Source organism: Streptomyces dysideae (assembly GCF_001514305.1).
GTDB lineage: Bacteria > Actinomycetota > Actinomycetes > Streptomycetales > Streptomycetaceae > Streptomyces > Streptomyces dysideae.
This window is the reverse complement of record NZ_KQ949086.1, coordinates 113,594-169,954: the sequence shown is the minus strand read 5'-3', so window position 1 is coordinate 169,954 and position 56,361 is coordinate 113,594. Positions and strand designations below refer to the sequence as shown.

The following is a 56,361-nucleotide window of genomic DNA, read 5'->3' as shown; positions in this document are numbered from 1 at the left end:
CGGCCGGATCGGCGGCCAGCATGTCGAGCAGCGGCGGCAGGGCGCGCCACATCGCGGCCGTCATGGCGTTGCGCTTGGCCGGGTGGTGGATGACGACCGTGGCGACAGAGTCAGTGATGCGGTGCAGCAGCTGCGGCTCCATGGCCGGATGCTATCCGCCTGAGCCGAACGGCCGATCAAGAAGGGCCGCGGAGAGATCCACGGCACAGGGTGGCTGAAGGAGACACCCGAACGCGGAGGCGCCGATGGCCAGGCACACCAAGCCCAAGGGTGAGACGGCGAAGATGCAGCGCGGCTTCGGCTGGCTCGCCGTTCTCGGCGTGCTCCTGGTCCTCGTCGGCCTCGTCGGCCTCGTCTACACCGGCGTCGCCCACCTGACCTCGATGATCCTGTTCGGCCGGCTGCTGCTGATCGGCGGCGCCGTCGGCCTGCTGCACGCGATCCAGGCACGAGGCACCAACTTCTTCTGGCTCGGCGACAGGGGTCTCCCCGGCTCGAACGAAGTTGAGAGTCGGGGAAGGTCGCGGCCCTCAACATCGCGGCCGGCGTGGTGGTGATCCGCAGACCGGAGGCGGCGGCCGAGGCGCTGACCATGTTCACCGCGCTGCTCTTCCTCACCGGCGGGGTGTTCCGGCTGGTCGGCAGTCTGGTGGCGCGCGGCCCGCAGTTCGGCTGGGCGCTCCTCCAGGGCGCCTTCGACCTGCTCCTCGGCATCCTGGTACTGGCCTCCTGGCCGAGCAGCAGCAAGTGGGTCATCGGCACCTTCTTCTCCCTCGCCCTTCTCTTCGACGGACTCGGCCTGATCGCCACCGGCTTCGGCGGCCGCCGTATCGTCGGCATGGTCTCCGAGCAGCTGACCGCCGAAGGCGACAGGCGGAACGAATCGGACGACGCCGCGGGCATACCCGTACAACCCGAATAGTTCGTGAAGTCGGCCGCAAGGCGGACAGGATCGGTCCCGTATCCGATCGAGTCGCGCACCATCGGTCGTGAACGCTCGATATCGGCTGACTTCCGTTCATCCTCCGGCCCGGACCTGTGCGTTACCAACACTCGACGTGTGGTGACAATCGAGCGTAAGGGTGGCGACCGGACGATGGAGAACCACGGGCGCGGGTCCGGCCCACGCCCAGCAGGCGGCGCGGATGAGCCCTTCGACCAGAGGCCGCCGGATCCACTGCCTTACGAAGGCGTCTGGCGGTTCACCGCTCCCGCCGTGGACGCCTCGGTCCCGCAGGCCCGGCACGCCGTACGGGACCTGCTGTACCGCCAGGGCGTGCCGGTCTCCGACGACGTGGTCCAGGGTCTGCTGCTGATCGTCTCGGAGCTGGTCACGAACGCCGTACGGCACGCGGCGCTGCTGTCGCCGATGCTCGCCGTGGAGGTCGCCGTCGGCGCCGAGTGGGTGCGGGTGTCCGTGGAGGACAACCACCCCTACCGGCCCACCGCCCTGGAGGCCGACCACGCCCAGACCGGCGGCCGCGGACTGCTCCTGGTGCGCGAGATCACCCGGGAGGCGGGCGGCGCGTGCGACGTCGAGCACACGGCGAGCGGCGGCAAGGTGATCTGGGCCGCCCTGCCGCTCAAACCCGTGCGGGTGCCGTAAGGCCTTTCACCAGCCGGCGGACGCGCCCGTCAGCTCCCTGACCGCGGGACGGGCCGCGTCCAGCACCGTCATGAACCAGGACGAGAAGGTGTCCTTCGCGTGCCGCTCCGCCAGCTCGGCGGGCGTCACGAAGGCCGTCGCACCGACCTCCTCCGGGTCCGGCCGCAGCGGGGACTGCACCAGCCCGACGAAGAGGTGGTTGTACTCCTGCTCCACCAGGCCCGAGTCCGGGTCCGGGTGGTCGTAGCGGACCGTGCCCGCCTCCGCGAGCAGCGACGGCGAGACGCCGAGCTCCTCGTACGTCCGCCGGGCCGCCGCGGCGAACGGCGCCTCGCCCGGGTAGGGGTGGCCGCAGCAGGTGTTGGACCACACGCCGGGGGAGTGGTACTTGCCCAGCGCCCGCTGCTGGAGGAGCAGCCGGCCCCGCTGGTCGAAGAGGAACACGGAGAAGGCGCGGTGCAGTTGTCCCGGTGGCTGATGGGCGGCGAGCTTCTCCGCGGTGCCGATCGTCACGCCGTCCTCGTCGACCAGTTCCAGCAAAATCGCGTCTGCGGTGCCGTTCGACGGACTGTGCGTCGCGGTGGCAGGTGTGATCGGCATACCCATCCTTCACATCGGTCTTCGCGCCCCAAGTGTGCCGTACGAATCCGACACTCCCGGCAGTTGATCGTGCCCGGCGCGGCGGGCGGAGAACCGTCCGGGCGGGCCTGTGAGTCTGAGGACGCAACCGTGCGCCGGACCGCTGCATTCCGTCGTACGTGCGTTCCCAGGGGGCCCTTCGGGGGCTTCAGTGGCAGAGCTTCGCCTCGTGCTCGGCGTGCCCGCCGGGCTCCAGCTGGAAGGTGCAGTGCTCCACGTCGAAGTGATCGCCGAGGCAGCCCTGGAGTTCGTGCAGCATCTTCTCGTTGCCGATGGCGTTGATGACCTCGGAGCTGACGACCACGTGCGCGGACAGCACCGGCATCCCGGAGGTGATCGTCCAGGCGTGCAGGTCGTGGACGTCCTCCACGCCGTCGAGGGCGAGTATGTGCGCCCGCACCTTCGTCATGTCGACGTCCTTGGGGGCCGACTCCAGCAGGACGTCGAGGGTCTCGCGCAGCAGCTTCCAGGTGCGCGGCACGATCATCAGGCCGATGACGAGCGAGGCGATCGGGTCGGCGGCCTGCCAGCCGGTCGTCAGGATCACCAGCGCGGACAGGATCACCGCGAGCGAGCCCAGCGCGTCCGCCGCCACCTCCAGGAACGCGCCCCGCACGTTCAGGCTCTCCTTCTGGCCGCGCATCAGCAGCGACAGGGAGATCATGTTCGCGACCAGACCGACCGCACCGAACGCGACGGTCAGCCCGCCCTCCGTGTCGGCGGGCGTGATGAACCGCTGGATCGCCTCGTACAGGACGTAGCCGCCGACGCCGAGCAGCAGCAGACAGTTGGCGAGCGCGGCGAGGATCTCGGCGCGGGCGTACCCGAACGTGAGCTTCCCGGTCGCCGGACGGCCCGAGAAGTGGATCGCGAGCAGGGCCATGCCCAGGCCCAGCGCGTCCGTCGCCATATGGGCCGCGTCCGCGACCAGCGCGAGCGAGTCGGCGAGCACACCACCGACGATCTCGACCACCATGACGCCGAGCGTGATCGACAGCGCGACCCGCAGCCTGCCGCGGTACGCCGCGGTGGCCGTACCGCCGCTCGGCGCGTGCGTATGTCCGTGGTCGTGACCGGCCCCCATGAAACCGCCCTCCTGTGGTCGTCCGGGATCACAGTGAACTACGGGTGGGGGGTATGTGGCAACGCGGCACTGAACACCGTTGTCATGTGCCCTGACCTGCGGAAACGATCCGCAGGTCAGGGGCCTGGCCGATCATACGCCGTGGTGCAGCCGCCAGCCCTGCCAGGCCGACTCGACCATCTCGCGCACCCCGCGCCCGGCGGTCCAGCCCAGCTCCGCGGTGGCCAGGGCGGCCGAGGCGACCGCGCGCGGCGCGTCCCCGTCCCGGCGTCCCTCGACCACGGGTGGCCGGCGGTCCCCGGTGACCTCGCCGATGAGCGTGATCAGCTCGCGCACCGAGACGCCCTCGCCGCGGCCGATGTTGACCGTCAGGTCGCCGCTCCGGTCGCCGAGCCGCCGGGCGGCCGCCAGATGCGCCTCGGCCAGGTCGGCGACATGGATGTAGTCGCGGACGCAGGTGCCGTCCGGCGTCGGATGGTCGTCGCCGAAGATCCGTGGGGCCTCGTCCCGGGTGAGCCGGTCGAAGACCATCGGGACGATGTTGAAGACACCCGTGTCCGCCAGCTCCGGCGCGGCCGCCCCGGCGACGTTGAAGTAGCGCAGGCACACGGTCGAGATGCCGTGCGCCCGGCCCGCCGCCCGCACCAGCCACTCCCCGGCGAGTTTGGTCTCGCCGTACGGGTTCACCGGCGCGCACGGAGTGTCCTCCGTGATCAGATCCACCGCGGGGTTGCCGTACACGGCCGCCGACGAGGAGAACAGGAACCGTTTGATCCCGGCCTCGGCCACCGCCTCCAGCAGCGTCGCCAGGCCGCCCACGTTCTCCTGGTAGTAGCGCGTCGGCTGCGCCACCGACTCCCCGACCTGCTTGCGCGCCGCGAGATGCACCACACCCGTCATCGCGTGCTCCGCGAACACCCGCTTCAGCAGACCGCCGTCCAGCGACGAGCCACTGATCAGCGGCACCCCGGCGGGCAGCCGTGCGGGTACCCCGGCCGAGAGGTCGTCCAGCACGAGCACGCGCTCCCCGGCATCGGTCATGACCCGCGCCACGTGTGCCCCGATGTATCCGGCTCCGCCTGTGATCAGCCATGTCATGGTCGCTCACCCTATGCCGAGGCGCCCGCGGCACACACGATGTCCCGGATGCCCGGTCTGTGCCGCGCGGTTTGTGGGCCGGGCCCCGGATCCCCGATGATGATCGCGGCGAAGGCTTGTGCAAACTCCGCTGATCGGCCCGTGAACGGGCGGTGAACGTGGGCTTCCAGGTATCCGATAGCCTCTGCCGAATGCCGCCCGACCGGGCCCTGTCGTAGGGTGCCCGGCAAGGGGCGCCCCCACCATGTACATGTCCGGCGCCGTGGCGTCGGCACCCAGGGAGTGAGTTCGGTTGTCGACCGCCATCCTCACCGGTCAGCCGGTCCCCGGATCGTCGATCGAGGGCGATCTGCGGTCCCTCGGCTACGACGTGCGGGCCGCCTCCGACACCGCCGACGCCGAGACGCTGCTCGCCCAGGTGCCCGGTGACCAGCGGGTCGCCGTGGTCGACGCCGGCTTCGTGGGCCATGTCCACGCGCTGCGCCTCGGCCTCACCGACCCGCGCTTCCCGCTCGCCGCGATCCCGGGCGCCGTCACCGCCCAGCCGGCCGGCCGCCAGGCCCTGACCCGGGCGATCGCCCGCGAGAACGCCTCCGGCGGCGGCACAGCGGTCGCCGTCGACAGCCTCGCCGACCGCGTCGTCACCGCCCTGGCGGCCAACGGCGCCGAGGTGCACCGCCCCGAGCTCGGCAGTCTGGTCGCCGCCGTCCCCGCCGACCCGCAGGCCCGCAACGAGGCACGGCAGGCCGTCGCCGCCGTCGACGACGAAGCCGTACGCCTCAAGTCGGCCGTCAAGTCCCGCGACGGCTTCTTCACGACGTACTGCATCAGCCCGTACTCCCGCTATATTGCCCGCTGGTGCGCCCGCCGGGGCCTGACCCCGAACCAGGTCACCACCGCCTCCCTGATCACCGCGTTCATAGCGGCGGCCTGCGCGGCCACCGGCACCCGCGGCGGCTTCATCGCCGCCGGCGTCCTACTGATCGCGTCCTTCGTCCTCGACTGCACCGACGGCCAGCTGGCCCGTTACTCCCTGCAGTACTCCACCCTCGGCGCCTGGCTCGACGCGACCTTCGACCGCGCCAAGGAGTACGCCTACTACGCCGGCCTGGCGCTGGGCGCCGCCCGCGGCGGCGACGACGTATGGGCACTGGCCCTCGGCGCGATGGTCCTGCAGACCTGCCGCCATGTCGTCGACTTCTCCTTCAACGAGGCAAACGCCGGGGATTCCGACGCCACCGCCAACACCAGTCCCACGGCCGCCCTTTCGGACAAGCTCGACAGCGTCGGCTGGACGGTGTGGGTGCGGCGGATGATCGTGCTGCCGATCGGTGAGCGGTGGGCGATGATCGCCGTCCTCACGGCCGTCACGACCCCTCGCATCACCTTCTACGCGCTGCTCATCGGCTGCGCCTTCGCGGCGACGTACACGACGGCCGGACGCGTGCTGCGGTCGCTGACGCGGAAGGCGAAGCGGACGGACCGGGCGGCGCAGGCGCTGGCGGATCTGGCGGACAGCGGGCCACTCGCGGAAAGCCTCGCGCGCCTGTTGCAGAAGCTGCCCGCCAAGCCGCCGTTCGGCTCGCGCACCCTCGTGGCGCTTCCCGGCGCTGTGATCCTGGTCGCCGGCGCGTGGCTGGAGCCGTATGGCAGTTGGCTGCCCGTCCTCGGTGCCGTGCTGTACGCGCTCACCTCGGCCGCTGCCGTGGCACTGCCCCTGAAGGGTTCCCTGGACTGGCTCGTCCCGCCCTTCTTCCGGGCCGCCGAATACGGCACCGTCCTGATCCTGGCGGCCAAAGCGGACGTGAACGGGGCCCTTCCTGCGGCTTTCGGGCTGGTGGCGGCCGTCGCCTACCATCACTACGACACGGTGTACCGCATCCGCGGGAACGCCGGAGCGTCGCCGGCCTGGCTGGTACGCGCCATCGGGGGGCACGAAGGCCGGACGCTGCTTGTCACCGTTCTGGCCGTGGCACTGTCCGCCGCGCAGTTCAAGGTCGCGCTCACGGCGCTCGCCGTGGCCGTCGCCCTCGTGGTGCTCGTCGAGAGCATCCGCTTCTGGGTGTCCTCAGGGGCCCCCGCCGTACACGATGAAGGAGAACCCGCATGATCGGCCTCGTGCTCGCGGCCGGCGCCGGACGGCGTCTGCGCCCCTACACCGACAGCCTGCCCAAGGCGCTGGTGCCGGTGGGGCCCGCGGGTATAGAGGACTCGATCACGGTGCTCGACCTCACCCTCGGCAACTTCGCCGAGATCGGGCTGACCGAGGTCGCGATCATCGTCGGCTACCGCAAGGAAGCCGTGTACGAGCGCAAGGAAGCGCTGGAGGCGAAGTACGGCCTTCAGCTCACCCTCATCGACAACGACAAGGCCGAGGAGTGGAACAACGCCTACTCCCTGTGGTGCGGCCGTGACGCCCTCAAGGACGGCGTGATCCTCGCCAACGGCGACACCGTCCACCCGGTCTCCGTCGAGAAGACGCTGCTCGCCGCCCGCGGCGACGGCAAGAAGATCATCCTCGCCCTGGACACGGTCAAGCACCTGGCCGACGAGGAGATGAAGGTCGTCGTCGACCCCGAGAAGGGCATGACGAAGATCACCAAGCTGATGGACCCGGCCGAGGCCACCGGCGAGTACATCGGCGTCACCCTCATCGAGGGCGACGCCGCCCCCGAGCTGGCCGACGCGCTGAAGACGGTCTGGGAGACCGACCCTCAGCAGTTCTACGAGCACGGCTACCAGGAGCTCGTCAACCGCGGCTTCCGGATCGACGTGGCGCCGATCGGCGACGTCAAGTGGGTGGAGATCGACAATCACGACGATCTCGCCCGCGGACGGGAGATCGCGTGCCAGTACTGACCCGGCTGATTCCCTCGCCGCTCGTCGTGGACATCCGCCCGGGTGCCCTCGACGACCTGGCCTGTGTCCTCGCCGACGAGCGCATCTCGCACTCGGGCAGGCTCGCGATCGCCGTGAGCGGCGGCTCGGGTGCCCGACTGCGCGAACGGATCGCCCCCACACTGCCCGGCGCCACCTGGTACGAGGTCGGTGGCGGCACCATCGACGACGCGGTCCGGCTGGCGAGCGACATAAAGGCCGGCCACTACGACGCGGTCGTCGGCCTCGGCGGCGGGAAGATCATCGACTGTGCCAAGTTCGCGGCGGCACGCGTCGGCCTTCCGCTGGTCGCCGTCGCCACCAACCTCGCGCACGACGGCCTGTGTTCGCCGGTCGCCACCCTCGACAACGACGCGGGCCGCGGCTCGTACGGTGTGCCGAACCCGATCGCGGTGGTCATCGACCTCAACGTGATCCGTGAGGCTCCCGTCCGCTTCGTGCGCTCCGGCATCGGTGACGTCATCTCCAACATCTCCGCGGTGGCGGACTGGGAGCTGGCCAACCGTGTCAAGGGCGAGAAGATCGACGGCCTCGCCGCGGCGATGGCCCGGCAGGCCGGTGAGGCGGTGCTCCGGCACCCGGGCGGCGTCGGCGACGACGGCTTCCTGCAGGTCCTGGCCGAGGCCCTGGTCCTCACCGGTATCGCCATGTCGGTGTCAGGGGACTCCCGCCCGTCCTCCGGCGCCTGCCACGAGATCAACCACGCCTTCGACCTGCTCTTCCCCAAGCGGGCCGCCGCCCACGGCGAGCAGTGCGGACTGGGCGCCGCCTTCGCGATGTACCTGCGCGGAGCCCACGAGGAGTCGGCCTACATGGCCGAGGTGCTGCGCCGGCACGGGCTGCCGGTACTGCCGGAGGAGATCGGCTTCTCGGTGGACGAGTTCGTCCGCGCCGTGGAGTTCGCCCCGGAGACCAGGCCCGGCCGCTACACGATCCTCGAACACCTCGACCTCAAAACCGAACAGATCAAGGACATCTACGCCGACTATGTCAAGGCCATCGGTAGCTGAACTCCGTCCGGTCGTGCACCCCGCAGGGGTGAAGGACCGGCGCAGCGGTGAGCACTGGATGGGACGCCTCTACATGCGTGAGGTGTCCCTGCGGGTCGACCGCTATCTGGTCAACACCAGGGTCACGCCCAACCAGCTCACGTACCTGATGACCGTATGCGGTGTGCTCGCGGCCCCGGCACTGCTCGTGCCGGGGATCCCGGGCGCCGTCCTCGGCGTCGTCATGGTCCAGCTCTATCTGCTGCTCGACTGCGTGGACGGCGAAGTCGCCCGCTGGAAGCAGCAGTTCTCGCTCGGCGGGGTCTACCTGGACCGGGTCGGCGCCTATCTCACCGACGCCGCCGTGCTCGTCGGCTTCGGCCTGCGCGCCGCCGACCTGTGGGGCACCGGCCGGATCGACTGGCTGTGGGCGTTCCTCGGCACGCTGGCCGCCCTCGGCGCGATCCTCATCAAGGCCGAGACCGACCTCGTCGGCGTCGCCCGCCACCAGGGCGGGCTGCCGCCGGTCAAGGAGTCGGCGTCCGAGCCGCGCTCCTCCGGCATGGCACTGGCCCGCCGGGCCGCCGCGGCGCTGAAGTTCCACCGGCTGGTCCTCGGCATCGAGGCGTCCCTGCTGATCCTGGTCCTCGCGGTCCTGGACACCGTGCGGGACGACCTGTTCTTCTCCCGCCTCGGTGTCGCGGTGCTGGCCGGCATCGCCCTCCTGCAGACCCTGCTGCACCTCGTGTCCATCCTCGTGTCGAGCAGGCTGCGGTGAGCGCCGTGGTCACTTCCAACCTGAAGGTCGGCGCGGTCATCATCACCATGGGCAACCGCCCCGACGAACTCCGCGCCCTCCTCGACTCGGTCGCCAAGCAGGACGGCGACCAGGTCCAAGCCGTGGTGGTCGGCAACGGCTCGCCCGTCCCGGACGTCCCCGAGGGTGTCCGCACCGTCGAGCTGCCCGAGAACCTCGGCATCCCCGGCGGCCGCAACGTCGGCATCGAGGCCTTCGGCCCCAGCGGCCGCGACGTCGACATACTGCTCTTCCTCGACGACGACGGCCTCCTCGCCCAGCACGACACCGCCGAACTGTGCCGCCAGGCCTTCGAGGCCGACCCGAAGCTCGGCATCATCAGCTTCCGCATCGCCGACCCCGACACCGGCGAGACCCAGCGCCGCCACGTCCCGCGGCTGCGTGCCTCCGACCCGATGCGCTCCTCCCGGGTCACCACCTTCCTCGGCGGCGCCAACGCCGTCCGCACCCAGGTCCTCGCCGACGTCGGCGGCCTCCCGGACGAATTCTTCTACGCCCACGAGGAAACCGACCTGGCATGGCGGGCCCTCGACGCGGGCTGGATGATCGACTACCGGTCCGACATGGTGCTGTACCACCCGACGACCGCGCCCTCCCGGCACGCGGTCTACCACCGCATGGTCGCCCGCAACCGCGTCTGGCTCGCCCGCCGCAACCTCCCCGCCCTGCTCGTCCCGGTCTATCTGGGCGTGTGGATGCTGCTCACACTCCTGCGCCGACCCTCGCGGCCCGCGCTGAAGGCATGGTTCGGTGGATTCCGGGAAGGCTGGTCCACCCCGTGCGGACCCCGCAAACCCATGAAGTGGCGTACGGTGTGGCGGCTGACTCGACTGGGCCGACCTCCTGTCATCTGACAAGCTCGTTCCCTGAGAGCAACCGGGCCGCAAGCAGGCCCCAGGCTCATGCCAAGCCCGCACAGGCTGCGCATCTCGAAGACGAAAGTTTCCACTGGTGAGTGAGACAACGCACGACGGCGGAGTCGCGGTGAGCGCGCCTCCGTCGCCCGACGAGGGCCTCACGGCGGCACAGCTCGCCGCCAAGTACGGGCTGTCCGTGAGCGGCGCCCGCCCCTCGCTGCCCGAGTACGTCCGCCAGCTCTGGGACCGGCGGCACTTCATCCTCGCGTTCTCGCGGGCGAAGCTGACCGCCCAGTACAGCCAGGCGAAACTGGGCCAGCTCTGGCAGGTGGCCACCCCGCTGCTGAACGCGGCCGTGTACTTCTTCATCTTCGGCCTGCTGCTGGGCGCCCGGGAGGGCATCCCGCACGACATCTACGTACCGTTCCTGGTCACGGGCGTGTTCGTGTTCACCTTCACGCAGAGCTCGGTCCTCGCGGGCGTACGCGCCATCTCCGGCAACCTGGGCCTGGTGCGGGCGCTGCACTTCCCGCGGGCCGCGCTGCCGGTCTCGTTCGCGCTGCAGCAACTCCAGCAGCTGCTGTACTCGCTGGTCGTGCTCGTCGTGATCATGCTGGCCTTCGGCTCCTACCCCGACCTGTCCTGGCTGCTGGTGGCGCCCGCGCTGGTCCTGCAGTTCGTCTTCAACACGGGGCTCGCGCTGATCTTCGCCCGCATGGGCAGCAAGACCCCCGACCTGGCCCAGCTGATGCCGTTCGTCCTGCGTACCTGGATGTACGCGTCGGGCGTGATGTTCAGCATCCCGGCGATGCTCGCCGACAAGAACGTGCCGGGCTGGCTCACCGACGTCCTGCAGTGGAACCCCGCCGCGATCTACATGGACCTGGTCCGCTTCGCGATGATCGACGGGTACGGCTCCTCGTACCTGCCCTCCCATGTGTGGGCCTTCGCGCTGGGCTGGGCCGTGCTGGCCGGCGTGATCGGCTTCGTCTACTTCTGGAAGGCGGAGGAGAGGTACGGCCGTGGCTGAGCGAACCCCCGGGGACCGCGTCCCCACCGTCATCGCGGACGAGCTGCACATCGTCTACCGCGTCAACGGCACCAAGTCCGGCAAGGGCAGCGCCACCGCCGCCCTCAGCCGCATCCTGAAGCGAGGCTCCGACGACGCGGCGCGCGGCGTACGCAAGGTGCACGCCGTGCGGGGCGTCTCCTTCACCGCCTACCGCGGCGAGGCCGTCGGCCTCATCGGCTCCAACGGCTCCGGCAAGTCGACCCTGCTGCGCGCCATCGCCGGCCTGCTCCCCGCAGAGAAGGGCAAGGTCTACACCGACGGCCAGCCCTCCCTGCTCGGCGTCAACGCGGCCCTGATGAACGACCTCACCGGCGAGCGGAACGTCATTTTGGGCGGTCTCGCCATGGGCATGTCCCGCGAGGAGATCCGGGAGCGCTACCAGGACATCGTCGACTTCTCCGGCATCAACGAGAAGGGCGACTTCATCACCCTCCCGATGCGCACCTACTCCTCCGGCATGGCGGCCCGGCTCCGCTTCTCCATCGCCGCCGCCAAGGACCACGACGTCCTGATGATCGACGAGGCCCTGGCGACCGGCGACCGCAAGTTCCAGAAGCGCTCCGAGGAGCGCATCCGCGAGCTGCGCAAGGAAGCCGGCACGGTGTTTCTCGTCAGTCACAACAACAAGTCGATCCGTGACACCTGCAACCGCGTCCTGTGGCTGGAACGCGGTGAGCTGCGCATGGACGGCCCGACCGACGAGGTCCTCAAGGAGTACGAGAAGTTCACGGGGAAGTAGTCCACCCGGACATGGGCCGACCGGCCCACCCGGCTTACCGGGGCCCCGCCGGAACTGCTCCGGCGGGGCCCCGCGTCTGCAAAGGAAACGCCAACTCCGGCCGTCCTTAGGAATCTTGACACCAATCGGTGCGTTGTTGTGATGTGCAGGACACCCCGGCGAACCTCGCTGCGTTGTACAACGTAAGCTGTACCGGGTCTCTAAACGCAGCAAGTGGGGCGATAATGCGCAACACCCTCGCCCAGCGCCACGGCGCGGACAACCGGGCGGCGTGTCCGAAATAGTGTGCATTGGGTCGGCGGTGTAGAACGGGAGATGTGACGGCAATGGCTACGGAAACTCCCCAGCTCCACGCAGCATGCGCCGTCCCCGCCCCGGGCAGTCAGCGGTGACGGGAACCGGCACGCCGCACGCCGGCGATGCGGAGCGCGGCACACTCGGCAAGGCCGCGGCGGAGAACTTCCCGGTGGCCCCGTTCTTCGTGCCCAGGGCCTGGCGCACCGACCTCATGGCCGTCTACGGCTTCGCCCGCCTCGTCGACGACATCGGCGACGGCGACCTCGCCCCCGGCGGTGCCGACGCCCGCCTGCTCGGCGTGCCGCCCGAGGCGGCCGAGGACCGCACGGTGCTGCTGGACGCCTTCGAGGCGGACCTGCACCGGGTCTTCGACTCGACCCCGCGCCACCCCCTGCTGCGCCGCCTGCAGCCGACGGTCCGCCGCCGCTCACTGACCCCCGAGCCCTTCCTCGGCCTGATCGCGGCCAACCGCCAGGACCAGCTCGTGGCGCGGTACGAGACCTACGACGACCTCCTTGCCTACTGCGAACTGTCCGCGAACCCGGTCGGCCGGCTCGTCCTCGCCGTCACCGGCACCGCGACTCCCGAGCGGATCCGCCGCTCCGACGCGGTGTGCACGGCACTGCAGATCGTCGAGCACCTCCAGGACGTCGCCGAGGACCTCGGCCGCGACCGGATCTATCTGCCCGCCGCGGACATGAAGCGCTTTCACGTCCAGGAAGCGGACCTCGCCGCGAAAACAGCAGGCGCATCGGTACGCGCACTGGTTGCATACGAAGCCGAACGTGCCCAGAACCTCCTGAATGAAGGCACCCCCCTGGTGGGTAGCGTCCACGGCAGGCTCAAGCTGCTGCTCGCGGGTTTCGTGGCAGGGGGAAGGGCGGCAATCCATGCGATCGCCGCCGCCGAATACGACGTACTTCCCGGCCCGCCCAAGCCCGGCAAGCTCCAGATGCTGCGCGAGGCGGGCGTGACTCTGCGAGGAGAGGGGTGATCCGGACCGTGGAGCCCGAACCGCGCGTGTCCGCGCCGGTACTCGCCGCCTACCGCTACTGCGAGGCCGTCACCGGACAGCAGGCCCGTAACTTCGCGTACGGCATCAGGCTGCTGCCGACGCCCAAGCGCCGGGCGATGTCGGCGCTGTACGCGTTCTCGCGCCGTGTCGACGACATCGGCGACGGGGCGCTGGCCGACGACGTGAAGATCGCCAGACTCGAGGACACCCGGGCGCTGCTCACCCGGATCCGCGCGGGGGCGGTCGACGAGGACGACATCGACCCGGTCGCCGTCGCCCTCACACACGCCGCCGACACCTTCCCGATCCCGCTCGGCGGCCTCGACGAGCTCATCGACGGCGTCCTGATGGACGTACGCGGCGAGACCTACGAGACCTGGGACGACCTGAAGCTCTACTGCCGCTGTGTGGCGGGCGCCATCGGCCGGCTCTCGCTCGGCGTCTTCGGTACGGAACCGGGGGCGCGCGGCGTCGAGCGGGCGCCGGAGTATGCCGACACGCTCGGCCTCGCGCTCCAGCTCACCAACATCCTGCGGGACGTCCGCGAGGACGCCGAGGGCGGGCGCACCTATCTGCCCGCCGACGACCTCGCCAAGTTCGGCTGCTCGGCCGGGTTCAGCGGGCCGAAACCACCGGAAGGCTCCGACTTCGCGGGCCTCGTGCACTTCGAAGTGCGACGGGCCCGCACCCTTTTCGCCGAGGGCTACCGGCTGCTCCCCATGCTCGACCGGCGCAGCGGCGCGTGCGTCGCCGCCATGGCCGGCATCTACCGTCGCCTCCTCGACCGCATCGAACGGGACCCCGAGGCCGTGCTGCGCGGCCGGGTCTCGCTGCCCGGGCGGGAGAAGGCGTACGTCGCCGTGCGCGGCCTGTCCGGTCTGGACACCCGGCATGTGGCCCGGCGGACCGTCAGGAGGCGTGCCTGATGGACATTCCGGTCCAAGGTGATGCCACCGGCGAAAAGTGGCACGCAACCCTCCGGTCGGGGACGGCGTCCCTGACTGCAACGGCCGGCCGGGCACCGTTCGATCACCACGGCCGCCGTACGGGGGAGGTTGCACGATGACCGACGGCACGCGGCCCGAGGAGCCGCTCGCGGACATTCCCGGGCACTCGACGAGGGACGCCGTCGTGGTGGGCGGCGGGCTGGCCGGCATCACCGCCGCGCTCGCGCTCGCCGACGCCGGAGTGCGCGTCACCCTGCTCGAAGGCAGGCCGCGGCTCGGCGGGCTCGCCTTCTCCTTCCAGCGCGGCGACCTGACCGTCGACAACGGCCAGCACGTGTACCTGCGCTGCTGCACCGCCTACCGCTGGTTCCTCGACCGCATCGAGGGGACGGCGCTGGCGCCGCTGCAGGAACGTCTCGACGTGCCCGTACTCGACGTCGCGCGGCCCGAGGGACGGCGGCTGGGCAGGCTGCGGCGCGACCCGCTGCCGGTGCCCCTGCATCTGGGGCGCAGCCTCGCGTCGTATCCGCATCTGTCGCTCGCCGAGCGGGCCAAGGCGGGGCGGGCCGCGCTCGCGCTCAAGGGGCTCGACCTCGCCGATCCGAGCCTGGACACACAGGACTTCGGCAGCTGGCTGACCGCGCACGGTCAGTCGGCGCGTGCCGTCGAGGCCCTGTGGGACCTGGTCGGGGTCGCCACCCTCAACGCGGTCGCGGGCGACGCCTCGCTGGGGCTCGCCGCGATGGTGTTCAAGACCGGTCTGCTGTCCGACCCGGGCGCGGCCGACATTGGATGGGCGCACGTCCCGCTGGGCGAACTGCATGACCGTCTCGCCCGCAAGGCGCTCGACTCCGCGGGCGTCCGTACCGAGGTCCGTACACGCGTCACCTCCATCTCTACTGACGAGAACGGCCGTTGGAGCGTTCAGGTTCCCGGCGAGACGCTCGACGCGGACACGGTCGTGCTCGCCGTGCCGCAGCGCGAGGCCCACGACCTGCTGCCGGCGGGCGCCCTGGACGCCCCTGAGCGGCTCCTCGACATCGGCACCGCGCCGATCCTCAACGTCCATGTCGTCTACGACCGCAAGGTGCTGAGCACGCCGTTCTTCGCGGCGCTCGGCACCCCGGTGCAGTGGGTGTTCGACCGGACCCAGGCCTCGGGCCTGCGCGAGGGGCAGTACCTTGCCCTGTCCCAGTCTGCCGCGCGGGACGAGATCGACGCGCCCGTGGCCGAGCTGCGCGAGCGGTATCTGCCGGAGCTGGGGCGGCTGCTGCCCCGGGCACGTGGCGCCGAGGTGAAGGACTTCTTCGTGACCCGGGAGCGCACAGCGACGTTCGCTCCCACCCCCGGCGTCGGACGGCTGCGGCCCGGCGCCCGCACCAAGTCACCCGGCCTGTACCTGGCCGGAGCGTGGACCGCCACAGGGTGGCCCGCGACCATGGAGAGTGCGGTTCGCAGTGGCGTGAGCGCGGCGGACGCCGCGTTGAGCGCCCTGGGCCGGCCTCGCGACCACCTCCTCGACGTCGAGGAGGCGGCATGATGCTCGACCGGCATCCGGCAGGCCCTCGCACCCCCGGTACCGCAATTAGAGGAGAGACTGTGCCCACTGTGCCCCCGGCCTCGACGGCTTCCGACGCGGTGGACGTGACCGCGCTCCTGGAGCGCGGCCGGACCCTGGCCACACCGGTACTGCGTGCGGCCATCGACCGCCTGGCACCTCCCATGGACACCGTTGCCGCCTACCACTTCGGCTGGATCGACGCCCAGGGCAACCCGGCGGACGGGGACGGCGGCAAGGCCGTACGCCCCGCCCTCGCCGTGCTGTCCGCCGAGGTCACCGGCGCCCCGCCCGCGACCGGCATCCCCGGCGCCGTCGCCGTCGAACTGGTCCACAACTTCTCGCTGCTGCACGACGACCTGATGGACGGCGACGAGCAGCGCCGGCACCGCGACACGGTCTGGAAGGTGCACGGACCCGCCCAGGCCATCCTCGTCGGCGACGCCCTGTTCGCCCTGGCCAACGAGGTGCTGCTGGAGCTCGGCACCGTCGAGGCCGGCCGCGCCGCCCGCCGTCTGACCACCGCCACCCGCGCCCTCATCGACGGGCAGGCGCAGGACATCTCCTACGAGCACCGCGACCGCGTCAGCGTCGAGGAGTGCCTGGAGATGGAGGGCAACAAGACCGGCGCCCTGCTCGCCTGCGCCAGTTCCATCGGCGCCGTGCTCGGCGGCGCGGACGACCGCACCGCCGACACCCTGGAGAAGTACGGCTACCACCTCGGCCTGGCCTTCCAGGCCGTCGACGACCTCCTCGGCATCTGGGGCGACCCGGAGTCCACCGGCAAGCAGACCTGGAGCGACCTGCGTCAGCGCAAGAAGTCCCTGCCGGTCGTGGCCGCACTCGCGGCGGAAGGACCCGCCGCCGAGCGGCTCGGCGAGATCCTCGCCGCCGACGCCAAGAGCAGCGACTTCGAGAACTTCTCCGAGGAGGAGTTCGCGGCCCGCGCCGCCCTGATCGAGGAGGCCGGCGGCCGCGAGTGGACCACCGAAGAAGCACGCCGTCAGCACACCATCGCCATCGAAGCCCTCGACAGCGTCGACATGCCCGACCGGGTACGGGCGCGGTTCACGGCGCTCGCGGACTTCGTCGTCGTACGAAAGAGATGATCACTATCGGTCGAATAGCCCTCGCGTAGTCGCCGGCCGGTGTGGCGAGGAGAACGGCACCGGCCGACGGCGGACCCAGCAGACGCACCATTTCGCACTGCACTGAAGGGGAAGCCATGACAGCGACGACCGACGGAAGTACCGGGGCCCTGCCGCCCCGCGCTGCCGCGGCCAGCGAATCCACCACCGACATCCCCGCGGCGGCCGGGGTACACGAAGCCGCCGTACGCGCCGTCCGGCGCTCCACCGCCTTCCTGCTGTCCCGGCAGGACGCCCAGGGCTGGTGGAAGGGCGACCTCGAGACCAACGTCACGATGGACGCCGAGGACCTGCTGCTCCGTCAGTTCCTCGGCATCCGCGACGAGTCCACCACCCGCGCCGCCGCCCTGTTCATCCGCGGCGAGCAGCGCGAGGACGGCACCTGGGCCACCTTCTACGGCGGTCCGGGCGAACTCTCCACCACCATCGAGGCGTACGTCGCCCTCCGGCTGGCCGGTGACGCACCCGACGACCCGCACATGGCGAGGGCGTCGGCGTGGATCCGTGAGCGGGGCGGGATCGCCGCCGCCCGGGTCTTCACCCGGATCTGGCTGGCCCTGTTCGGCTGGTGGAAGTGGGAGGACCTGCCCGAACTCCCGCCCGAGCTCATCTACTTCCCGAAGTGGGTGCCGCTCAACATCTATGACTTCGGGTGCTGGGCCCGGCAGACCATCGTCCCGCTGACGATCGTCTCCGCGAAGCGGCCGGTACGGCCCGCGCCCTTCCCGCTCGACGAGCTGCACACCGACCCGGCGCGCCCGAATCCGCCCAGGCCCCTTGCCCCGGCGGCCAGTTGGGAGGGGGCCTTCCAGCGGCTCGACAAGGCGCTGCACGTCCTGCGCAAGGTCGCACCGCGAGGGCTGCGCAAAGCAGCGATGAACTCCGCCGGCCGCTGGATCATCGAGCGGCAGGAGAACGACGGCTGCTGGGGCGGTATCCAGCCGCCGGCCGTGTACTCGGTGATCGCTCTGCATCTGCTCGGCTACGACCTCGAACACCCCGTCATGCGCGAGGGGTTGGCATCACTCGACCGGTTCGCCGTCTGGCGCGAGGACGGCGCCCGGATGATCGAGGCCTGCCAGTCGCCGGTGTGGGACACCTGCCTGGCGACCATCGCGCTCGTCGACGCGGGCGTACCGGCCGATCACCCGCAACTCGTCAAGGCCGCCGACTGGATGCTCGGCGAGGAGATCGTCCGGCCCGGCGACTGGGCGGTCAAGCGGCCCCAACTGCCGCCCGGCGGCTGGGCGTTCGAGTTCCACAACGACAACTACCCCGACATCGACGACACCGCCGAGGTGATCCTCGCGCTGCGCCGGGTCCGGCACCATGACCCGGAGCGGGTGGAGAAGGCCATCGGGCGCGGGGTGCGCTGGAACCTCGGCATGCAGTCGAAGAACGGTGCGTGGGGCGCCTTCGACGTCGACAACACCAGCCCGTTCCCCAACCGGCTGCCGTTCTGTGACTTCGGTGAGGTCATCGACCCGCCGTCGGCGGACGTCACCGCGCATGTCGTCGAGATGCTTGCTGTCGAGGGCCTCGCCCACGACCCGCGCACCCGGCGCGGCATCCAGTGGCTGCTCGCCGAACAGGAGCCGGACGGCTCGTGGTTCGGACGCTGGGGCGTCAACTACGTCTACGGCACCGGGTCCGTCGTCCCCGCGCTCACCGCCGCCGGAATGCCCGCCTCGCACCCGGCGATCCGCCGCGCGGTGGGCTGGCTGGAGTCCGTCCAGAACGACGACGGCGGCTGGGGCGAGGACCTGCGCTCCTACAGGGAAGTGCGGGCCTGGAGCGGCCGGGGCGCCTCGACCGCCTCGCAGACGGCGTGGGCGCTGATGGCCCTGCTGGCCGCGGGGGAGAAGGACTCCAAGGCCGTCGAACGGGGCGTCGAGTGGCTCGCGGCCACCCAGCTCGAGGACGGCTCCTGGGACGAGCCGTACTTCACCGGCACCGGGTTCCCCTGGGACTTCTCCATCAACTACCACCTCTACCGGCAGGTCTTCCCGCTCACCGCCCTCGGCCGGTACCTGCACGGGGAGCCCTTCGCCAAGAAGCCTCCCGTCCGGGCCAAGGGCAGCTGATGAGCACCCAGCCCGCTCCGGCTCCGCTGCTGATCGCCTGCGCGCTCGGCATCGAGCAGCTCGCCCTGCGCAGCGGTGACCGCGGCGGCGCCGGCGGGCCGGTCACCGTCCTGCGTACCGGTATGGGACCCAGGGCGGCCGAGCGCTCGGTCACCCGGGTCCTCGCCGATCCGGCCCTCGCCGACGCCGCCGTGCTCGCCACCGGCTTCTGCGCCGGGCTCGCCCCCGGCATGCACCCCGGTGACCTGGTGGTCGCCGAGGAGACCTGGGACCCGCGCGGGACCGTCCCGTGCGTCGAGACCGAACTGCTCGTCAGGGAGCTCGTGCGGGCCGTGCCCGGCCGCACCGTCCACACCGGTCCGCTCACCGGCTCCGATCACGTCGTACGTGGTCAGGAACGGTCCGGTCTGCTCGCGACCGGCGCGGTGGCGGTCGACATGGAGTCCGCGGCCACGCTTCTGAGCGCCGTGCGCACGGGCGCGCGCCCGGTTGCGGCCGTCCGGGTGGTCGTGGACGCTCCAGAACATGAACTCGTCCGGATCGGCACGGTGCGCGGTGGAATATCGGCTTTCCGTGTCCTTCGTTCCGTTCTTCCCGCTTTCTTCGAATGGCACCGTTCCTTGCTGCTCCCCAGGAGGTGAGCCAGATGGCCATGCCGCTGCGTCAGTCCATCAAGGTCGCTACATACTTGGCCGAACAGAAGCTCCGCAAGCGGGACAAGTTTCCGCTCATCGTCGAGCTGGAACCGCTCTTCGCCTGCAATCTGAAATGTGAGGGCTGCGGCAAGATCCAGCACCCGGCGGGCGTGCTCAAGCAGCGCATGCCGGTGGCGCAGGCGGTCGGGGCGGTGCTGGAGTCCGGTGCCCCGATGGTGTCCATCGCCGGCGGCGAGCCTCTGATGCACCCTCAGATCGATGAGATCGTGCGGCAGTTGGTGGCCAAGAAGAAGTACGTCTTCCTGTGCACCAACGCCATGCTGCTGCGCAAGAAGATGGACAAGTTCAAGCCCTCGCCCTACTTCGCCTTCGCCGTGCACATCGACGGCCTGCGCGAGCGGCACGACGAGTCCGTCGCCAAGGAGGGCGTGTTCGACGAGGCGGTGGAGGCGATGAAGGAGGCCAAGCGGCGCGGCTTCCGGGTCACCACCAACTCGACCTTCTTCAACACGGACACCCCGCAGACCATCATCGAGGTGCTCAACTTCCTCAACGACGACCTCAAGGTCGACGAGATGATGATCTCGCCCGCCTACGCCTACGAGAAGGCGCCCGACCAGGAGCACTTCCTGGGCGTGGAGCAGACCCGCGAGCTGTTCAAGAAAGCCTTCTCGGGCGGCAACCGGCGCCGCTGGCGGCTCAACCACTCGCCCCTCTTCCTGGACTTCCTGGAGGGCAAGGTCGACTTCCCGTGCACGGCCTGGGCGATCCCGAACTACTCGCTCTTCGGCTGGCAGCGCCCCTGCTACCTGATGAGCGACGGGTACGTGCCGACGTACCGCGAACTGATCGAGGACACCGACTGGGACAAGTACGGCCGTGGCAAGGACCCGCGCTGCGCCAACTGCATGGCGCACTGCGGCTACGAGCCCACCGCCGTCCTCGCCACCATGGGATCCCTGAAGGAGTCGCTGCGCGCCATGCGCGAGACGGTCTCCGGAAACCGGGAGTGACGTCATGACCGCCATCCCCTTGGGCGTCCCCGAGGTACCGGTCCGGCCGATCGCCGAGCGGCGTGTGTCGCGGCGGATCCAGGTCGGGCCGGTGGCGGTCGGGGGCGGGGCCCCGGTGTCGGTGCAGTCGATGACGACCACCCGTACGTCCGACATCGGCGCCACCCTCCAGCAGATCGCGGAACTCACCGCGTCCGGCTGCCAGATCGTCCGCGTCGCCTGCCCCACGCAGGACGACGCGGACGCCCTCGCGACGATCGCCCGCAAGTCGCAGATCCCGGTGATCGCGGACATCCACTTCCAGCCCAAGTACGTCTTCGCCGCGATCGAGGCCGGCTGCGCCGCGGTCCGCGTCAATCCCGGCAACATCAAGCAGTTCGACGACAAGGTGAAGGAGATCGCACGGGCCGCGAGGGACCACGGCACCCCGATCCGGATCGGGGTCAATGCCGGGTCGCTGGACCGTCGGCTTCTCCAGAAGTACGGCAAGGCGACCCCCGAGGCCCTGGTCGAGTCCGCCCTGTGGGAGGCGTCCCTCTTCGAGGAGCACGGCTTCCGGGACATCAAGATCTCCGTCAAGCACAACGACCCGGTCGTGATGGTCGAGGCGTACCAGCTGCTGGCCGAGCAGTGCGACTACCCGCTGCACCTCGGCGTGACGGAGGCGGGGCCCGCCTTCCAGGGGACGATCAAGTCGGCCGTGGCGTTCGGGGCGTTGCTGTCACGGGGCGTCGGCGACACCATCCGGGTGTCCCTGAGCGCCCCGCCCGCCGAGGAGGTCAAGGTCGGCATCCAGATCCTGGAGTCGCTCGGGCTCAGGCAGCGGCGCCTGGAGATCGTGTCGTGTCCGTCCTGCGGGCGCGCCCAGGTCGACGTCTACAAGCTCGCCGACGAGGTCACAGCCGGCCTGGAGGGCATGGAAGTGCCGTTGCGTGTCGCGGTCATGGGGTGTGTGGTCAACGGTCCCGGCGAGGCGCGGGAGGCGGACCTGGGGGTCGCCTCCGGCAACGGCAAGGGGCAGATCTTCGTGAAGGGCGAGGTCATCAAGACCGTCCCCGAGTCGAAGATCGTCGAGACCCTCATCGAGGAGGCGATGAAGATCGCCGAGCAGATGGAGCAGGACGGCGTCGCGTCGGGGGGGCCGGCCGTCACCGTGAGTTGAGCAGCACGGACCGAGAGGGGGCCCGAGCGTGACGATTCTGGAGAGCATCCGGGGACCACGCGACCTGAAGGCGCTGTCCGAGGCGGAACTCGGTGAACTGTCCCACGAGATCAGGGAGTTCCTGGTGCACGCGGTCGCCAGGACCGGCGGACACCTCGGGCCCAATCTGGGGGTGGTGGAACTCTCCATCGCACTCCACCGGGTCTTCGAGTCGCCGGTCGACCGCATCCTGTGGGACACCGGCCACCAGAGCTACGTACACAAGCTTCTGACGGGACGTCAGGACTTCTCCAAGCTGCGCGGCAAAGGCGGCCTGTCCGGCTACCCGTCGCGCGAGGAGTCCGAGCACGACGTCATCGAGAACAGCCACGCCTCCACCGCGCTCGGCTGGGCCGACGGACTCGCCAAGGCCCGCCAGGTGCAGGGCGAGAAGGGGCACGTCGTCGCGGTCATAGGCGACGGCGCGCTCACCGGCGGCATGGCGTGGGAGGCGCTGAACAACATCGCGGCCGCCAAGGACCGGCCGCTGATCATCGTCGTCAACGACAACGAACGGTCGTACGCGCCGACCATCGGCGGGCTCGCGAACCACCTCGCGGCCCTCCGTACGACGGACAGCTACGAGCGGGTCCTGGCCTGGGGCAAGGACGTACTCCAGCACACGCCCGTCATCGGCAACACCGTGTACGAGGCCCTGCACGGCGCGAAGAAGGGCTTCAAGGACGCGTTCGCGCCGCAGGGGCTGTTCGAGGACCTGGGGCTGAAGTACGTCGGTCCGATCGACGGCCATGACATCGGGGCCGTGGAGTCGGCGCTGCGGCGTGCGAAACGCTTCCACGGGCCGGTGCTCATCCACTGCCTGACGGAGAAGGGGCGCGGCTACGAACCCGCCCTGGCCCATGAGGAGGACCACTTCCACACCGTCGGCGTGATGGACCCGCTCACCTGCGAGCCGCTCGCGCCCTCCAACGGGCCGTCCTGGACCTCGGTGTTCGGCGAGGAGATCGTGCGGATCGGGGAGGAGCGGGAGGACGTCGTGGCGATCACGGCGGCCATGCTGCACCCGGTCGGGCTCGGCAAGTTCGCGCAGCGCTTCCCGGACCGGGTGTGGGACGTCGGGATCGCCGAGCAGCACGCGGCGGTGTCGGCGGCGGGGCTGGCCACGGGTGGCCTGCATCCGGTCGTCGCCGTCTACGCCACCTTCCTGAACCGCGCCTTCGACCAGCTCCTGATGGACATCGCGCTGCACCGGTGCGGGGTGACCTTCGTACTGGACCGGGCCGGTGTCACCGGGGTCGACGGGGCCTCCCACAACGGCATGTGGGACATGTCGATCCTCCAGGTCGTGCCCGGCCTCAGGATCGCCGCACCGCGCGACGCCGACCAACTGCGGGCGCAGCTGCGGGAGGCGGTCGCCGTGGACGACGCGCCGACGCTCGTACGGTTCCCGAAGGAGTCGGTCGGGCCGTCGATTCCGGCGGTGGACCGGTTGGGCGGCCTGGATGTGCTGCACCGCTCACCGGACGCGCCGCGGGTGCTGCTGGTCGCCGTCGGTGTGATGGCGCCGGTGTGCCTGCAGGCCGCCGAGCTGCTGGAGGCCCGCGGCATCGGCTGCACGGTCGTCGATCCACGGTGGGTCAAGCCCGTCGACCCGGCGCTTCCCGGTCTCGCCGCCGAGCACCGGCTGGTGGCGGTCGTGGAGGACAACAGCCGTGCCTCCGGCGTCGGCGCCGCGGTGGCGCTGGCGCTGTGCGATGCCGAAGTCGACGTGCCCGTACGGCGGTTCGGCATTCCCGAGCAGTTCCTCGCGCACGCCAAACGCGGCGAGGTGCTGGCCGACATCGGTCTCACGCCCGTCGAGGTGGCCGGCCGGATCGGCGCGAGTCTGGCCGTCAAGGAGGTCGCCGACGGCGACCCGGTCAAGGAGAAAGCCCAATGACCAAGGAGTTCGACCTCGCCGCACTCTTGGCCGAGCGCGGAGCCGAGCGCTACGAGCTGCACGCCAAGTACCTCAACCACCAGCTCCCGCGCATGCTGCACACGATCGGCTTCGACAAGGTCTACGAGCGCGGCGAGGGCGCCTACTTCTGGGACGCGGACGGCAACGACTACCTGGACATGCTCGCCGGGTTCGGGGTGATGGGCCTGGGCCGTCACCACCCCGTCGTCCGCAAGGCGCTGCACGACGTCCTCGACGCCCAGCTCGCCGACCTCACCCGCTTCGACTGCCAGCCACTGCCCGGACTGCTGGCCGAGAAGCTCCTCGCCCACAGCCCGCACCTGGACCGGGTGTTCTTCGGCAACAGCGGCACGGAAGCGGTCGAGGGCGCACTGAAATTCGCCCGGTACGCCACCGGCAAGCCACGCGTCCTCTACTGCGACCACGCCTTCCACGGCCTGACCGCCGGCTCCCTGTCCGTGAACGGCGAGGGCGGCTTCCGTGACGGCTTCGCCCCGCTGCTGCCCGACACGGCCGTACCGCTCGGCGATCTCGACGCCCTGGCACGGGAGTTGAAGAAGGGCGACGTGGCGGCCCTCATCGTCGAGCCGATCCAGGGCAAGGGCGTGCACGAGTCCCCGCCCGGATATCTGCGCGCCGCCCAGGAACTGCTGCACCGGCACAAGGCGCTGCTGATCGTCGACGAGGTGCAGACGGGCCTCGGCCGGACCGGGGACTTCTACGCCTACCAGCACGAGGACGGCGTCGAGCCCGACCTGGTGTGCGTCGCCAAGGCGCTCTCCGGCGGCTATGTGCCGGTGGGCGCCACCCTCGGCAAGGACTGGATCTTCAAGGAGGTCTACTCGTCCATGGACCGCGTGCTCGTGCACTCGGCGAGCTTCGGGTCCAACGCGCAGGCCATGGCGGCGGGGCTGGCCGTCCTGTCGGTCATGGAGAACGAACAGATCGTCGCCAACGCCCGTGCCACGGGTGAACAGCTGAAGTCGCGGCTCGCGGCGCTCGTCGACAAGTACGAGTTGCTCGCCGACGTCCGCGGCCGCGGACTGATGATCGGCATCGAGTTCGGTCGGCCCAAGTCGCTGGGGCTGCGCAGCCGTTGGACCATGCTCCAGGCCGCCCGCAAGGGGCTGTTCGCGCAGATGGTCGTCGTACCGCTGCTGCAGCGGCACCGGATCCTCACCCAGGTCTCCGGCGACCACCTGGAGGTGATCAAGCTGATCCCGCCGCTGGTGATCGGTGAGCGGGAGGTGGACCGGCTCGTGGACGCCTTCACGGACGTGATGGACGACGCGCACAGCGGCGGCGGGCTGATGTGGGACTTCGGGAAGACGCTGATCAAGCAGGCCGTCGCCAACCGCTGACAGACGGGTTTTGCCTTTGAGGCAACAAATTTGCCGCAGAGGCAAGGCTCCGGCTGAATGGAGAGCATGAGCTCTCCCGAGATCGTACCGGGCGAGGAGCTGCCCGTCGTGGCGCCGCAGCTCCGTGCCCTGCGGCGGCAGGCCGCCCTCACCCTGGAGGCCGCGGCCCGTGCCGCCGGGCTGTCGCCCGCCCACCTCTCCCGGCTGGAGACCGGGCAGCGCCAGCCCTCACTGCCGATGCTGCTCGCACTCGCGCGTGTCTACGGTACGACCGTCTCCCAGCTGCTCGGCGAGACGGTCGCCGACCGGGACGCCGTAGTCCGCGCCGCCGACATGGAACCGACCGAGGCGGGCGGCTGGACCTACTGGCAGGCCGGCGCTCCCGGGCGCGGGATGCAGGCGCTGCGCCTGCAGGTGCCGTACGGCTCGCAGGGCGACATCGTGCGCGTACACCCCGGCGAGGAGTGGCTCTACGTCCTCAAGGGGCGGCTGCGGCTGCGCCTCGGGGACACCGCGCACCGGCTCGTGCCCGGCGACAGCGCGCACTTCGACTCGCTGACCCCGCACCGCATCGCCGCCCTCGACGCCGACGGGGTCGAGCTCCTCTTCGTCCACACCCTGCTGCAGAGCCCCACGGCCACCCTGTGCCTGGGCCCCACCCCTGGAGAGATGCCATGAGCAACATGGAAGAGAAGTTCCCGCGCGCGCTGTGGGTGCGGCTGATCATCTACATCGCGGTGGGGCACCTCTTCGCGGCCTTCGTCTACCTGCTGTTCGAGGCGGGGGCCAGTCAGTAGCCGACCCCCTCTTCTGTCGCGGGGACTCAGGCGAGGAGCCGCTCCCGCAGCCGCTCGCGGGTCTCCGGGGTGACGCTCAGCGCCTGGGCCAGATACGTGTCGATGTCGCCCCAGGTCCCCTCGATCGTCTCGAAGGCCGCCGACAGATACTCGGCGCGCGCGTCGAAGAGGGGGCTGAGCAGCTCCATCACCTCGGGGGTGTAGGCCGAGGCGGCGGAGCTGCTGCGATGCACCTTGTAGCGGCGGTGCTTGGCGTTCGACTCCAGGTAGTCGGCGAGGATCGCCTCGCGCTCGACGCCGAGGGCGAGCAGCGTCACGGCGATCGACAGGCCCGCGCGGTCCTTGCCGGCCGCGCAGTGCATCAGCGCGGGGACGCTGTCCTCGGCGAGCGCGTGCACCACCTGGGAGTGCTCGGCGGTGCGCTCCTTGATGATCGTGCGGTAGGAGACGATCATCCGGTTCGCGGCCTTGCCGTCGGAGAGGACCGCGCGGAGCTGGTCGAGGTCGCCGTCACGGACCATCTTCCAGAACTCGGCGCCGTCCGCGGGGTCGGTCAGCGGCAGGTTCACATTGCGCACGCCCGGCAGCTCGACGTCGGGCCCCTCGAGCTTCTGGTCGGCGGCGTTGCGGAAGTCGAAGATCGTGTGCAGTCCCAGGGAACCGAGGAACGCGGCGTCCTCATCCGTCGCGTGCGCGAGATGGCCGCTGCGGAACAGCACTCCGTGCCGCACCCGACGTCCGTCCACGGTCGGCAGCCCGCCCACGTCGCGGAAGTTGCGGACTCCGGCCAGTTCTGGCTCGGTCGACGGGATCTGCTGCGTCACGGGGGCTCCTCCCGGCCGGCCCCGCCGACGCGGCTCGTCGGCGGGCACTTTCTCGACGATACGACATGGGTTCCTGGGGCAATGAGTTGTCCACAGACGTTGCCCCGGGGCCACGCGTCCGTTGATGATGTTGGTGCTTGAGCGTGCCTGTTCGAATATGTGAGGGCTTGATGCTGGAGATCTCCGCCAACGGCCGTACCTGGGTTCTTTCCGGGCCGACCAGTAGTTACGCCGTCCATCTCACCGATGCCGACGAGCTGCTGCACCTTCACTGGGGCCCGCGGATCGCGCTCGCCGACGCCGAGGCCCTCGTCGTACGCACGCTGCCGGACTACTGGCCCTTCGAGTCCCCGCTCGACGGACGTGAGGAGTACCCGGTGGAGGGCGGCCCCCGCTTCGTACGGCCCGCCCTGTCCGTGCGCACCGACGAGCGGCGCGGCACCGAGTGGACGTTCGAGACGTATGAGTCGCAGGGCGACGAACTGCGGCTGCGGTTCCGGGACGGCGGTCTGGCCGTCACGTTGCACTACCGGATGCGCGGCGACGTCGTGGAGCGCTGGGTGACACTGGACAACCAGGGGCCGGTCCTGGAGGTGCTGCGCGCCGACTCGGCCACCTGGACCCTGCCCGACCGGGAGGACTGGCGGCTGTCCCAGCTGCACGGCCGCTGGGCCGCCGAGTCCCGGCTGACGCGGTCCTCCCTCACCTACGGTGAGAAGGTCATCGGCAGCCGCCGCGGCCACACCGGGCACCAGCACCTGCCGTGGGTCGCGCTCGACACGGAGGCGACCGAGGAACGCGGCGAGGTGTACGGCTGCGCCCTCGGGTGGTCGGGGTCCTGGCGGATCGCCGTGGCGCAACTGCCGGACGCACGCGTGCAGATCACCGGCGGGGCCGGGTACGACGACTCCGGGCTGCTCCGCCTGGACGCGGGGGAGTCCTTCACGACGCCCGTCTTCGCCGGGCTGTGGAGCGACGGCGGCTTCGGCGGGGCCAGCCGGGCCTGGCACGCGTACCAGCGGGAGCACGTGATCCCGGACGCCGGGCGGGACCGGCCGGTGCTCTTCAACTCCTGGGAGGCGACCGAGTTCGACATCTCCGAGGAGCAGCAGGGCACGCTCGCGCGGCGGGCCGCGGCGATCGGCGTCGAACTGTTCGTCGTCGACGACGGCTGGTTCGGGACCCGCACCAGCGACCGCGCCGGCCTCGGCGACTGGACACCCAACCCCGACCGCTTCCCGTCCGGGCTCAAGCCCCTCGCCGACTACGTGCACGCGCTCGGCATGCGGTTCGGTATCTGGGTCGAGCCGGAAATGGTCAATCCGGACAGCGAGCTGTACCGCGCCCACCCCGAGTGGGTGCAGCACCAGACGGGACGAAAGCGGACAGAGTTCCGCAATCAGCTCGTACTGAATCTCGCCCGGGAAGACGTCCAGGAGTACCTCTGGGGGCAGCTCGACGGGCTCCTCTCCAGCGCTCCGATCGACTACGTCAAGTGGGACTTCAACCGCTGCTTCACCGACGCGGGCTGGCCCGGCGAGCCCTACCCGCAGCGGCTCTGGACCGACCATGTGCACGCCTTCTACGCCCTGTTGGACCGGCTGCGGGCCGCTCATCCCGGCGTCGACTTCGAGTCCTGCTCGGGTGGCGGCGGACGGATCGACCTCGGCGTGCTGAGCCGTACGGACCAGGTGTGGACCTCCGACAACACCGACCCGCTCGACCGGCTCGCCATCCAGCACGGCTTCAGTCAGATCCACCCCGCGCGCGTCATGGCCGCCTGGGTCACCGACAGCCCGAACGCGATGCTGAACGGCCGGTTCAGCTCGCTGCGCTTCCGGTTCGTGAGCGCCATGGCCGGGGTGCTCGGGGTGGGCGGCGACCTCGCGCAGTGGACCGAGGAGGAGCTCGCCGAGGCGGGGGAGTGGGTGGCCCTCTACAAGGAGATCCGGCCCCTCGTGCAGCGCGGGGACCTCTACCGGCTGCGGCCCCCGGGCGGCGGGCTGAGTGCGGTGCAGTACGTGCTCGGCGACGAGAGCGTCGTCCTCGCCTGGCTCCAGGCGCAGCATCACGGCGAGCCCATGCCGGCGCTGCGACTGCGGGGGCTCGACCCGACAGCATCGTACAAATGCCTTGAAACGGACGAAGTTCACCGAGGTGCCGTACTGCTGTATCACGGACTGCGCGTCGGCTTGCGCGGCGACCTTGATGCGGCAGTTATCCGTCTGCGGCGCATCTAGGGCTTCTGTCCGAATTAATGCTTTCGTCATCCTTCATTCCAACTCGCTCTCGCATAAAGGAAGCTGGAGCAGCGTCACGTGAGCAGCGTCATATCCGTGACCGTGAGTCGTCCGTCATGTTCACGTAATTCATGCCCTTTTCGAGGGTGTTTGGCTCGGCCGGACCTCTCGCGATTAACGGAGGGTAACCAGGAATTCCCGCAAGGGATCAACAGAAAAGCATTCACAGGCAACCTCTACTTGTTCCTGCGTGTCTTCGTCGCTTACGTTCGCCACCAATCCGGACGGACGCCTAATCCTGCCGCCGCCCGGAACCCGCGCTAACTCACCCGTGTATGGCAGGAGCGGGGGACCCACAGGTACAACCGCCTGTTCCGGTCTCCGGAACGGCTTGGGGTTAAGCCGCGCCTCGGTGCGGCCGGGCATCTCCAGTCCGAACCCGACAGCTCACCTCGCAGGCGCCGGAGAGGAATTCGCCATGCCCGCGAAGGGTAAGCACCGCCGCCCGAAGACCCAGCGCTTCGCCCGTTCCATCGCCGTCGCCGGTACCGGAGGCGCCGCTCTCGCCCTCCCGCTGCTGGGGGCCACCGGCGCCCATGCCGCCGCCCCGCAGTCCGTTTCGGAAAAGGCCGTCCAGTCCCTTCCGGCCGCCGAGAAGAAAGCTGCCGGGAAGCAGACGGCCAAGAAGAAGGAAGCCGCGAGCAAGGCGACCGTGCGCACCTATTCGGTGCGTGTCGGTGACTACCTTTCGAAGATCGCCGACGAGCAGAACGTCAGCGGTGGCTGGCGGAAGCTCTACTCGGACAACCGCGAGGCCGTCGGCGACGACCCGTCGTTGATCCACCCCGGCCTGAAGCTGACGATCGGCAAGAAGGCCGCGACGAGCGCCCCCAAGACGCCGTCCTCTTCGTCCTCTTCATCTGGTTCGTCCGCTTCCAAGCCGAAGGCGTCCGACACCTCCGCGGCGAAGTCGAAGTCGAAGTCGTCCTCCTCGTCGAAGACGACGACCGCCACCCGGAGCGCCGAGACCGCCGCCTCGTCGAAGACGACGACCGCCACCCGGAGCGCCGAGACCGCCGCCTCGTCCAGCGGTTTCACCTCGCCCGTGGCCGGCGCCGCCGTCAGCACCGCCTACCGCACGGCGGGCAGCATGTGGTCCAGCGGCTACCACACCGGTGTCGACTTCGTCGTCCCGACCGGCAGCTCGCTCAAGGCCGTGGGCGCCGGCACGGTCGTCTCCGCGGGCTGGGGCGGCGCGTACGGCAACCAGGTCGTCATCCAGCTCGCCGACGGCCGTTACGCGCAGTACGCCCACCTGTCCTCGCTCTCCGTCTCGGCCGGCCAGACCGTGACCGCGGGTCAGCAGGTCGGCCTCTCCGGCGCGACCGGCAATGTGACCGGCCCGCACCTGCACTTCGAGATCCGCACCTCGCCGGACTACGGCTCGGACGTGGACCCGGTCGCCTACCTCCGCTCGAAGGGCATCGCCGTCGGCTGATCCGCCGGTCGCCCACCCCCGCGCCACCGAAGGCCGGACCCCGATCCCCGGGTCCGGCCTTCGGTGTGTTCGTGACCGGTGCGCTGCCGGTGTGCGGTGAGGGCGGGGGTTCGTACTGCTGCCGCTTGACCGGGCACAAGCGCGCGTTGGTGAGTGTGAGTGAGTGCCGGGGTCGGCGACGAGGTGCGCGAACCGTTTCGGAGTTGGGTGAACGGGAGTTTGCGTGTCGCATGTGTGTCCTTTGAAGGCGGGGCTCGTTGAGTGCGGTGACGGGATCTTCGATGCCAGGTGGGGGTGTGGGGTGGGTGGGCTGCGGGAGGTGGCGGCGCCGTTTGTGGTGCCCGGTCCCTCGGGGGTGGCGATCCGGGCCCGGCTGCGGGTATCGGACACGGACGCGGCTGTGCTGCGTGAGGTCGGTGCGTTCCTCGGCGCGCTGGCCTCGCGGGATCTCGCGATGCGCTCTGGGCAGGGGCTGGCCCACGATGCCGCCGCATGGGCAGTCCGCCAGAGGGAGCTGTCCGGCGCCTCCTCGTCGCGCTGGGCGGGCAGCATTACCAAGGCCACGCATGACCAGTGGGCGCTGGCCCGACGCGGCCAGGTGGCCGAGATGGTCTGGCTGCGTGGGCAGATCGCCGCGATCGAGGCCCGGCTGGCCCGCCCGCTGGGCGCCGAGGCGAGCAAACGCGAGGGGCTGGTGCGCGGGTACGGCTCGCGGGCCGAGCGGCACGCCAAGTCCCGCCGCCTGCACGCCCTCAAGGACCGGCTGGCCGGCCTGGAGGCGGACTGGGCGGACGGCCGGGTGCACGTGGTGCGCGGCGGCAAGCAGCTCGCCCGACTGCGCCACCACCTGGATCAGGCCGGGCTCGACGAGCACGGGTGGCGGGAGCGGTGGCAGGCGGCGCGGATGTTCCTGGCCGCCGACGGCGAATCCGGCAAACGCTTGGGCAACGAGACCATCCGTATCACCACCACCGGGCAGGTCTTGATCAAACTCCCGGCCGCGCTGGCGTATCTGGCCAACGCCCCGCAGGGCCGCTACGTCCTGGACGCCGTGGTGATGTTCCGGCACCGGGGCGAGGAGTGGCTGGACCGGATCAGCGCGAACAATGCGGTGGCCTACCGCATCCACCACGACACGGTGCGCGGCCGCTGGTATGTGACCGCCTCCTGGCAGCGCACCCCCGCCCCGGTCCTGCCGCTTCGGACGGCCCTCGCCAAAGGGGTAGTGGCGGTGGACATGAACGACGACCACCTCGCCGCCTGGCGTCTCGACATCCACGGCAACCCGGTCGGCGAACCGCGGCGCTTCTTCCACGACCTGTCGGGCCACACCCAGCACCGCGACGCCCAGATCCGGCACGCCCTGACCCGGCTGCTGCACCACGCCCGCCGCCATCGCGATCGAAGACCTCGACATCGCCGACGCCAAGTCCCGGGAGAAGCACGGCCGCAACAAGCGCTTCCGCCGTCTGATCTCTTGCTTCCCCACCGCACGGCTGAGGGCCCGCCTGGTGGCGATGGCCGCCGAACAGGACATCGCACTCGTCGCGGTCGACCCGGCCTGCACCTCCCGGTGGGGTGCCCAGCACTGGCAGCAGTCCCTGAACACCGAGCCGCTGCTCGTGCCCAACAAGCCCCACCGCGTGCGCGTCGTCTCCGACGGGCCGACGGTGCGGTGGTGGAACAACGGGCGGCTCGTCTTCGACCACACGGACCCCGAGCCGTACACGAGCGGGCACTTCGCTTTCCGGGCCACCTGGAGTCATTTCCGGTTCAGCGACTTCCGGGTGTGGCGGTTGCGCCCACAACACCCCTGATCGGGGGCTTATTCCAGGTTTGGTGAACCCTTTAGGAGTGGCTTATCTCACCGGACGTCAACCCCTGCCTACGGTCGCGTAGGTCACATTCGAGGGGGAATCATGTGCCGTTGTGGCAGACGATTCGAAGAGTGACAGCACATCAGTGATCGGGTCGTACGTTGCGGTGGGGGACAGCTTCACCGAGGGCGTCGGCGACCCCGGACCCGACGGAGCGTTCGTGGGCTGGGCCGACCGGTTCGCGGTTCTGCTCGCGGACCGGCGGCCCGAGGACGACTTCAGGTACACCAACCTCGCCGTGCGCGGCAGACTGCTCGACCAGATCGTGGCGGACCAGGTTCCACGGGCGCTCGAACTCGCCCCGGAGCTGATCTCGTTCTGCGCCGGCGGCAACGACATCATCCGGCCCGGCACCGACCCCGACGAGGTCGCCGAGCGCTTCGAGCGCGCGATCGTGCGGCTCACCTCGGCCGTCGGCACCGTCATGGTGACGACCGGCTTCGACACCCGTGGCGTTCCCGTGCTCAGGCATCTGCGCGGAAAGATCGCCACCTACAACGGACATGTGCGGGCCATCGCCGACCGGTACGGCTGTCCCGTGCTCGACCTGTGGTCCCTGAAGACCATCCAGGACCGCCGGGCCTGGGACAACGACCGGCTCCACCTCTCTCCCGAGGGGCACACGCGCGTGGCGCTGCGCGCGGGCCAGGTCCTCGGCCTGGCGGTCCCGGTTGATCCCGACCAGCCCTGGCCACCGCTCCCGCCCCGCGGCACGCTCGAGGTGCGGCGCGACGACGTCCACTGGGCGCGCGAGTACCTGGTGCCGTGGATCGGGCGCCGGCTGCGCGGGGAGTCGTCGGGGGACCATGTGACGGCCAAGGGCGCGCTGTCGCCGGACGACATCAAGACGCGGATCGAGTCGGTGGCCTGAGGGCGGGGGTACGGGGGGTACGGGCGTATGCGTCGTGGGCCGCGCTTCTTTGGGGGCGCGGCTCACGTGCGTGGAGGGGGCGGTCATTGTGTGGTCCGCGTGTGTGCGTCGGGAACCGCGGTCCGCGTGGGTGTGTCAGCGGCGCGTGCGGGGCGCGGCGGCCCTCACCGCCGTGCACGTGTGTCTCCGTTACGTCCGGGAGGACCCGAACCCGCGACCGACTCGTGCTGCGCACGCCCGCCCCGCCGCCGCGCTCCTCTTCGCCCTCGGGTCTTCGTGGGGCGCCATGGCCTCGGAGCCGGTGGTGTCCCGCGAAGTGGTGTAGCGGCGCGGAGCTCATGACTCCGCAGGTCAGCGCAGCTGCGTGCCCGTCGCCGCGCAGGATTGCGGCGTAGCCGCCAGTGTGCCGCGCGGACGGCTGCTCGGAGATCGGTCGTGCCTTGCCTCAGCGCGCCGAGCGGAGCCACGCGGTCCGCATGGCTGCACCACGCCACGGGACACCGCCTCAGAGCCCGCGCCGTCCTGCGCGCGCCCACGCCCCGCGTCCCGTCCCGCTGTCCGCGGACGGGCCCTGCGGCGCCGGAGTGGGTGTGCCGCTCGCGCAGGGGGAGAGCTGGGAGACGGTCATCGACCCCCTACGCCGTCAACTCCGCCCGTTCCAGCCCCAGTTCCCGGGCCAGTGCCTCGTCCACCCATTCCTGTGCACGCGCGCGCGACACCGACCCCGGGTACGACGTCAGCTGTACGGCGAGTCCGTCGAGCAGGGCCGTCAGGCGTAGGGCCGTGCCGGTGGGGTCGGGGCAGCGGAACTCGCCGGCGGCCACGCCCTCCGCGAGGACCTCGGTGATCGCCGCCTTCCACTGCCGGTCGAGGTCCCGTGTCACATCCCGCAGCGCGGGCTCGCGCAGCGCCGCCGCCCAGCCCTCGATCCACAGCCGCCAGCCCTTGGCCTGGCCGGTCGGGGCGTACCAGCGGACCGCCGATCGAAGTCGGCGCAGTGCCGTCGTCCGGCGGCCGAGCAGCTTGCGCAGCTGGGTCAGGTCGTCCTCGGCCGCGTAGCCGAACGCGGCGGCGACCAGCTTCTCCTTCGTCGAGAAGTGATAGAGCACCAGCGCGTTGCTCACCCCGAGCGCCGAGGCCACGTCGGCGATCCTGACCGCCGCCACGCCCCGCGCCTCGATCTGCTCGACGGCCGCACGCAGCAGCTCCTCGCGCCGCTCGGCCACGCTCAACCGCACTCTCGTCACGCGGCCACCCTAGTGACCCTCACCGGTACCGGCCGAACCGCGCGGCGATCACCGGCAGCCGGTCCGCGACGACGGTGTGCGCGGCGGCCCGCGGCGTCGTCCCGTCGGCCTCCGCGCGGGCCAGCATCAGCTCGGTGAGGGCCCGCATCGACCGGCGGATGTGCGCGAACGCCTCGTCCGCGTCGGCACCGATGTCGCCGAACAGCGTCCACCACCACCAGGCGTTGGTGGCGGAGTTGACCACGATGTCCGGCAGGACGGTCACGCCGCGCGCGGCCAGCAGTTCCTCGGCCTCGGGCAGGACGGGCATGTTCGCCGCCTCCACGATCCAGCGGGCGTTGATCCGCGCCTGGTTCGCGCCGTCGACGGCGTACGAGACGGCCGCGGGCACGAGGATGTCCGCGTCGGCGGACAGCCAGGCGTCGCCCGGCAGTTCGCGGTCACCGGGGCGCAGCGCGGCCCGGTCCACGGTGCCGTACGCGTCCCGCGTGGCGAGCAGCGTCTCCACGTCGAGCCCGGCCGGGTTGGCGATGGTGCCCTTGACGTCGGCGACGGCCACGACGGTCAGCCCCGCGCGCGTGAGGAAGCGGGCTGTGGCGCCGCCCATGGTGCCCAGACCCTGCACGGCGACCCGGGTCGCGGCGTACGGCACCCCGGCCCGGTCCAGGGCCGCGAGCGCCGACTCGGCGACGCCGCAGCCGCCGACCAGTTCGTCCAGGCCGATGCCGTCCACGTCGACGGCGAAGGCGTCCGCGAGCCGCCGCCGGGCGGTGGCCTCGTCGTCGAGCAGCGGATACACGGCCTGGATCGACGAGACCAGCCCCGCCTCGGCGGCCGCCCGGTCCACCAGGTCCTGGGAGAGGCCCAGGTCCTCGCCCGTCGTCCAGAAGCTCTCCAGGCAGGGCCGCATCGCCCGCAGGTAGCGCACCAGGAGCGCGTACGCCTCCGGGTCCCGGGGATCGCAGTCGATGCCGCCCTTGGCGCCGCCCAGAGGGACGTAGCGGGCCTCGGGGTCGTAGTGCAGGGCCTCCTTCATGGTCATGCCGCGGGCGAGCCCGGCGACCTCGTCCAGCGTGCAGCCCGCCCGCATCCGCAGCCCGCCGCTGGAGACGCCGCGCACCAGACGGTCGACGACCAGGAAGCCCTGGCGGCCGGTGATGTCGTCGGTCCAGGTGAGCGACAGCAAGGGAGGCGTCATGGGGCGGTCTCCAGGGGCGGCGAGGCCGCGACCCGAGCGCGGCTACTGAACGATGGGTCAGTATTGGAACAGGTGTCAGGCCCTGTCGACGCACCGGGCGGATCATCGGCGGCGATGCCGGTCGAGGCCTGCCGACCCGGTTGTCGGAGGGGCCGACCATAATGGAATGCCTCAACGACTCCATGTGGAGGTACCGTGACCGGTTTCCGTTCCCCGAGCCCCGGGCTCCGTGCGCTGCGGCCCCCGGCGTTCGGCGCGGACCCGAGCGGTGAGCGCCTGGCGCGCATCCGCAGATCACCCCACTTCAAGGACGGGGTCTTCCAGAACCCCGGGGGCACCGCGCGCGTCCGGCCCTCCGGTTCGTCGCTGGAAATCGGCAAGCGCATGCTCGACAAGGAGCAGCGCCCGCTCCGTGCCCCGCAGGGCACCGTGCCGGTGCACTCCACCACGCTCGCCGACCTCGCCAAGCCGCCCGCCAGCGGACTGCGGCTGACCTGGATGGGGCACTCAAGTGTCCTGGCGGAGATCGACGGGCACCGCGTGCTGTTCGACCCGGTGTGGGGCGAGCGCTGCTCACCGTTCCCCTTCGCCGGGCCCAAGCGGCTGCACCCCGTTCCGCTGCCGCTGGCCGCGCTCGGCCCGGTCGACGTCGTCGTCATCTCGCACGACCACTACGACCACCTCGACATGCCCACGATCAAGGCGCTGGCCGGCACGGACACCCTGTTCGCGGTGCCGCTCGGCGTCGGCGCCCACCTCGAGCGCTGGGGTGTGTCGGCCGACCGGCTGCGCGAGCTGGACTGGCAGGAGTCGACGAAGGTCGGCGGGCTCACCCTGACCGCCACCCCGGCCCGCCACTTCTGTGGCCGCGGCCTGCGCAACACCCAGCACACCCTCTGGGCGTCCTGGGTGGTCGCCGGGGACGAGCACCGGATCTACCACAGCGGCGACACCGGCTACTTCGAGGGCTTCCAGGACATCGGCACCGCGCACGGCCCGTTCGACGCCACGATGATCCAGATCGGCGCGTACTCCGAGTTCTGGCCCGACATCCACATGACCCCGGACGAGGGCGTCCGCTCCCACCTCGACCTCCAGGGCGGCGACCCGGCCGTCGGCGTCATGCTGCCGATCCACTGGGGCACCTTCAACCTGGCGATGCACGCATGGGCCGAGCCGGGGGAGTGGACGATGCGGGCCACCCACAAGGCCGGGGTGACCATGGCGGCCCCGCGGTGCGGTGCGCCCTTCGAGCCGGCCACCGTGCCGCCGGTCGAGCCGTGGTGGCGTGCCGTGGCCAAGGCGCCCGCGGAGGGGTGGCCGACCTGGCCGCCGGTCGTGTCGGATCCGGAACAGGCCCTCGTGGCGGAGTAGCGGACGGATGGCCGGGCGCGCGGTGCGGTGCCGCGCGCCGACACGGCGGGTGACATCGCGGTGGTCGGGCCGGCGGGTGCGGAAGGCCCGGTAAACGGCTCCGGAGGAGCCGTCGCGGACAGCGGAACGGAAAGCGGCGAGGGCCGGGGGCGGACAGCGCCCCCGGCCCTCGCCTCTTCTTCGTGACCACTTCTGACGAGGTCCGATCGAACTTTTTCCGATCGCGAGCGAAGGCCGGAACTACTTATAGGTCTGTCGTACGAAGCCTCATACCAGAGCGGGACGCTCCGTGCGGGACTTTGTCAACTGCCCACTGCACATGATGCGTTGGCGACTACTGTGAGTGTCCGTCGGGCGACGCAGGGCCGAATTCTCTTCGGCTGCGCCGACCCGGCACCGCGATGGCGCATGCCCCGAGACGCGCAGCCCGCGCGAGCTCCAGGCCCTCGACCGACGGACCACTACAAGGACACCGATGTCTCAGCTCCGCGCCCCGGCCGCACGCGCAGACCGCCGTGAGGGCGGGAGGCACGGCCGGCCGCCCGCCGCCCGCACCGCACCCGCGCTGCCCGAGACCCACATACGGCCCCAACTGCTGCGGCTCGCCGTGCTGCCGCCCGTCGCGGTCGCCCTCAGCGGCTGCGCGGCCGTCCTGTTCACCGTGCGCTCCACCGGGGCCCGCTCCAGCCTCACCCTTTGGGGTGTACTCGGCGGCGCGGTCTTCGTGACCTGCGTGGGCATCGTGATCGCCGCCGTGGCCGCCGACCGCGCCGCCAGGTCCGTGAGCGACCGCATCGGCGCCCTGCGCCGCAACAGCGCCCGCGGCGAGGCCGATCTGCGGGCCCTCGTCACGACGCTGCGGCGCGGCGACGGCCCGCCCCAGTGCAAGCCGCGCGGTGGGCCCCCCGAGGACGCCGACGACTTCGAGCTGCTCGCCGCCGACCTGGCCCGCGCCCACGACGGGGCCGTCACCGCCGTCGTGCAGGCCGCCCAGCTCTCCAGCCAGGCCGGCAGCGAACAGAAGCTCGAGGTCTTCGTCAACCTCGCGCGGCGCCTTCAGTCGCTCGTGCACCGTGAGATCTCGATCCTCGACGAGCTCGAGAACGAGATCGAGGACCCCGACCTGCTCAAGGGCCTCTTCCATGTCGACCACCTCGCCACCCGCATCCGTCGCCACGCCGAGAACCTCGCCGTGCTCGGCGGCGCCGTGTCCCGGCGGCAGTGGAGCAACCCGGTCTCCATGACCGAGGTGCTGCGCTCGGCCATCGCCGAGGTCGAGCAGTACTCGCGGGTCAAGCTCGTACCGCCGATCGACGGCACCCTGCGCGGGCACGCCGTCGCCGACGTCATCCACCTGCTGGCCGAACTCGTCGAGAACGCCACGGTGTTCTCCGCCCCGCACACCCAGGTGCTGCTGCGCGCCAACCTCGTCACCTCGGGTCTCGCCGTCGAGGTCGAGGACCGCGGCCTCGGCATGCCCGTCGGCGAGCAGAGCCGGATGAACGCCCTGCTCGCCGACCCCGACCAGGTCAACGTCGCCAGCCTGCTGGCGGACGGGCGCATCGGGCTGTTCGTGGTGTCGCAGCTCGCACGGCGGCACGGCATCAGCGTGCGGCTGCAGACCAACATCTACGGCGGTGTCCAGGCCGTCCTCGTCGTGCCGCAGGCGCTGCTGGGGACCGAGCCCGGGGGCCACGGGGCCGTATCGCGGGTGCAGGAAACCGGGGCGGGGGCAGCGACGGGGGCGGTGGGGACCGCCGTACCGTCGCCGCAGCAACAGCAGTCGCGGGCGCAGTCGCACCCGCAGCCGCGTCCGCAGATGCGGCAGCCCGCGCCCGCGCCCGAGGCCGGGCAGCGGGTTGCGTCCGCCGACGCCGGGTCCCGTCGGCAGCCGGGTGACGCCGGACGAGGCATGGCCCCGATGGCGAACGGCGCCGGACCGGCGCCGCTGCCCGTGCGAGGCGCCCAGGAACAGCGGGCCAACCCGGCGGAGGCCGTACCCGGCATCAGGCCCGACCACCGTCCGCTGCTCGCCGAGAACCTCACGGAGCACGCGGCCGCACTGCCCGCCCCGCGCGTCGGTGGAACCGTCCGCGGCACCATGGGCAAACCCCAACTGCCCCGCCGCCGCGCCCAGGAACACATCGCCCCCCAACTCCGCGACGGCCCGGCACCCCGCCAGGACTCCGAGTACCTCGCGGGCCACGACCCCGGCCTGATGGCGGCCTTCCAGCGCGGCATCGGCCTCGCGGAGACCCAGCCGCACATGGAGTCGGCGCACGTGGAGTCGGCGCGTATGGAGTCCGGTGAGATGGAGTCCGGTGAGATGGAGTCCGGTCACATGGGGTCCGGTCACATGGGGTCCGGGCACATGGGGTCCGGGCACAGGGGGGCTGGGCACAGGGGGGCTGGCGACACAGGGGCCGGCGCCACGAGGTTCGGAGACACAGGGCTCGGTGACACGGCGTCCAGTGAAACGGCGTTGGGCTTCCAGACGTCGGCCTCACCGGCCTCACCGGCCTCACCGGCCTCACCGGCCTCACCGGCCTCACCGGCCTCCGAGGCACCGGCACCCGAGGCACCCCGCTTCGAGCCGACGACCCGCGAGTCGATGCCCCCGGAGCCCCCGCGCCTGGGCGTCACCCGGCTTCGGCCGACGCCCCTGGACGACGGCCCCCACACAGACGCAGCCCCCATGACTCCGCCGCGCTCCATGGGCGTACGACCCATGGACCCGGCCCATACAACCGAGGCACGCCCCGGGCCCGAGCCCGGTCATGACCACACCACCCGGCACGACGGGAGCGCACCAGCCGGATGACCACCCCCGCAACCGCCCCCAAGACCACCCCCGCCCCCAGCGCTCCCGCAGACCTTCGTACCCCAAGGAGTCGATCCATCATGGCGAGCGAAGCGCCGACCGGCCATGTATCCGATCTCGACTGGCTGATGAGCGGCCTCGTGCAGCGCGTACCGCACACCACCAGCGCGGTACTCCTCTCCTGCGACGGGCTCGTGAAGTCGGTTCACGGCCTCGACCCGGACAGCGCCGACCACATGGCCGCCCTGGCCTCGGGCCTGTACTCCCTCGGCCGCAGCGCGGGCGTGCGGTTCGGCGACGGCGGAGACGTGCGCCAGGTCGTCGTCGAACTCGACTCGACGCTGCTCTTCGTGACCACTGCCGGCTCCGGCACCTGCCTCGCCGTCCTGGCCGGCCGCGAGGCCGACGCGGCGGTGCTCGGCTACGAGATGGCGATGCTGGTCAAGAGCGTCCGCCCCTACCTGGTGACCGCACCCCGGCAGCACGCCGTCGAACCGTCTGCGATGAGGCATTGAACGTGGCGGCGGCCGGCGACGGGCCTTGGCTGGACGATGCGGCCGGACGCCTTGTGCGCCCCTTCACGGTCAGCAACGGCCGCACCCGGCCCACCATCGCGCTCGACCTGCTGTCGCACGTGATGGCCACCGGAGCGACCCCTCTCGGCTATCTCGGCCTGGAGCACGCGCAGGCACTCGACCTGTGCCGCCTGCCCGTGTCGGTCGCCGAGGTCGCCGCTCATCTGAAGCTGCCGGCGGTGGTCACCAAGGTGCTGCTGTCGGACCTCGTCGACTGCGGGGCGCTCACCACCAAGCCCCCCGAGTTCCACCACAACCCGACTGACCGGGCTCTTCTGGAGGCAGTGCTCGATGGACTACGACGACAGCTCTGACCCCTTCCCCACCGCACTGAAGATCTTGGTTGCGGGAGGGTTCGGGGCCGGCAAGACGACCTTCGTCGGTGCGGTCAGTGAGATCGCGCCGCTCAGTACGGAGGAACTGCTCACCACGGTCAGCGCCGCGACCGACAGCCTCGAAGGGATCGAGAACAAGGTCGAGACGACGGTGGCCATGGACTTCGGCCGCATCACTGTCGATCCGGAACATGTGCTGTACCTGTTCGGCACGCCCGGACAGGAACGGTTCTGGTTCATGTGGGACGAGCTCTCGGAAGGGGCGCTCGGCGCGGTGATCCTCGCCGACACCCGGCGACTGGAGGACTGCTTCGCCGCCGTCGACTTCTTCGAACAGCGCGGTCTCGGCTTCATCGTCGCGATCAACGAGTTCGACGGCGGGTACCGCTACGAACCCGAGGAGGTCCGCACCGCCATCGACCTCCCGCCGGAGATCCCCGTCGTCCGCTGCGACGCCCGGATCTCCAGCTCCGGGGTCCAGACCCTGCTGACCCTGGTCCGCCACCTCATCACCCACGCGCCGGTGACCGCGCCGAGCCACGGCGCCCACATGTGACACCCGCACACACAGCCACGGAGCCGCATATGACGTACGTCCACAGCGACGGAACCCGCCCATGAGCTATGACCCGCCCCGCCCGGCAGGTCGGCTGCTGCTCACGCCCGACGACAAGGAGGCGCCCGCCCGCGCGCGTCAGCTGCGCCTGCTGGGCCTGGGCGAGCGCCCGGACCCCGCACTCGACGCCTTCGCGGACTACCTCGCCGAGCTGACCGGGGCGCCGTACGCCATGGTCAACTTCATTGACGAGAACCGGCAGTTCTTCGCGGGGCTGCACACCCCGGACGTCCGCCCCGTCGTGCGCGTCGACGACCGGAAGCCGGAGCTGGGCCGCCACATGGAACGCGACCATGGCTTCTGTCCCCATGTGGTCGTCCGGCGCAAGGCGCTGGTCCTGGAGGACGTCTGCGACTACCCGCGGTTCGCGGGCAACCCGGTCGTCGACGAGTTCGGCATCCGCTCCTATCTGGGCGCTCCGCTCATCGCCGCCACGGGCATGGTGCTGGGCACGGTGTGTGTGGTCGACGTGCAGCCGCGGCCGTGGGGGAGGGCCGGTCTGGAGACCATCAAGGCGTCGGCGGCGGAGCTGGTGATGCGGCTGGAGCGGCGGGAAGCCGACGGATTCCCGCTGTGAACGCCGAATTCGGCATGTCTGCATGTCCGCGTGGGCCAGGGGAGTTGGCCGGGTTTTCAGCCGGGGCGACGGAGTCGCTGCGCGCGGGCGGTGCCGTACGGGACGTACCGCCGCCGGAGCCGGAGCTGAGCGCTCATTTCGAGCGGGGGCAGCCGGCGTGAAGGAAAGCTGCGGCTCCGCTTAAGAAATCCTCGATGGACCAGGACGCCGCCGTACGGCAGATTGCTACGCGATTCCACCCCTCTCCCTGGTCACGGGCGCCTTCGGCATGTCCGCGACCGGGAACTCACCCACAGGAGCCGTAGCGTGAAGGCGCTGGTCAAGGAGAAGGCGGAGCCCGGGCTCTGGCTCGCGGACGTCCCGGAACCGGCCGTCGGCCCCGGTGACGTACTGATCAAGGTGCTGCGCACCGGCATCTGCGGCACCGACCTGCACATCCGGTCCTGGGACGGCTGGGCGCAGCAGGCGATCCGCACCCCGCTGGTGCTCGGGCACGAGTTCGTCGGCGAGGTCGTCGACACCGGCCGGGACGTGGCGGACATCAAGCCCGGTGACCGGGTCAGCGGCGAGGGCCACCTGGTGTGCGGCAAGTGCCGCAACTGCCTCGCCGGACGCCGCCACCTGTGCCGGGCCACGGTCGGGCTCGGCGTCGGACGGCACGGTGCCTTCGCCGAGTACGTCGCCCTGCCCGCCGCCAACGTGTGGGTGCACCGCGTTCCCGTCGACCTCGACGTCGCCGCGATCTTCGACCCGTTCGGCAACGCCGTGCACACCGCGCTGTCCTTCCCGCTGGTCGGCGAGGACGTCCTGATCACCGGCGCCGGCCCGATCGGCCTGATGGCGGCCGCGGTGGCCCGGCACGCGGGCGCGCGCCACGTCGTGATCACCGACGTCAGCGAGGAGCGCCTGGAACTGGCCCGCAAGATCGGCGTGAGTCTGGCACTGAATGTGTCGCAGGCTCGAGTTGCCGACGGACAGCGGGAGCTGGGCCTGCGCGAGGGCTTCGACATCGGCCTGGAGATGTCCGGCCGCCCCGAGGCGATGCGCGACATGATCGCCAACATGACGCACGGCGGCCGGATCGCGATGCTCGGCCTGCCGGCGCAGGAGTTCCCGGTCGACTGGGCCCGTGTCGTCACCTCGATGATCACCATCAAGGGCATCTACGGCCGCGAGATGTTCGAGACCTGGTACGCGATGTCCGTCCTGCTGGAAGGCGGCCTCGACCTCGCCCCCGTGATCACCGGCCGGTACGGCTACCGCGACTTCGAGGCGGCGTTCGCCGACGCGGCGAGCGGCTGCGGCGGCAAGGTCATCCTCGACTGGACCGCGTAAGTCACCCGCGTAAGTCATCTGCATTCCTAGGAGCTTTGAGATGTTCGACTCCGTGCGCGACGACCTCCGCGCCACCCTCGACGAGATCCGCGCCGCCGGTCTGCACAAGCCCGAGCGCGTCATCGGCACCCCGCAGTCCGCGACCGTGAGCGTCACCGCGGGCGGCCGTCCCGGCGAGGTCCTCAACTTCTGCGCCAACAACTACCTCGGCCTCGCCGACCACCCCGAAGTGATCGCGGCCGCCCACGAGGCCCTCGACCGCTGGGGCTACGGCATGGCCTCCGTGCGCTTCATCTGCGGCACACAGGAGGTGCACAAGGAGCTGGAAGCGCGGCTGTCCGCCTTCCTCGGCCAGGAGGACACGATCCTGTACTCCTCCTGCTTCGACGCCAACGGCGGTGTCTTCGAGACGCTGCTCGGCGAGCAGGACGCGGTGATCTCCGACGCCCTCAACCACGCGTCGATCATCGACGGCATCCGCCTCTCCAAGGCCCGCCGCTTCCGCTACGCCAACCGTGATCTCGCCGACCTGGAACGGCAGTTGAAGGAGGCCGAGGGCGCGCGCAGGAAGCTGATCGTCACCGACGGCGTCTTCTCCATGGACGGCTATGTGGCGCCGCTGCGGGAGATCTGCGACCTCGCCGACCGCTACGACGCGATGGTCATGGTCGACGACTCGCATGCCGTCGGTTTCGTCGGTCCCGGCGGCCGTGGCACCCCCGAGCTGCACGGCGTCATGGACCGTGTCGACATCATCACCGGCACGCTCGGCAAGGCGCTGGGCGGCGCGTCGGGCGGCTATGTGGCGGCCCGCGCGGAGATCGTCGCCCTGCTGCGCCAGCGCTCCCGCCCGTACCTCTTCTCGAACACCCTGGCCCCGGTGATCGCCGCGGCCTCCCTGAAGGTGCTCGACCTGCTGGAGTCGGCGGGGGACCTGCGGGAGAAGCTCGCCGCGAACACCGCCCTGTTCCGCCAACGTATGACGGACGCGGGCTTCGACATCCTCCCCGGTGACCACGCCATCGCACCTGTGATGATCGGCGACGCGGCGAAGGCGGCCCGCATGGCGGAGCTGCTGCTGGAGCGGGGCGTGTACGTGATCGGCTTCTCGTACCCGGTCGTACCGCAGGGCCAGGCCCGGATCCGGGTGCAGCTGTCGGCCGCGCACTCGACGGAGGACGTGAACCGCGTGGTGGACGCCTTCGTGGCGGCGCGGGCGGAGCTGGAGGGCTGAGCGGGGGGCGCAGGGGGCATTTGAGACAATCGATCCCGTGATCGAAGCGCGGCGGCTCCACATCCTCCGTGCGGTGGCCGACCACCGCACGGTCACGGCGGCTGCCGCCGCGCTGTATCTCACGCCGTCGGCGGTCTCCCAGCAGCTGACCGCTCTCGAGCAGGAGACCGGCCACCGCCTGGTCGAGCGCGGCGCGAAGGGCGTACGGCTGACCCCGGCCGGTGAGATCCTGCTCAGCCACACCAACGCCGTCCTTGCCCAACTGGAGCGCGCAGAGGCCGAGTTGGCGGCGTACAGCTCGGGCGCGGCCGGCACCGTCACCGTCGCCTCCTTCGCCACCGGCATCGCCCAGGTCGTCGCGCCCGCCGTGGCCCGCCTCGCCGCCTCGGCGCCCGGCATCCGCCTCCGCGTCCAGGACGCCGAGGGCGACGCCAGCCTGCCGATGGTGCTGGACCGGCAGGTCGACGTCGCGGTGGCCGTCGAGTACCGCGGGGCGCCGCCCGCCGACGACCCCCGCCTCAGCCACGTCCCGCTGTACGCGGAGCCCTTCGACGCGGTCGTCCCGGTCGCGCACCGCCTCGCCGACGCTGAGGAGGTGCCGCTCGCGGAGCTGGCCAAGGACCCGTGGATCGGCCCGTACCCCGGCAATCCCTGCCATGACGTGGTGGTCCTGGCCTGCGAGAACGCCGGTTTCCAGCCGCGCCTGGAGCACTCCTCCGACGACTTCCGCGCGGTCGTGGCGCTGGCGTCGGCGGACGCGGGGGTGGCCCTCGTACCGCGCTCGGCCCTGCGTGGCATGGACCTCACGGGCGTGGTCGTCCGGCCCGTCGACGGAGTGGCGCCGACCCGGCGGGTCTTCGCGGCCGTACGGCGTGGCGCGGAGGGGCATCCGCTGATCCGGCCTGTGCTGGATGCCCTGGGCGAGGCGGCACAGACGTGAGTTCTCCGTAACGCGCCCGTTTCGTATATGGGATAGCTTCCCGAATATGAGACAAGCGACAGATCGGGGCACGCCCGCTCCTGACCCCGTCGACGTCCGCCTGGGCGCTCGCCTCGCCGAGCTGCGCGCCGAACACGGCTGGTCCCTCGGAGAGCTGGCGGAGCGCAGCGGTGTGAGCAGGTCGACGCTCTCCCGGGCCGAACGGGCCGAGATCAGTCCCACCGCCTCGATGCTGAACCGCCTGTGCGCCGTGTACGGCCGGACCATGTCCCAACTGCTCGGCGAGATCGAGGCAGAGCCGGCCCTGCTGGTGCGGGCCGCCGAGCAACAGGTGTGGGAGGACCGGGCCTCCGGGTTCGTACGGCGGTCCGTGTCACCGCCGCACACCGGGCTGCGCGGCGAACTCGTCGAGGGACGGCTCGCCGCGGGCGCCGACATCGCCTACGACCGGCCGCCCGTGCCGGGGCTGGAACAGCACATCTGGGTGCTGGAAGGGGCGCTCGACGTGACGGCTCAGGAGGCTGTGCGCCACCTCGACGCCGGGGACTGCCTGCGGCTGCGGGTGTGGGGGCCGACGCGGTTCCGGTGCGCCGGGTCCGGGTCGGCGCGGTACGTACTGGCGGTGGTACGACCGTGATGGTGACCCGGCTGGACGAGACCCAACTGCTGGACTGTGCGGCCGAGTTGGCCGAGCTGCTGGTCGACACGGTGGACGGCGGCGCCTCGGTGGGCTTCCTCGCGCCGCTCGACCCCGCGGCGGCCGTCGCCTGGTGGAAGGAGCGGGCGGCGGGCGTGGCCGCCGGACGACTCGCCGTGTGGACGGCACAGGACGCCGGCCGCACGATCGGCACCGTCAGCCTGGCCATGCCCGACAAGCCCAACAGCCGCCATCGCGCGGAGCTGGTGAAGCTGATGGTGCACCGGGACGCGCGCGGTCGGGGCCTCGGGCGCAGTCTCCTGGCGACCGCCGAGGCCGCGGCGGCCGGGGCGGGCATCGCTCTGCTCCACCTGGACACCGAGACCGACAGCCCCGCCGAGCACCTCTACCGCTGGGCCGGCTGGACGCGGGCCGGTGTCATCCCCGACTACGCGGCTGACCCGGGCGGAGTGCTGCGGCCGACGACCCTCTACTACAAGCACGTGGGTGCGGGCGCCCTCACCAGGTGATTGTCAGTGGCAGCCGCTACGGTGCGTCTCATGCCGGATGTCGAAGACGTACGCCGTATCGCCCTGTCACTGCCGGATACGACGGAGAAGATCGCCTGGAGCATGCCCACGTTCCGGGTCGCGGGGAAGATGTTCGCCACATTGCCGGAGGACGAGACCTCCATCGCCGTGCGCTGCCCCAAGGAGGAGCGCGACGAACTGGTCCTGGCCGAGCCGGACAAGTTCTGGATCGCGGACCACGAGGCCCAGTTCGCCTGGGTGCGGGCCCGCCTCGCCGCCCTGGAGGACGACGGCGAACTGCGCGACATCCTCGCCGACTCCTGGCGCCAGGCGGCACCGCCGAGGCTGCTGGAGGCCTATCCCGAGCTGGGGCCGCCGACGGGGGACTGAGGCCCCGTTCACCGGCGTCGCGGCGGCGGTGCCGGATAAACGGGTGCGCGACCACCGACCCGAGTGCGGTATTGTTTCCATGCACGTTCGGCCAGGGGAAACCCCAGGTCAGACAGGCACCGGGACGTGGCGCAGCTTGGTAGCGCACTTGACTGGGGGTCAAGGGGTCGCAGGTTCAAATCCTGTCGTCCCGACTGGAGACAGTCGCAGGTCAGGGCCGGTTTCGGAGGCATCCGAAACCGGCCCTTGATCGTTCTTGGGGACCAGTTGGGGAGGGCGCGGGTCTTCTTGAGTGAGGGTCTGTACGGTGTTCGGTGTAACTCCCGAGCAGGAAGCGGAAGTTAATGACTGACGTGAGTGTCACCGAGGCCGAGGGCCGGGCAGAAGAGCTGGCAGCCGGTGTGGATGACGAGTTGGTCGCCCAGCTGGTGGCGCGGGCCCAGGCCGATGGGCTGCGGCTGACCGGTGAGGGAGGTCTGCTGCAACAGCTGACCAAGCGGGTGCTGGAGTCCGCCCTGGAGGGTGAGCTGACCGACCATCTGGGCCACGAGCACGGCGAGAAGTCCGAGGGCGGGCGGGAGAACTACCGCAACGGGCGTCGGGCCAAGACGGTGGTCACCGAGGTCGGCCCGGTCGGGATCGACGTTCCGCGGGACCGGGCGGGCACGTTCGAGCCGATGCTGGTCAAGAAGCGGCAGCGGCGGCTCGGCGGGATCGACGAGATGGTCTTGTCGCTGTCCGCCAAGGGCCTCACGCACGGGGAGATCTCCGCGCACCTCGCCGATGTCTACGGGACCGAGGTGTCGAAGCAGGCCATCTCCACGATCGCCGACAGGGTGGTCGCCGGCATGCTGGAATGGCAGAACCGGCCCCTGGACGCCGTGTATCCGGTGGTCTTCATCGACTGTGTGCACGTCAAGGTCCGGGACGGGCAGGTCGCGAACCGTCCTGTCTATATGGTGCTGGCCGTGACCGCCGAGGGCACGCGCGACATTCTGGGCCTGTGGATCGGTGACGGCGGCGAGGGCGCCAAGTACTGGCTCCAGGTCCTCACCGAGATCAAGAACCGTGGGGTGTGGGACGTCCTGATGCTGGTCTGTGACGGACTGACCGGGCTCCCGGACGCGGTGAACACCGTCTGGCCTGCGACGATCGTGCAAACGTGCGTCGTTCACCTGCTCCGCAACAGCTTCAAGTACGCGGGCCGGCAGGACTGGGAGAAGATCGCCAAGGCCCTCCGCCCGGTCTACACGGCGCCGACCGAGGAGGCCGCCATGGAGCGGTTCCTGGAGTTCTCCGAGGAATGGGGAGCGAAGTACCCGGCCATCGTGCGGCTCTGGGAACGCGCCTGGGCAGAGTTCGTTCCCTTCCTCCAGTTCGACGTGGAGATCCGCAAGATCATCTGCACGACGAACGCCATCGAGAGCGTGAACGCAAGGATCCGCAAGGCCGTCCGCGCCCGCGAGCACTTCCCCACCGAGCAGGCCGCCCTCAAGTGCGTCTACCTCGCGGTCATGAGCCTGGACGCGACCGGGAACGGCGCGAAACGCTGGACCAGGCGATGGAAGCCGGCCCTCCAGGCCTTCGACATCGCCTTCGACGGCCGCCTCACCGCGGCCCAGCGGTAACAACCAACCCACGAGTTACACCACTCGCTGGACACACCCGCAAACGGACCGCGACCTCGCCGAAGTCGACCTCGGCTTCGGCGCCGGCCAGGTGCGACTGCTCGATGAACACCCGCGCCGGGCCACGGCCGGCCTCGACCCGAATCTCCGGCTTCCGCTTGGCGACGTAGGCGTGCACGACCTGGTAGGACACGTCGTCCATCGCGTGCTCGTTGATCAACCGGCGATAGATCCGGACCACCGTGTGACGCTGCTTCCTCGGCGCATCCAGATCAGCCAGCAGCATCTGGTCGATCACCGGCTTGAACGGATCCAGCTTGGAACGGCGAGGCGCGTACGGTTCCCGAGGTTGCGGCCACGCCGAACTCAGCGCCTTCTGAACAGTCCGCCAGCCCACCCGGTACTTGCGCTCCAGCGCCCGGTTCGGCATGCCCTCGCGAGCGTCACGCCGCAGCGCGGCATACAACTCGACCTTCGACTGACCAGGCGGCATCGGCGGTGCTCCTTCACTGAGCACATTCACCTTGCCACCGCAACCCCGCGAGTGACACTACTTCTCACGAACAACTTCCCAGCTAACCAGCCGGTGACATCCACTCAGACGGACAACTGACAACCCACAAACACCGCCAGAGCCATCCTTGCGAAAACCATTGGTGCCCGGCTTGCTCCGCTGATGGACTGACGTCCTACCGTGAGTCTGCCGCGTGACGGAGGTAGTGGTTGTGACAGGCTATGACGTGCTTGCCGAGGTGTACGAATGGCTCATCTCGGATGCAAAGTTGCCTCCAGCCGAGTTCGCTGCGTCGTTCGACGACGTCCTCAATCTCCTGCCGTCGAACGCTCACGTCCTCGACTGTTCGTGCGGAACCGGACAGTTGGCGGTTGGCCTCGCCGGTCGTGGCATGCAGGTTGTCGCAACTGACGCCAGCGAGGCGATGGTTCGTCGGACTGCAGAGTTGTCTGAGGAGTTCGGGGCATCCGTCCGGGCCGTACGGGCGAACTGGGAAGAGTTGCCCGACCATTTCCAGGACAACACGTTCGACATGGTGTTCTGCGTTGGCAACTCGCTTCACCATGCCGCGGGCGCGACAGGCAGGGGTGCTGCTCTGGAGTCGATGTCACGGCTTCTGCGCCCCGGCGGGCGCTTGGTACTCACATCCCGCACTTGGGAACTCGTGAGGGCCAGAGGTTCCCGGCTGGAGATCAGTGACCGACTCGTCCGCCGGAACGGTCGCGATGCCGTCGTGGTCTACCGCTGGGAGATTGCGCCGCATTGGGAGGAGGAGCACCACATCGAGATTGCGATCGCGCAAGTTGATGCGACCGGGTTGGTTCTTGTCCGCTCGGAACTGCTGTCCTGCTGGCCCTACCGGTATGAGGAACTCGAAGTCGAGCTGCACCGGGTCGGACTCCAAACGGAACTGAGCACGTTCGATCTTGAGGCCGAGAACTACATGGTGGTCGCGAGCAAGGTATAAACACCGGACTCTCAGTCCCTGGCCGGACCGCGCGATTGCTCGCAGGACGCTTGCGCCCTCTCATCGGTGCGGGTTCAAGTGGTCAACGCAAAGCCTCGGACGAGGAGTGCTCGTCGATCAGACGGCGGTAGATCCGGGGTGACGGTGTGGCGCTGTTTCCTGGTCGCGTCCAGATCAATGAGCAGGATCTCGTCGATCAGCAGCGTGAACGGATCCAGCTTCGACGGCCGCGCCGAAGCGGTTGTCGTGCGTGGCTGCGGCCAAGCCGAGGTCAGGGCCTTGTTGACCGTGCTCCAGGTGACGCCGTACTTGCACTGCAACGCTCGGTTCGACATGCCATCGCGGGAGTCGCGCCGCAGCGCGGCGTACAACTCGACCTTCGACTGGCCAGGCGGCATCGGGGGTGGTCCTTTACTGAGCACATCCAGCTTGACACCGCAACCCCGATGGTGACGTCAGAATTCGCGAACATCTTTCTGGGCCATCACCTGGTGCCGTCAGCTTTCACGAACAACTGACGTCACCAACTGCCGACAGAACCAAGCGGGACTTCACCGCCCCCGCGCCCGGGCTCAAGTACATGGGCGACATCACCTATCTCCCCACCGGGGACGGCGACTTCCTCTATCTGGCCACTGTCCTGGACTGCTTCAGCCGCCGGGTGGTCGGCTGGTCCATCGCCGACCACATGCGCACCGAACTCGTCGCCGACGCCCTGCGGATGGCAGCCGCCACCCGCGGCGGTCTGAGCGGCGCGGTCTTCCACTCCGATCACGGTGCCCAGTACACATCGCGTGAATTCGCCGACCTGTGTGGCGAGTTGGGTGTCACCCAGTCCATGGGCGCGGTCGGCACCTCCGCCGACAACGCCGCCTGCGAGAGCTTCCACGCCACCCTCAAGCGGGAGACCCTGCGCGGAGCCCACCACTACCCGGGAGCGGAACTCTGCCGACGCACCGTCTTCCGGTGGCTCACCCGCTACAACACCCGCCGCAGGCACTCCGCCAACGGACACCTCAGTCCCGTCGACTACGAACACCAGCACCAGCAGGAGTCCGATAAGCTCACGCTGGCCGCATAATCACCCGAACGCGCGTCCACTTTCGCGGGGGAAGGCCCGAGCCGAGTTGCCCCCCATGCGTAGGCGACGCGAGCAACCGGGCGACGGACGTCACGGCCGCCCGGACTTCGAAGACCTGCTCGCCTCACTCGACATCCCGGACCCCTTTGACGTCCAGGTTTTCTGTGACCGACTGGCGGCACAACGCGGTCGTGCGCTCCACCTGCACAGCGTCCCGGGTATCTCCGGCACCGACGCTCCCTGCGGCGTCTGGATCGCCACCGAGAAAGCCGACCACATCTTCCATGAGGCAGCGACCAGTCCGCTGCACCAGGACCACATCATCCTGCACGAGATCGCGCACATGGTCCTGGGCCACACGTCGATCCTCGACGGTGTCCAGTCAGGAGGCGGGGGCTTGTTCGCGGACATCGATCCCGTCACCGTCCGCAGCTTCCTCACCCGACCCAGCTACGGCACCGACGATGAACGCGACGCCGAGCGGTTGGCCGGCTTGATCGCCAGCAGAGTCGCCACCTCCCGTACCGGTAAGACCTCGCGCAGCAGTGTCATCCAGCGCCTGGGCGACGCGCTCAGCGACTCGTAAGCAGAGTCCGGGAATGGTCGACATACTTCCTGCGGTCATGCTGTGGCTGGTTGCCGCCTGGCGCACCCCGGCCGCATGGCGTGATCCCAGCAAACGCGCCTTGTGGGCCGCCTTCCTCGCACTGGCGGTCGCCATGACGCTCAGACTCCACGCCATCGCCGCACCTGTGGACGCCGCCCCTCCAGGTCAACAACCTGAGCTCCCTGGGCAAACACATCAGCGGCATCGCCGCGGCGCACGCGGTGCTCACCATCGTCCACAACATGGCCCAGGAGAAGACGACCGGTCTCAGATCCTCCCGCCTCCACCTCCTCGTCCCCTTCACCGCGGCAGCCCTCATCGCCGCGCTGTTTTTCGCCGCCCCGCAGCCGTACGAAGCGGTCGACCTGCTCACCGAGTACGCCACCGATTGGCACATCACCGCCTACGGAGTGGTGTTTACGGCGTACCTTGGGGCGGCACTGTTCAGTGCTTCGCGCCTGTGCTGGCGCCGGGGGCGCCAGCCCGACACCGGCCTGCTCGGCCGCGGTCTGCGCCTCACCGGCATCGGCACCACGATCGGAATCGCGTACGCCGCGCACCGCGTGGTCTCGGTGACCCTAGGGTTTCTGGACCACAGTCCCATACCCGCCAGTGCGAGCGAGATGATCAGCGGTCTTCTGTTCTTCGGCGCGCTGCTCTTCATCCTGAGCGGCAGCACGCTGCCAGCCGCCGGAGGTCTGCGCCGCTGGTCCCGGGAATACCGCGACCTGCTGCAGCTCTACCCGCTCTGGCAGAGCCTCACGGACGCGGTACCTGTCGTCCGCCTCGACCCGCCGCGCAGCAGGATCTCCGAAACTCTCTTCCCCCGGCATGTCCACGACCGGTTGTACCGCCGCACCATCGAGATCAGGGATGCCGTCCTGACCCTCAGCGACCATGGCCCCCGGCAGCCTTCGTAACCAGGCCCGTGCCCATGTCGCGGCATCCGGTCTCATCGGCGCCCAAGCCGACGTTGCCGCCGAAGCCTGCTGGATCATCGGCGCCACGCAGTCCCGGCAGCGCAACGAGCCCTCGTCCGGCGAGCCCCTCCCGCCCGCCAGCGGCGGACGGGACCTGCCCAGCGAGATCCAGGCGCTCAAACAGCTCGCCAGGGCCTACGACTCCGACCTCACCCGTGCCTTCGCCGCCAAGCTCGACCACGCCCAAACACTGGAGACGACACCGTGACCGAAAGCCGCACGGCCCGCCTCATCACCGACACCCTCGCGCCGGCCAACCTCGTCATCGCCATCCTGCTGATCATCGGCTGGCACAGCACCAGCAGCGCCACAGGGCTCGGCTGGGGCCTGCTGGCCGCCCTGTTCTGCGGCGGCATCCCGTTCGCCGTCATCGTGCTCGGCCTGAAACGCGGCAACTGGACCGACAAGCACATACGAGTCCGTGAGCAGCGCGCCGTCCCACTCCTCGCCACGATGGCGTCGGTACTCATCGGCATCTCGCTGCTCGTCGTCCTCCAGGCGCCCCGCGAGGTGTTCGCATTGGTCGTCGCCATGCTCGTCGGCCTGATCATGACCGTGATTGTGACCATCTGGTGGAAGGTCTCGGTCCACACCGCCGTCGCCAGCGGAGTGGTCGTGATCCTGCTCCTCGCCTTCGGCATGAGCATGGCACCGCTGGTACTCGGCATCGCGGCGATCGGCTGGTCTCGCGTCGCGCTTCGCGACCACACTCCCTCCCAGACCGTCGTCGGCGCCCTGCTTGGAGGGCTGGCCGCCGCGGTTGTATTCAGTGCGATTCGCTGACCAACGCTGAGTGCGACGCCTGGACGGCCTCGGAGCTGACGGGATCGAGCGCTCCATGAGGCAAAGGTGTGCACCCTGCACCCCAGGCCCGCGTTCCGCGTAATGCAGCGGCCTGGAGGGCTGAATCCGGAGCCGTTTGTTGTCACGGCCGCCGTCACCGTTCCGGACCCGGGACGCCAGGCCCGCCGTGCCCCGTCGGAGTCGATACGGGCGTCCGCTGGGACGGAACCATGGAAAACAGCCGTTGCACAGGCATGTACGGCATGCAGCGGCGGAGCATCCGGTGATCGGATAGCTGGTCTGGGCGGTTCTGTTCGGCGCCCTGTTCGGCTGGGAGGGCATCGGCCTGCTGCGGGCCGATGACGACTTCCCCTGCTCGGAGCGGTGTCAACCGCTGAGCCGAGTACGCAGCGTGCCGTACTGGGTGCCCGTCAAGGTGATCATCACGCTGGCTGCGACGGAGTACGGGACCGCAGCGTTTTCACGTGCCGTCGCCTACTATTCGTCGGCGACTGCCGATGGGATCGCCTCAAGGATTACGCGGGCGACGAGGTCGGGGGCGTCGTTCATCGGTATGTGGCCGCAGTCGGGCAGATGCACCAGCCGGGCTCCGGGGATCATGGCCCGGGCGCGAGCGGCCTGTCGGGGCGGCAGGATGCGGTCGCGGGCGCCCCAGGCGATGGTGACCGGCACCTCGGGGATGTCCCCCGTGAACAGGTTCGGGGCCCGCCCGGCCCGCAGGGTTGCGCCGAAGGCGATGGCGTCTCGCAGCGCGCGCAGATCGGCGATCAGCGTCTCGGGCGGACAACTGTCCGGTCGGCCGTAGAGTGTGCCGGCCAGCGCGGTCCGAGCGGTCGCCGTGTGCGCCAGACGGACCATGGCTGTATCCGGCAGCAGGCGCACGCTGTGTCGGGCCGCAGTCAGCATGGCGTAGGTGCGGCGCCGTTCGGTGTCGGTCCAGAACCCGGCTGGCGCCAGGGCCGTCACGCTGCGCGCGAGCCCGGCCTGGCCCAGATGCAGAGCGATCAGTCCGCCCAGCGAATGCCCGACCACGTGTGGCCGCTCCGCGCCGAGCTCGGAGAGCACGGCGCCCAGCCAGGCCGCAGCCGTCTGCAGATCCCGCGGCACGGCCGGCTCCAGGTCGGGAGAGTCTCCGAACCCCGGCAGGTCGATGGTGATCGTCTCGTACTGCCCGGCCAGCAGCGGCACGATCGCGTCCCAGGCTTGCCGATGATGCCCGACGCCGTGCAGCAGGATGAGCGGCTCCCCGGTCCCCTGTCGCTCGTACGCCACGGTCACCGGCCCCAGACCCGCAGTACTGCCCTGCACGAACGACGGCGTCCTCGCCGGGACAACGACCTCTCCGCCTGTGCGCCGACGCCCGTCCTCGGGCTCCGGCTGTGTGGCGGTGAGCCGGTCGTGGAGATGACTCGCCGCCGCGCGCACGGAGCGGGCCGGCCGATCTGTGGCGGCTATGAACGAAGAGATCAGGGCCATCGTCGGACACCTACCTCACCGTGGAGCACTCCTTCATCAGAAGTCAGCGCTGGGATAAATCGTATTCCAACGCTGCATTCCATGCGCGTGGCGAGCATCTGCCAGGGGAACTGCGCTATCTGTCGGCAGCCCATCGCGGCCGCCGTCCGACTGCATGGATCGACGCCCGGCGGCGGACCAGTCGGAAAGCGCTTCGTCGGATATCCATGGGGCGGTGCCGGTGGTCGCGAGTCGACAGCGCTGCGCTGGCGCCTGTGTCGGACCGATCGGCCTGTACGGGGGACCGCGCCGTGCCCGGGCCGTGAAGTTGCTCGGGGGTGCGTTGCGGTGCGGACCGAGTCGATGAACCTCCCTGGTTTCTCCGCCCATGCCAACGCAGGCGAGATCATCGACAACCGCGAGATGGCGACGCCCCTGCACCACGTCACCCACCTCATGCGCGGCGAGCCGGACGCGGGCCAGGCCCTCCCAGACCGGATCGACGACTGAATAGTCGGGCTGAACGCGGCCGTGTCGCGCTGCGGTGAACGCGTCGCTCGCCGCCACCAGCGTGTGTTCGGGGGGGCGCTACTCGGCGGGTGTGATCAGGCCGTAGTGGCCGTCGTAGCGGTGGTAGAGCACGTTGCCGCGGCCGGTGCCGGCGTCGGCGAAGAACACGAAGGGGAAACCGGTGGCCTCCAGCCGCTGTTGTGCTTCGGCCACGGTCATCCGGGGCGCCGGCAGTTCGCTGACAGTCAGTGGTACGGCCACGTTGCCAGCCGGGTGTGGTCGGGAGTGCACCTGGGCGAGCCGGTAGCCGGTCGGCCCGGACCGGTAGAGCACGCTGTCCTCGCCGGAGTCGGCGTCGGTGAACAGATGGAAGGCGTAGTCCATCGATTCCAGTTCGAAGACTGCTTCGTCCGGTGACTCCCGAACGAGGGAGAAGGACTTGTGGCGGACGATCTGCCTCTCCTCCACCGGTCGCGAATAGTAGTCGGGTCGGTGGGTGGGTTCACTGCCGTGGCGCCACTCGTGCGAGCCAGGGACGGGCATCCGGCCGCGGCGGGCTTCCCAGTGCTGGGCCAGTCGGGCGAGTTGTTCTGTCAGCCGGTCCTGGAGCAGGTCGACGGCCTCGGTGGCGGTGTGCCCTGCGACGTGTGCGCGGGCCGGGCGGCCGTTGACGTCGACGTTGGCCTGGGCGGTCACCGGCCGCTCGACCGCCGGGTTCGCTGTCCGGGCCAGTCTCACCCGGGCGAACAGAACCGGTTCCGGCGCCTGTCCGAGCACGGCTCGTACCTTGTCCCGCGCGTACCCGGCCGCGTGTGGTGGCAGCTGCCCGCTGGTCTCCACCTGGACCTCGGGGGCCTCCTGGGGGGTGGATCGTTTCATGGCAACCTCCTGAAGTGGTA

Annotated in this window: 54 protein-coding genes, 1 tRNA gene, 4 pseudogenes and 1 riboswitch (1 of these 60 running past the window's edge); of the genes and pseudogenes, 48 read left to right on the top strand and 11 right to left on the bottom strand. The window is 70.3% G+C overall.

Annotated elements, in window-relative coordinates; translation table 11 throughout:
- Positions 1-142: the 5' end (the start) of an enoyl-CoA hydratase/isomerase family protein gene (locus AQJ91_RS20655; RefSeq protein WP_067023617.1), read on the bottom strand. Its footprint begins 611 nt before the window's first position; only the first 142 of its 753 coding nucleotides appear in the window; the start codon lies at positions 140-142; its stop codon lies beyond the left edge, outside the window.
- 103 nt (positions 143-245) lie between these two features.
- On the opposite strand from AQJ91_RS20655, the pseudogene AQJ91_RS20650 reads away from it, so the two are divergent.
- Both AQJ91_RS20650 and AQJ91_RS20645 read left to right on the top strand, forming a co-directional pair.
- Positions 246-922 (top strand): annotated as a pseudogene (locus AQJ91_RS20650) (HdeD family acid-resistance protein).
- Positions 923-1,096: 174 nt separating this feature from the next.
- Positions 1,097-1,606, top strand: coding sequence for an ATP-binding protein (locus tag AQJ91_RS20645; protein ID WP_067023614.1), 510 nt, complete (start codon positions 1,097-1,099; stop codon positions 1,604-1,606).
- Positions 1,607-1,612: 6 nt separating this feature from the next.
- On the opposite strand, the gene idi is transcribed toward AQJ91_RS20645, so the two are convergent.
- The 3 genes from idi to galE all read right to left on the bottom strand — a co-directional run bounded on the left by idi (position 1,613) and on the right by galE (position 4,427).
- On the bottom strand, positions 1,613-2,206 hold the full coding sequence (gene idi / locus AQJ91_RS20640; RefSeq protein WP_067023611.1) for an isopentenyl-diphosphate Delta-isomerase: 594 nt from the start codon (positions 2,204-2,206) through the stop codon (positions 1,613-1,615).
- Between the two features lie 187 nt (positions 2,207-2,393).
- A complete protein-coding gene (locus AQJ91_RS20635) occupies positions 2,394-3,329 on the bottom strand; it encodes a cation diffusion facilitator family transporter (RefSeq protein WP_067023609.1) in 936 nt (311 codons plus the stop codon).
- Between the two features lie 132 nt (positions 3,330-3,461).
- Positions 3,462-4,427 carry a UDP-glucose 4-epimerase GalE gene (gene galE / locus AQJ91_RS20630; protein ID WP_067023606.1) on the bottom strand — a complete coding sequence of 322 codons (966 nt, stop codon included), beginning with the start codon at positions 4,425-4,427 and terminating at the stop codon, positions 3,462-3,464.
- Between the two features lie 292 nt (positions 4,428-4,719).
- Between galE and AQJ91_RS20625 the strand changes: the two genes are divergently transcribed.
- The 20 genes from AQJ91_RS20625 (at position 4,720) to AQJ91_RS20535 (ending at position 25,797) form a co-directional block, all read left to right on the top strand.
- Positions 4,720-6,537: a DUF5941 domain-containing protein gene (locus AQJ91_RS20625; RefSeq protein WP_067023603.1), complete on the top strand. Its 1,818-nt coding sequence runs from the start codon at positions 4,720-4,722 to the stop codon at positions 6,535-6,537.
- Complete coding sequence (locus AQJ91_RS20620; RefSeq protein ID WP_067023600.1) at positions 6,534-7,286, top strand: phosphocholine cytidylyltransferase family protein; 753 nt, start codon at positions 6,534-6,536, stop codon at positions 7,284-7,286. Before AQJ91_RS20625 ends, AQJ91_RS20620 begins: the two co-directional genes overlap by 4 nt.
- Positions 7,274-8,335, top strand: coding sequence for an iron-containing alcohol dehydrogenase family protein (locus AQJ91_RS20615; RefSeq protein ID WP_067023597.1), 1,062 nt, complete (start codon positions 7,274-7,276; stop codon positions 8,333-8,335). Before AQJ91_RS20620 ends, AQJ91_RS20615 begins: the two co-directional genes overlap by 13 nt.
- On the top strand, positions 8,313-9,092 hold the full coding sequence (locus tag AQJ91_RS20610; RefSeq protein WP_079085079.1) for a CDP-alcohol phosphatidyltransferase family protein: 780 nt from the start codon (positions 8,313-8,315) through the stop codon (positions 9,090-9,092). The genes AQJ91_RS20615 and AQJ91_RS20610 overlap by 23 nt, the downstream gene beginning before the upstream one ends.
- Positions 9,093-9,112: 20 nt before the next feature.
- Entirely contained in the window at positions 9,113-9,985 is an 873-nt protein-coding gene (locus AQJ91_RS20605; protein ID WP_067023815.1) for a glycosyltransferase family 2 protein, read from the top strand.
- 97 nt (positions 9,986-10,082) lie between these two features.
- A complete protein-coding gene (locus tag AQJ91_RS20600; protein WP_067023591.1) occupies positions 10,083-11,018 on the top strand; it encodes an ABC transporter permease in 936 nt (311 codons plus the stop codon).
- Positions 11,011-11,799, top strand: a complete 789-nt coding sequence (locus tag AQJ91_RS20595) for an ABC transporter ATP-binding protein (RefSeq protein ID WP_067023588.1) — start codon at positions 11,011-11,013, stop codon at positions 11,797-11,799. The genes AQJ91_RS20600 and AQJ91_RS20595 overlap by 8 nt, the downstream gene beginning before the upstream one ends.
- Before the next feature lie 388 nt (positions 11,800-12,187).
- Positions 12,188-13,090 (top strand): squalene synthase HpnC, encoded by a 903-nt coding sequence (gene hpnC / locus AQJ91_RS20590; protein WP_067023812.1) that lies wholly within the window; start codon positions 12,188-12,190, stop codon positions 13,088-13,090.
- On the top strand, positions 13,087-14,037 hold the full coding sequence (gene hpnD / locus AQJ91_RS20585; protein ID WP_067023585.1) for a presqualene diphosphate synthase HpnD: 951 nt from the start codon (positions 13,087-13,089) through the stop codon (positions 14,035-14,037). Before hpnC ends, hpnD begins: the two co-directional genes overlap by 4 nt.
- The gene (locus tag AQJ91_RS58295) at positions 14,037-14,177 is read left to right on the top strand and encodes a DUF6380 family protein (RefSeq protein WP_407696882.1); all 141 of its coding nucleotides are present in this window, start codon (positions 14,037-14,039) and stop codon (positions 14,175-14,177) included. Before hpnD ends, AQJ91_RS58295 begins: the two co-directional genes overlap by 1 nt.
- Positions 14,174-15,598, top strand: coding sequence for a hydroxysqualene dehydroxylase HpnE (hpnE, locus tag AQJ91_RS20580; RefSeq protein WP_067023583.1), 1,425 nt, complete (start codon positions 14,174-14,176; stop codon positions 15,596-15,598). The genes AQJ91_RS58295 and hpnE overlap by 4 nt, the downstream gene beginning before the upstream one ends.
- A complete protein-coding gene (locus tag AQJ91_RS20575; protein ID WP_199847980.1) occupies positions 15,598-16,725 on the top strand; it encodes a polyprenyl synthetase family protein in 1,128 nt (375 codons plus the stop codon). Before hpnE ends, AQJ91_RS20575 begins: the two co-directional genes overlap by 1 nt.
- A gap of 116 nt (positions 16,726-16,841) precedes the next feature.
- The gene (gene shc / locus AQJ91_RS20570; RefSeq protein WP_067023577.1) at positions 16,842-18,848 is read left to right on the top strand and encodes a squalene--hopene cyclase; all 2,007 of its coding nucleotides are present in this window, start codon (positions 16,842-16,844) and stop codon (positions 18,846-18,848) included.
- On the top strand, positions 18,848-19,489 hold the full coding sequence (locus AQJ91_RS20565; RefSeq protein ID WP_067023571.1) for a phosphorylase family protein: 642 nt from the start codon (positions 18,848-18,850) through the stop codon (positions 19,487-19,489). Before shc ends, AQJ91_RS20565 begins: the two co-directional genes overlap by 1 nt.
- A 5-nt stretch (positions 19,490-19,494) precedes the next feature.
- Complete coding sequence (gene hpnH, locus AQJ91_RS20560) at positions 19,495-20,517, top strand: adenosyl-hopene transferase HpnH (protein ID WP_067023569.1); 1,023 nt, start codon at positions 19,495-19,497, stop codon at positions 20,515-20,517.
- A gap of 4 nt (positions 20,518-20,521) precedes the next feature.
- Positions 20,522-21,679: a flavodoxin-dependent (E)-4-hydroxy-3-methylbut-2-enyl-diphosphate synthase gene (gene ispG, locus AQJ91_RS20555; RefSeq protein ID WP_067023567.1), complete on the top strand. Its 1,158-nt coding sequence runs from the start codon at positions 20,522-20,524 to the stop codon at positions 21,677-21,679.
- A gap of 28 nt (positions 21,680-21,707) precedes the next feature.
- Entirely contained in the window at positions 21,708-23,618 is a 1,911-nt protein-coding gene (gene dxs, locus AQJ91_RS20550; protein WP_067023565.1) for a 1-deoxy-D-xylulose-5-phosphate synthase, read from the top strand.
- Positions 23,615-25,000, top strand: coding sequence for an aspartate aminotransferase family protein (locus AQJ91_RS20545; protein WP_067023562.1), 1,386 nt, complete (start codon positions 23,615-23,617; stop codon positions 24,998-25,000). Before dxs ends, AQJ91_RS20545 begins: the two co-directional genes overlap by 4 nt.
- A 66-nt stretch (positions 25,001-25,066) precedes the next feature.
- The gene (locus AQJ91_RS20540; protein WP_067023559.1) at positions 25,067-25,678 is read left to right on the top strand and encodes a helix-turn-helix domain-containing protein; all 612 of its coding nucleotides are present in this window, start codon (positions 25,067-25,069) and stop codon (positions 25,676-25,678) included.
- On the top strand, positions 25,675-25,797 hold the full coding sequence (locus AQJ91_RS20535; protein ID WP_067023556.1) for a DUF6126 family protein: 123 nt from the start codon (positions 25,675-25,677) through the stop codon (positions 25,795-25,797). Before AQJ91_RS20540 ends, AQJ91_RS20535 begins: the two co-directional genes overlap by 4 nt.
- Positions 25,798-25,823: 26 nt before the next feature.
- Here the strand turns inward: AQJ91_RS20535 and AQJ91_RS20530 are convergent, their stop codons facing one another.
- Positions 25,824-26,621 carry a tyrosine-protein phosphatase gene (locus AQJ91_RS20530; RefSeq protein ID WP_067023553.1) on the bottom strand — a complete coding sequence of 266 codons (798 nt, stop codon included), beginning with the start codon at positions 26,619-26,621 and terminating at the stop codon, positions 25,824-25,826.
- Between the two features lie 170 nt (positions 26,622-26,791).
- On the opposite strand from AQJ91_RS20530, the gene AQJ91_RS20525 reads away from it, so the two are divergent.
- The 5 genes and pseudogenes from AQJ91_RS20525 to AQJ91_RS20510 all read left to right on the top strand — a co-directional run bounded on the left by AQJ91_RS20525 (position 26,792) and on the right by AQJ91_RS20510 (position 33,107).
- Positions 26,792-28,861 carry an alpha-galactosidase gene (locus tag AQJ91_RS20525; protein WP_067023551.1) on the top strand — a complete coding sequence of 690 codons (2,070 nt, stop codon included), beginning with the start codon at positions 26,792-26,794 and terminating at the stop codon, positions 28,859-28,861.
- Positions 28,862-29,169: 308 nt separating this feature from the next.
- Positions 29,170-29,337, top strand: a riboswitch (cyclic di-AMP (ydaO/yuaA leader).
- Positions 29,338-29,339: 2 nt separating this feature from the next.
- Complete coding sequence (locus AQJ91_RS20520) at positions 29,340-30,359, top strand: M23 family metallopeptidase (protein ID WP_067023549.1); 1,020 nt, start codon at positions 29,340-29,342, stop codon at positions 30,357-30,359.
- Between the two features lie 301 nt (positions 30,360-30,660).
- A pseudogene (locus AQJ91_RS20515) lies at positions 30,661-31,969 on the top strand (IS200/IS605 family accessory protein TnpB-related protein); the annotation flags it as partial.
- Positions 31,967-32,176 (top strand): annotated as a pseudogene (locus AQJ91_RS55795) (DUF6250 domain-containing protein); the annotation flags it as partial. The pseudogenes AQJ91_RS20515 and AQJ91_RS55795, both read left to right, overlap by 3 nt.
- Before the next feature lie 145 nt (positions 32,177-32,321).
- Positions 32,322-33,107, top strand: a complete 786-nt coding sequence (locus AQJ91_RS20510) for an SGNH/GDSL hydrolase family protein (protein WP_067023547.1) — start codon at positions 32,322-32,324, stop codon at positions 33,105-33,107.
- Between the two features lie 635 nt (positions 33,108-33,742).
- Here the strand turns inward: AQJ91_RS20510 and AQJ91_RS20500 are convergent.
- Together AQJ91_RS20500 and AQJ91_RS20495 are read right to left on the bottom strand one after the other, a co-directional pair.
- The gene (locus AQJ91_RS20500) at positions 33,743-34,354 is read right to left on the bottom strand and encodes a TetR/AcrR family transcriptional regulator (protein WP_199847975.1); all 612 of its coding nucleotides are present in this window, start codon (positions 34,352-34,354) and stop codon (positions 33,743-33,745) included.
- A gap of 19 nt (positions 34,355-34,373) precedes the next feature.
- Positions 34,374-35,552, bottom strand: a complete 1,179-nt coding sequence (locus AQJ91_RS20495) for a glutamate dehydrogenase (RefSeq protein WP_067023539.1) — start codon at positions 35,550-35,552, stop codon at positions 34,374-34,376.
- Positions 35,553-35,747: 195 nt separating this feature from the next.
- Here AQJ91_RS20495 and AQJ91_RS20490 point away from each other — a divergent pair, with 195 nt between their 5' ends.
- The 14 genes from AQJ91_RS20490 (at position 35,748) to AQJ91_RS20425 (ending at position 48,544) form a co-directional block, all read left to right on the top strand.
- Entirely contained in the window at positions 35,748-36,926 is a 1,179-nt protein-coding gene (locus AQJ91_RS20490) for an MBL fold metallo-hydrolase (RefSeq protein ID WP_067023538.1), read from the top strand.
- A 475-nt stretch (positions 36,927-37,401) separates the two neighbouring features.
- Positions 37,402-39,747 (top strand): ATP-binding protein, encoded by a 2,346-nt coding sequence (locus AQJ91_RS20485; RefSeq protein ID WP_067023537.1) that lies wholly within the window; start codon positions 37,402-37,404, stop codon positions 39,745-39,747.
- 80 nt (positions 39,748-39,827) lie between these two features.
- Positions 39,828-40,262, top strand: coding sequence for a roadblock/LC7 domain-containing protein (locus AQJ91_RS20480; RefSeq protein ID WP_067023536.1), 435 nt, complete (start codon positions 39,828-39,830; stop codon positions 40,260-40,262).
- Positions 40,263-40,264: 2 nt separating this feature from the next.
- Positions 40,265-40,636 (top strand): DUF742 domain-containing protein, encoded by a 372-nt coding sequence (locus AQJ91_RS20475; protein WP_067023535.1) that lies wholly within the window; start codon positions 40,265-40,267, stop codon positions 40,634-40,636.
- Positions 40,614-41,213 (top strand): GTP-binding protein, encoded by a 600-nt coding sequence (locus tag AQJ91_RS20470; RefSeq protein ID WP_067023530.1) that lies wholly within the window; start codon positions 40,614-40,616, stop codon positions 41,211-41,213. The genes AQJ91_RS20475 and AQJ91_RS20470 overlap by 23 nt, the downstream gene beginning before the upstream one ends.
- A 61-nt stretch (positions 41,214-41,274) precedes the next feature.
- The gene (locus tag AQJ91_RS20465) at positions 41,275-41,850 is read left to right on the top strand and encodes a GAF domain-containing protein (RefSeq protein WP_067023527.1); all 576 of its coding nucleotides are present in this window, start codon (positions 41,275-41,277) and stop codon (positions 41,848-41,850) included.
- Between the two features lie 306 nt (positions 41,851-42,156).
- Positions 42,157-43,185, top strand: coding sequence for an L-threonine 3-dehydrogenase (tdh, locus tag AQJ91_RS20460; RefSeq protein ID WP_067023524.1), 1,029 nt, complete (start codon positions 42,157-42,159; stop codon positions 43,183-43,185).
- 40 nt (positions 43,186-43,225) lie between these two features.
- Entirely contained in the window at positions 43,226-44,419 is a 1,194-nt protein-coding gene (locus AQJ91_RS20455; RefSeq protein ID WP_067023521.1) for a glycine C-acetyltransferase, read from the top strand.
- 37 nt (positions 44,420-44,456) lie between these two features.
- The gene (locus tag AQJ91_RS20450) at positions 44,457-45,359 is read left to right on the top strand and encodes a LysR family transcriptional regulator (protein WP_067023519.1); all 903 of its coding nucleotides are present in this window, start codon (positions 44,457-44,459) and stop codon (positions 45,357-45,359) included.
- A gap of 46 nt (positions 45,360-45,405) precedes the next feature.
- On the top strand, positions 45,406-45,996 hold the full coding sequence (locus tag AQJ91_RS20445) for a helix-turn-helix domain-containing protein (RefSeq protein WP_067023517.1): 591 nt from the start codon (positions 45,406-45,408) through the stop codon (positions 45,994-45,996).
- Complete coding sequence (locus AQJ91_RS20440; protein WP_067023515.1) at positions 45,993-46,526, top strand: GNAT family N-acetyltransferase; 534 nt, start codon at positions 45,993-45,995, stop codon at positions 46,524-46,526. The genes AQJ91_RS20445 and AQJ91_RS20440 overlap by 4 nt, the downstream gene beginning before the upstream one ends.
- 30 nt (positions 46,527-46,556) lie before the next feature.
- Positions 46,557-46,916, top strand: coding sequence for an MmcQ/YjbR family DNA-binding protein (locus tag AQJ91_RS20435; protein ID WP_067023512.1), 360 nt, complete (start codon positions 46,557-46,559; stop codon positions 46,914-46,916).
- Between the two features lie 120 nt (positions 46,917-47,036).
- Positions 47,037-47,110: transfer RNA gene (locus AQJ91_RS20430), tRNA-Pro, on the top strand.
- Between the two features lie 150 nt (positions 47,111-47,260).
- On the top strand, positions 47,261-48,544 hold the full coding sequence (locus AQJ91_RS20425) for an IS256 family transposase (protein ID WP_067023509.1): 1,284 nt from the start codon (positions 47,261-47,263) through the stop codon (positions 48,542-48,544).
- Here the strand turns inward: AQJ91_RS20425 and AQJ91_RS20420 are convergent.
- Positions 48,525-49,037, bottom strand: coding sequence for a hypothetical protein (locus AQJ91_RS20420; protein ID WP_067023507.1), 513 nt, complete (start codon positions 49,035-49,037; stop codon positions 48,525-48,527). The genes AQJ91_RS20425 and AQJ91_RS20420 overlap by 20 nt on opposite strands.
- 232 nt (positions 49,038-49,269) lie before the next feature.
- Between AQJ91_RS20420 and AQJ91_RS20415 the strand changes: the two genes are divergently transcribed.
- Entirely contained in the window at positions 49,270-50,025 is a 756-nt protein-coding gene (locus tag AQJ91_RS20415; protein WP_067023809.1) for a class I SAM-dependent methyltransferase, read from the top strand.
- Between the two features lie 74 nt (positions 50,026-50,099).
- On the opposite strand, the gene AQJ91_RS20410 is transcribed toward AQJ91_RS20415, so the two are convergent.
- Complete coding sequence (locus AQJ91_RS20410) at positions 50,100-50,423, bottom strand: hypothetical protein (RefSeq protein WP_067023504.1); 324 nt, start codon at positions 50,421-50,423, stop codon at positions 50,100-50,102.
- A gap of 134 nt (positions 50,424-50,557) precedes the next feature.
- Here AQJ91_RS20410 and AQJ91_RS20405 point away from each other — a divergent pair.
- The 5 genes and pseudogenes from AQJ91_RS20405 to AQJ91_RS20390 all read left to right on the top strand — a co-directional run.
- Positions 50,558-51,106 (top strand): annotated as a pseudogene (locus AQJ91_RS20405) (IS3 family transposase); the annotation flags it as partial.
- 55 nt (positions 51,107-51,161) lie between these two features.
- Positions 51,162-51,692, top strand: coding sequence for a hypothetical protein (locus AQJ91_RS20400; RefSeq protein ID WP_199847974.1), 531 nt, complete (start codon positions 51,162-51,164; stop codon positions 51,690-51,692).
- 242 nt (positions 51,693-51,934) lie between these two features.
- The gene (locus AQJ91_RS49725; protein WP_079085076.1) at positions 51,935-52,633 is read left to right on the top strand and encodes an MAB_1171c family putative transporter; all 699 of its coding nucleotides are present in this window, start codon (positions 51,935-51,937) and stop codon (positions 52,631-52,633) included.
- Positions 52,611-52,901, top strand: a complete 291-nt coding sequence (locus AQJ91_RS49720; RefSeq protein ID WP_079085075.1) for a DUF6545 domain-containing protein — start codon at positions 52,611-52,613, stop codon at positions 52,899-52,901. The genes AQJ91_RS49725 and AQJ91_RS49720 overlap by 23 nt, the downstream gene beginning before the upstream one ends.
- The gene (locus AQJ91_RS20390; RefSeq protein WP_067023502.1) at positions 52,898-53,476 is read left to right on the top strand and encodes a phosphatase PAP2 family protein; all 579 of its coding nucleotides are present in this window, start codon (positions 52,898-52,900) and stop codon (positions 53,474-53,476) included. Before AQJ91_RS49720 ends, AQJ91_RS20390 begins: the two co-directional genes overlap by 4 nt.
- Before the next feature lie 498 nt (positions 53,477-53,974).
- Here the strand turns inward: AQJ91_RS20390 and AQJ91_RS20385 are convergent, their stop codons facing one another.
- A complete protein-coding gene (locus tag AQJ91_RS20385) occupies positions 53,975-54,973 on the bottom strand; it encodes an alpha/beta fold hydrolase (RefSeq protein WP_079085074.1) in 999 nt (332 codons plus the stop codon).
- A 342-nt stretch (positions 54,974-55,315) separates the two neighbouring features.
- Here AQJ91_RS20385 and AQJ91_RS53675 point away from each other — a divergent pair, with 342 nt between their 5' ends.
- Entirely contained in the window at positions 55,316-55,462 is a 147-nt protein-coding gene (locus AQJ91_RS53675) for an MBL fold metallo-hydrolase RNA specificity domain-containing protein (protein WP_159054614.1), read from the top strand.
- Between the two features lie 78 nt (positions 55,463-55,540).
- Here the strand turns inward: AQJ91_RS53675 and AQJ91_RS20380 are convergent, their stop codons facing one another.
- On the bottom strand, positions 55,541-56,341 hold the full coding sequence (locus AQJ91_RS20380) for a sigma 54 modulation/S30EA ribosomal C-terminal domain-containing protein (protein ID WP_067023499.1): 801 nt from the start codon (positions 56,339-56,341) through the stop codon (positions 55,541-55,543).
- Positions 56,342-56,361: the final 20 nt, after the last annotated feature.

Coding starts and splice junctions, on each gene's coding strand:
- AQJ91_RS20645 (WP_067023614.1), top strand. CDS start 1,097: ATGGAGAACCACGGGCGCGGGTCCGGCCCACGCCCAGCAGGCGGCGCG.
- idi (WP_067023611.1), bottom strand. CDS start 2,206: ATGCCGATCACACCTGCCACCGCGACGCACAGTCCGTCGAACGGCACC.
- AQJ91_RS20635 (WP_067023609.1), bottom strand. CDS start 3,329: ATGGGGGCCGGTCACGACCACGGACATACGCACGCGCCGAGCGGCGGT.
- galE (WP_067023606.1), bottom strand. CDS start 4,427: ATGACATGGCTGATCACAGGCGGAGCCGGATACATCGGGGCACACGTG.
- AQJ91_RS20620 (WP_067023600.1), top strand. CDS start 6,534: ATGATCGGCCTCGTGCTCGCGGCCGGCGCCGGACGGCGTCTGCGCCCC.
- AQJ91_RS20610 (WP_079085079.1), top strand. CDS start 8,313: ATGTCAAGGCCATCGGTAGCTGAACTCCGTCCGGTCGTGCACCCCGCA.
- AQJ91_RS58295 (WP_407696882.1), top strand. CDS start 14,037: ATGGACATTCCGGTCCAAGGTGATGCCACCGGCGAAAAGTGGCACGCA.
- hpnE (WP_067023583.1), top strand. CDS start 14,174: ATGACCGACGGCACGCGGCCCGAGGAGCCGCTCGCGGACATTCCCGGG.
- AQJ91_RS20575 (WP_199847980.1), top strand. CDS start 15,598: ATGCTCGACCGGCATCCGGCAGGCCCTCGCACCCCCGGTACCGCAATT.
- shc (WP_067023577.1), top strand. CDS start 16,842: ATGACAGCGACGACCGACGGAAGTACCGGGGCCCTGCCGCCCCGCGCT.
- AQJ91_RS20565 (WP_067023571.1), top strand. CDS start 18,848: ATGAGCACCCAGCCCGCTCCGGCTCCGCTGCTGATCGCCTGCGCGCTC.
- hpnH (WP_067023569.1), top strand. CDS start 19,495: ATGGCCATGCCGCTGCGTCAGTCCATCAAGGTCGCTACATACTTGGCC.
- ispG (WP_067023567.1), top strand. CDS start 20,522: ATGACCGCCATCCCCTTGGGCGTCCCCGAGGTACCGGTCCGGCCGATC.
- AQJ91_RS20545 (WP_067023562.1), top strand. CDS start 23,615: ATGACCAAGGAGTTCGACCTCGCCGCACTCTTGGCCGAGCGCGGAGCC.
- AQJ91_RS20540 (WP_067023559.1), top strand. CDS start 25,067: ATGAGCTCTCCCGAGATCGTACCGGGCGAGGAGCTGCCCGTCGTGGCG.
- AQJ91_RS20535 (WP_067023556.1), top strand. CDS start 25,675: ATGAGCAACATGGAAGAGAAGTTCCCGCGCGCGCTGTGGGTGCGGCTG.
- AQJ91_RS20525 (WP_067023551.1), top strand. CDS start 26,792: ATGCTGGAGATCTCCGCCAACGGCCGTACCTGGGTTCTTTCCGGGCCG.
- AQJ91_RS20520 (WP_067023549.1), top strand. CDS start 29,340: ATGCCCGCGAAGGGTAAGCACCGCCGCCCGAAGACCCAGCGCTTCGCC.
- AQJ91_RS20495 (WP_067023539.1), bottom strand. CDS start 35,552: ATGACGCCTCCCTTGCTGTCGCTCACCTGGACCGACGACATCACCGGC.
- AQJ91_RS20485 (WP_067023537.1), top strand. CDS start 37,402: ATGTCTCAGCTCCGCGCCCCGGCCGCACGCGCAGACCGCCGTGAGGGC.
- AQJ91_RS20480 (WP_067023536.1), top strand. CDS start 39,828: ATGGCGAGCGAAGCGCCGACCGGCCATGTATCCGATCTCGACTGGCTG.
- AQJ91_RS20470 (WP_067023530.1), top strand. CDS start 40,614: ATGGACTACGACGACAGCTCTGACCCCTTCCCCACCGCACTGAAGATC.
- AQJ91_RS20465 (WP_067023527.1), top strand. CDS start 41,275: ATGAGCTATGACCCGCCCCGCCCGGCAGGTCGGCTGCTGCTCACGCCC.
- AQJ91_RS20455 (WP_067023521.1), top strand. CDS start 43,226: ATGTTCGACTCCGTGCGCGACGACCTCCGCGCCACCCTCGACGAGATC.
- AQJ91_RS20445 (WP_067023517.1), top strand. CDS start 45,406: ATGAGACAAGCGACAGATCGGGGCACGCCCGCTCCTGACCCCGTCGAC.
- AQJ91_RS20435 (WP_067023512.1), top strand. CDS start 46,557: ATGCCGGATGTCGAAGACGTACGCCGTATCGCCCTGTCACTGCCGGAT.
- AQJ91_RS20425 (WP_067023509.1), top strand. CDS start 47,261: ATGACTGACGTGAGTGTCACCGAGGCCGAGGGCCGGGCAGAAGAGCTG.
- AQJ91_RS20420 (WP_067023507.1), bottom strand. CDS start 49,037: ATGCCGCCTGGTCAGTCGAAGGTCGAGTTGTATGCCGCGCTGCGGCGT.
- AQJ91_RS20410 (WP_067023504.1), bottom strand. CDS start 50,423: ATGCCGCCTGGCCAGTCGAAGGTCGAGTTGTACGCCGCGCTGCGGCGC.
- AQJ91_RS20400 (WP_199847974.1), top strand. CDS start 51,162: ATGCGTAGGCGACGCGAGCAACCGGGCGACGGACGTCACGGCCGCCCG.
- AQJ91_RS49720 (WP_079085075.1), top strand. CDS start 52,611: ATGGCCCCCGGCAGCCTTCGTAACCAGGCCCGTGCCCATGTCGCGGCA.
- AQJ91_RS20385 (WP_079085074.1), bottom strand. CDS start 54,973: ATGGCCCTGATCTCTTCGTTCATAGCCGCCACAGATCGGCCGGCCCGC.
- AQJ91_RS53675 (WP_159054614.1), top strand. CDS start 55,316: ATGAACCTCCCTGGTTTCTCCGCCCATGCCAACGCAGGCGAGATCATC.
- AQJ91_RS20380 (WP_067023499.1), bottom strand. CDS start 56,341: ATGAAACGATCCACCCCCCAGGAGGCCCCCGAGGTCCAGGTGGAGACC.